This window comes from Stenotrophomonas sp. TWI1409 (assembly GCF_039673015.1).
Classification (GTDB): domain Bacteria; phylum Pseudomonadota; class Gammaproteobacteria; order Xanthomonadales; family Xanthomonadaceae; genus Stenotrophomonas; species Stenotrophomonas maltophilia_A.
This window is the reverse complement of sequence record NZ_JBDJKU010000023.1, coordinates 1-55,750: the sequence shown is the minus strand read 5'-3', so window position 1 is coordinate 55,750 and position 55,750 is coordinate 1. Positions and strand designations below refer to the sequence as shown.

The window sequence follows — 55,750 nt, the reverse complement described above, 5'->3', positions numbered from 1 at the left end:
GGTTTTTCTTGATTCACCCCCTGTAGGGCTAGGCAAATACAGCTTGCTGTTTAACCCTCCCGCCAGTTTGATCGAATCCGCCGTCTGGTGCCGCCCGGTACTGGCTGCAGTGGCGATGCAGCTCATAACGCAGCGCGCTTTGAGCTTCCCCAGCGGTGCGCTCTGGGTGCTAGTGCGTCGTGGCTGTGCGATAGTCAAGGGAGGTGCAATGTGCCTCGGTGCTCCATCACTGGAGAGGAGAATGCTGGCAAGCCCAGTTCCACCTGCCGTTCCTCGCCAGCGTTCACCCTTGTGCGGTCCGAGTCCAGTGCTCCTTGGAGCTCCAGCGCATACTCGGATCAGGCATCTGACGTCGACTAACGAATGGATGACGATCCAGGTAAGATCGATCTGCCTGATGGTCAGGTCATCAGCCGGAATGGCATCACCTGGCGGTTGATTCTGCGTAACCAAGATAAAGCGAAATGAAGGGGCAGGCTTGAGTCCGAGCAAGCTTCAGTTTAAATCGGCAGCCCTGACACACGTATCGGATTGCCCGTCGGGATTGAGCGATGCCTGTGGCGGCACACTGTTGGCTCGCTTTCTGCCAGAGGCGCTGGCGATCATCGTGCTGATAGCGACAAAGTCCGTCATAGGCAAGGCCGCAATCGCCTCCATCGCGTTCAGTATCTGTCTTTAGGTGCGGGGCAGGGCCAAGGAGCTCTGGTTGCAGCCATAGCGGGCGACTCGGCTCAACGACCAAGCCTGAGCGCCGTTGTGTCCCGGGCTAAGCATCCGGCGCACAACTCGGCCGCTTCTTCTGCACCAAGGTGCCGCATCAATTTCAAACTTGTTGCATTCCATTGGCGCCCGAGTGGCTCTAGAGTTGCTATTTGCAGCGGGCTTGTCTCAGTGATTCGGGACGTAGACGCAAGAACACGCTACACGGATCCACTCGAGACCCTGCTGCGCAAGCTGCGGTCCTTCGCGGAAGGTGATCCGTGACCGTCACCTTCTTCCATTCTCACCGGACCCGTCCCATTGCCCAAAGGTTCGCGACAAGCCGCGTCTCCATCTGGCGCGCTGGATTGGCTGCCCCGTCTATCGTCGCTGCGCAGCAATGCAGGTCGCGATGATCCCCACCGATCCCGACTGAACGCGCCTAGCACGATTCGGGAACACAGAGACCAAAGATCGCGATGAGCTGCATCGACGACATCGAACGTGAAGTCGACAAGATCGAACTCAATAACGCAAAAGGCCGGCCAGTCATCAGGCTTGGCCTGATTGCCACGCTCTACTTTCGATATGGCTACCACCCTGCGGTAAGAAAGAGGATAGCGGCCTGCTTCAGCGATTTCCATGCGGAGTTCGGTGACGTCCTTCGCGCGATCGTATACCGGCGTCGTGGTCGGTTGACGCCCGGGAAATTGCAGAGCGCGCTGGAGCGATTCAGCGCGGAAGGGGAAGGTCGTGAGCTAAACATCAACAGTGCGAGGTCGGTGCATGAAGCGGAATCGCATTGCCTGCAGGTGCTGACAGAGCGTGAAGTATGTGAGTCCGTCAGCCGCTCATACATCAAAATGACAATGCCTTGGCAGATGCTGAAGAGCCAGGATGATGTTGACCGCTTTCAGGCATGGGTGATGCGACTAGCCGACCGCGTCGATGCTGAGCATGGCTATGCCGGTCTGTCTCCTGTGCTGCCTTACGACTTCGACAGTTGTTCACACCTGGAGTATGCGATCGCGCGGACGTATCCGGGCCTGGAGGCCGATACGCACGCCTATGCAGCTTCGCTCAAGCTGGCCGGCTTCATCAAAGGGATCAACTGGCTCACCCTCGTGAGTCGCCCTCTGCTGGAGAGGTTGGGCGGATTGGATCTGGTTCGAACCGATCTTTCGTCGCACGAAGGCATCCAATGCCTGGAGTATGCCGGTGGATTGGCGATCAGGGCGGGTGCGCGGCCCGAGCTTGGCTCAGAGACTGAGCCGCCTGTGAGATATGTAACTGTCAATCGGGTGATGAGGCCATTGCGCTCGCCGGACCAAGACGAACTGCAATCCTACTCTTTCGATGGCGAGGACCGTGACAAGGACCCATCAAGTCGCTGGTACGCAAGGTTTGACCAGAACTGATGCGGGAAGCGCCCACCATTGATTCGGTGGGATAGTTAGTCTCGAGACCTGCGCGCCGACGCACCCTGCAAAAAGGTAGGCGGCGCCGTTCTTTCTCGATACGGGTGCAACGCTGGTAGCTTCGCATCGCATCTTCTCACCCTGTGACTTGGAGCTGGGTGATCCTCGTTTGCAGCTCTCATTGGATGCTGCCCGCGATCCACTAGAAGCATTTTCGCTTGTTCCTCTGGGTAAAGTCGAAGTTGATAGGTAACAATTCAGATGATGCAGGTAGCCACAAGTCTAGGGGGGCTGCAGGAGGCGTCTTGATTTGCCTGGTTGCGTTGTTTTTATTGCTGTTTGCCAGCTGGCTGATGGTGCGGCAGATGGCTTCCGATGCCGGGAAAGAGCTGCGCAGTGCCGACAGCCAGAATGGCAGCTGCGTGCTCAAGACCTATACGCGGCGCTACAGTGCCGCCGGACTCGGAGGGCGCATCGCATCGCTGTTCGGCAGCAGCTACTACTACAGGGTGTACAGCCGCGACGGGCGATTGCTGGCCACCTCGGAGTGGACACTGTGGGAGCGCGAGTTTGGGGATATGGATGCTCACTGGATCAATCGAACTGCGATGTACCCCGGCCAAGACGGCTGGGCGGGTTGGAGGTTGCCGCAATGCGACTGATAAGAACGCAGGGTATTGCGTGTTTGTGTGAGGTGATCAGAGCGAGTAAACGCTGATCCCGGTAACGCGTTCTCGCTTCCGTTCTTGCCAAGTTCTCCAGTCTGGCGTGCGGCCAGCGACCTGAATTTTCCTGCGGGCTGCTGTTGCGGTGGAATTGCCCACCAAGCTTCTGAGGAGCGTAGCTTTTAGGCTGCGGCCAGTAGCGTAGGTAGTTAACTTGTCTGCTGGCTAGAGGCGGCAAGGGTGTGCAGCAGCGCGATATCGAGAGGGCCAGGAGATTGCGCATGCCCTGTGAGTATCAAATTAGCTGTAGGTGAAACGACTCAATACCGAAGTACTGGAGCTGTCCCATCATGGCCATCAAGAAGAAGATAGAACTCAAAGCATTTGATGTGGCCGAGCACCTTCAGACACCGGAGGAGATGGCGGCCTATCTCGATGCCTGCATCGAAGAAAGCGATGGCGATTCTGCGTTCATTGCCAAGGCGCTCGGCGACATCGCGCGCGCTCAAGGGATGAGCAAGGTCGCACGAGCGGCGGGCCTCTCGCGTGAGAGTCTGTATCGCGCACTGTCGGGCGAGCGCAGCCCTGATTTCGCGACCATCCTCAAAGTCACCCGTGCCTTGGGTGTTCGCCTGCATGCCAGCGCAGCATAAGCACATGCGCCGAACTTGATGCGTCGGCGCGCCGCCGGTCGCAAAGGTGGTGGAACGAACATGAAAAACCGCCTTTCGGCGGTTTTTCGTCCCGAGCCGGTGAGTCAATTCAATGACGCAGCAAAGGAGGAGTCGTTGGGCCATTCTGGTTCGAAGCAGCTCGTGTGTCACGCGGCGCATCGATGCATTGCTTGTCAACCGTTGCCAGCTCAAGACGTCAGGCGCGAACAGGCTCAATCAAACCGGATGATGCGGATCAACCCCTTGGTCGACGATCCATCTCCGAAGGCGGCCAACGTGCCACAGGGGAATACCTCTTTCGCACCGTCATGGTTGATGAATGAGATCGCGCAGTGTGCCCGCGTGCCAGGCGTGATCCGGGTGATGGCACGGTCATTCAGCACGAAGCTCTACCACATGAGTTCGGGGCTTATCGAAAGCGCCAGGGGGCGCGCGGTGGAGTCGATCATCTCTGCAACAGCGCCGCCGCGCGAATCTACTTCGTCCAGCTGCAGCTCAACGAGAACAGGTTTCAGGTTTGGATAGGGTGTGCTCATCCCAGGAGCGGGTCTGCCTGATTCGATAGCCGGGGTAGTGACGCGCTGAACCTGTACGTTGGGGATCCCACTGTTCTGTATTGCGGCCAAGCGGTATTGATGAAGGGCGACATCGCAATCTTCCATGAAGGACGGTCGGGTCCGCGCGGCATCATGCCATGTGATCGCCCTGCTGCACCGCCGCGAGTGGTGTCACACAGCTCTGGCTAGACTGTGCTTCTTTTTCCCCACCGCAGGAGGCACCCATGGCCCATCCCATTTCCGTATCCCTGATTGGCGTTCCCACCGATGTGGGTGCGGGCCATCGTGGTGCCCGGCTGGGGCCGGAAGCACTGCGCGTGGCGGGCCTGCCGGAGGCGCTGGAGGCGCGCGGCGTGGACGTGCGCGACCTGGGCAACCTGGATGGCCCGCGCAACCCGTGGACCGCGCCGGTGGAAGGCTACCGCCATCTGGATGAAGTGGTGGCGTGGAACCATGCGCTGATGGAAGCCAGCTACGCCGAACTGCAGGCCGGCCGCATGCCGATCATGCTCGGTGGCGACCATTGCCTGGGCATTGGTTCGATCACTGCGGTGGCGCGCTGGTGCCGCGAACAGGGCAAGACCCTGCGCGTGCTGTGGCTGGATGCCCATTCGGATTTCAACACCAGCGACGTGACCCCCTCGGGCAACATCCATGGCATGCCGGTGGCGTGCCTGTGTGGCCTCGGCCCGGATGCGTTGACCCGCCTCGGCGGCACCGTGCCGGCGATCACCCCGGCGCAGATGCACCAGATCGGCATCCGCTCGGTGGACCCGGAAGAGAAGCGCCTGATCAAGACCCACAAGGTGGATGTCTATGACATGCGCTACATCGACGAGAACGGCATGAAGCGCACCGTGGAAGCAGCGCTGGCCGGCATCGACGAGAACACCCATCTGCATGTCAGCTTCGATGTCGACTTCCTCGATCCCAGCATCGCGCCGGGCGTGGGCACCACGGTGCCGGGCGGGGTCAATTACCGCGAGGCGCAGCTGGTGATGGAGATGATCGCCGACACCGGGCGCATGGGTTCGCTGGACATCGTCGAGCTCAATCCCTTGCTGGACAAGCAGAATGCCACCGCCGAACTGGCCGTGGACCTGGTCGAAAGCCTGTTCGGCAAGTCCACCCTGATGCGCGATTGACAGCTCCGCCTGAACGGATCTGTGATCCGTTCACACCCGCTCCACGCCACTGCCGCCAGATTGCACTTCACGCGGCGGTGGTGGGCGTTGGCCTTCTCCCGCCGAGCGAAACAATCCCATCCGCGAATGAAGCGGTGTAGCGGCAAACCCAAGGAGAAGCCCATGAAGCGCGTAGTTGCCCTGATGCTGTTGTCGATGTTCTCGGTGGCCCTGCTGGCCGGCTGCAACACCATTGCCGGTGCCGGCAAGGACGTGCAGAAGGCGGGCGAGAAGGTCGAGGACACCGCGAAGGGCCGTTGAGCCCTGCACGGAACGGAAAGAGAAAAGGCCGGGGATTTCCCCGGCCTTTTTTTGCGCGTGCCTTTCGCTGCGTGCTGTCGAAGCGGAGTGAACCATTCAAGCAGGTGAGCATCTATTTCATTGCCGGTTGACCGGTATTCAACAGCCGCTGCGCGAAGCTGGAGCCACGGTAAGAACGCCGTTGCAACCAAGGACTCCCAGCAATGAACAAAGACATCATTTCCGGCAAGTGGTCGCAGCTGAAGGGCAAGGCCCAGGCCAAGTGGGGCGATCTGACCAACGACGACTTCGATGTGGCCGAAGGCAATGCCGAGTATCTGGCCGGTCGCCTGCAGGAACGTTATGGCTGGGCCAAGGACCGCGCGGAGAAGGAAGTGCGTGAGTTCCAGGACGCCGTGAGCAAGGACTACCCGGACTACAAGTAAGCACTTCGGTTTCCCCCACAACACAACGCCCGCACCGAGAGGTTGCGGGCGTTGTGTTGTCTGGGCGGTACGATCAGCGCGCCGGCGGGTCCGGCACGTAGCGGTTCGGGAACGCCTGCGGCTCGCGCGGCAGGCGCGAGGGCGAATCCACCAGGATGCCGCGTGCGCGCAGGTTGCGGGCGCTGTCGTAACGCAGCTGCAGTACCTGTGCGGGGCTGCGGCTGGCGCGTTCGAAGTCGGTATCGCGCACCGAAGACTGCTCGCGTGCACCGTGGCCGGTGCCCAGCGCTGGCGCCTGCGACTTGTTGGCGTAGCCCTCGATGCGGCTGCTGCTGGCGCTGGCATCGGCCGACGCTTCCGCCGCCGGGGCTGGCAGCGGCAGGCCACGGCGCAGGATCGGATCCGGACGCCAGCGGCGCGCTTCCTCGAACACCGCCACGCCCACCACGCCGATGTTGTCCGGACGGCCGGTGCGGCTGGCGTAGCTGCCGCTGGGGCTGCTGAACACGAACTGCGCCACTTCGTCCTGGCTCTTGCGCCAGCCGGTGATGTCGGCGCGCTGGCCGGGGTTGAGCACGTAGCCGGTCTGCGAGGGATCGGCATCTTCGCCGGAGATGGCGTTGACGCCGTCCACCGACAGCACCACCAGCACCCGGCGCGGGCTGTCGTTGTACAGGCGCACGGCGTAGCGGTGGCCGCGCTCGCCGGCCACCCAGCGCTGGCCCTCGGCGGGGTAGCTGCGCAGTTCGGTGCCGCGGTCGCGGTCGACCAGGGCCATGCGCACGGGGCCGCCCTCGTACACCGGCGGCGGCATCGGGGCCGGGCGGAAGCCGGCCAGGGGCAGGATCAGCAGCAGGGGCAGCAGGCGTTTCATCGGGCGTCTCCAGCGGGGTTGCGTGAATGAACGCGCCGCAGGCCCTGACGGGGTTGGTGGCGTGCAAGGTAAACTGGCCCCGTTCATCGAAGGTTACCCCACGCAGTCATGACGACCCGAGTCCTTACCGGCATCACCCCCTCCGGCACGCCCCACCTGGGCAACTACGTTGGCGCCATCCGTCCGGCCATTGCGGCCAGCCGCGCGCCGGGGATCGAGAGCTTCTTCTTCCTGGCCGACCTGCACAGCCTGATCAAGTCGCAGGACCCGCAGCGCACCCAGCGCGCGACCCTGGAGATCGCGGCCAGCTGGCTGGCCTGCGGGCTGGACCCGGAACACGTGTGGTTCTACCGCCAGAGCGACATCCGCGAGACCACCGAGCTGATGTGGTTCCTGACCGCCATCGCCAGCAAGGGCATCCTCAACCGCGCGCATGCCTACAAGGCGGCCGTGGACAAGAACCGTGAGGAAGGCGTGGACGAGGATGCAGGCGTCAGCGCCGGCCTGTTCATGTACCCGGTGTTGATGGCCGCCGACATCCTGATCTTCAAGGCCAACCAGGTGCCGGTGGGCCGCGACCAGATCCAGCACATCGAGATGGCGCGCGACTTCGCGCAGCGCTTCAACCACGTGTACGGCAAGGAGTACTTCCCGCTGCCGGACGTGGTGATCGACGAGCAGGTGGCGACGCTGGCGGGCCTGGATGGCCGCAAGATGAGCAAGAGCTACCACAACACCATTCCGCTGTTCGTGCCGCGCGAGGAGCTGAAGAAGCTGGTGTTCTCGATCCTGACCGACTCGCGCGCACCAGGCGAGCCGAAGGACACCGAGGGCTCGGCGCTGTTCCAGATGTACCAGGCGTTCGCCACCCCGGAACAGACCGCGGAATTCGCCAAGGCGTTCGCCGCCGGCATCAGCTGGGGTGATGCCAAGCAGCAGCTGTTCGAGCGCATCGACAGCGAGCTGTCGCCGCTGCGCGAGCGCTACAACGCGCTGATGGCCGAGCCGGAGAAGATCGAGGCGCTGCTCAAGCGCCGTGGCCAGCAGCTGCGCGAGCAGCTGGCGGCACCGCTGCTGGACGAGCTGCGCCATGCGGTCGGCCTGCGTGATCTGTCCAGCGCGGGTGATATCGCCAGCGAGGATGCCGGCGTGGCCCGCGTGGCACCGCCGCTGTTCAAGCAGTACCGCGAAAAGGATGGCCGCTTCTACTTCAAGCTGACCGCTGGTGACGGCACCTTGCTGATCCAGAGCGAAGGTTTCGATTCGCCGCGCGATGCGGGCCAGCTGATCGCGGTGATCAAGCAGGCCGAGCAGGGTGACCAGCTGCAGAGCGAGCTGTTCAAGCTGGAAGCGGAAGTGGATGTAGTGCTGGCCGCGCTGGCGGCGCTGCGAGCCGACTGATCGGTAGATGCCGACCTTGGTCGGCGCCGTTGAAGGGCGGATGCCGGCCAGCGGCCGGCACTACCCGTGAACGAAGGTCATGGCATGATGTCCGCGCGCCTCCGGCGCGATGACATGGAGTCTGCGATGGCCTGGTTGTCGCTGCTGCTGTTCCTGCCCTGGTTCCTGCTGCTGGGCAGCCTGTACTGGCTGTTCCCGCGCCAGCCGCGCACCGCGCGGCGGCGCCTGTTCGACAGCACCACCCTGGTGCTCGCATTCGCGCTGAGCATCGTGTCGATGCTGTGGGGCTACCGCATTGGCGTGGTGCAGCCGGGCGCCGGCCCGATCTGGCCGCAGGTGCTGGCGGTGCTGTACGCCTACGGCGCGTTCCTGGCGGTGCTGGTGTTGGCCCTGTTGCTGCGGCCGCGGTTCGCATTGCGCTCCGGCTGATCGGTAGTGCCGGCCGCTGGCCGGCACATACATTCTCCTGGCTATCCCGAGGTTGCCGGCCAGCGGCCGGCACTACCCGACCAAAGCCGCATCGAACCCGGGCCGCCTGCGCGCCTACCATGGGGGTCTGTTCCCGATCCTGCCAGGTGCGTGCCGATGACCGCCGACCCCAGCATCCACACCATCGATACCGGCTTCCAGCGCCCGGATTTCGACGCGGCGTACCTGATCGTTGAAAACGGCCGCGCTGCGTTCGTCGACTGCGGTACCGGCCTGTCGGTGCCGGCGATGCTGCAGGCGCTGGCGGAGGCCGGCCTGGGCGTGGAGGCGGTGGACTGGCTGCTGCTCACCCACGTGCATCTGGATCATGCAGGCGGTGCAGGCCTGCTGATGCAGCAGTTGCCGAATGCGAAGGCGGTGCTGCACCCGCGCGGTGCGCCGCACATGATCGATCCGACCCGCCTGATTGCGGGTGCCACGGCGGTATATGGCGCCGAAGAGATCGCGCGCAGCTATGGCCGCATCGAGGCGATTCCGGAGCACCGTGTGGTGGTGGTGGTGGCCGAAGACGGCCACCGCATCGATCTGGCCGGCCGCGAGCTGGTGCTGCTGCATACCCCGGGCCACGCGCTGCACCACTACTGCGTGTGGGATGCGCGCAGCCGCAGCTGGTTCACCGGCGATACGTTCGGTATCTCCTACCGTGAGCTGGACAGTGCGCAGGGTGCTTTCATCTTCCCCACCTCATCGCCGGTGCAGTTCGATCCGGAGGCGATGAAGGCCTCGATCCGGCGCATGCTCGATTACGCGCCGCAAGCGATGTACCTGACCCACTACGGTCGTGTGGAACAGGTGGAGAAACTGGCCGACGACCTGTTCGAGCAGATCGATGCGATGGCCGCCATCGGCCGCCAGTGCGATGGCCGACCGGACCGCCACCGCTGCCTGCTGGCTGCGCTGCAGGCGCTGTACCTGGAACGCGCACAGCTGCATGGCTGTGCGCTGGACGATGCCGCGGTGACTGCAGTGCTGGCGATGGACATCGAACTCAACGCGCAGGGCCTGGCGTGCTGGCTGGATCGCATCAGCAAGTAGATCCACGCCATGCGTGGATGACGTGGGCCCAGGCTGCGCCGTGATGTCACGACCACGTTACACTCTGGTGACTTCCAAGCTAGCCGTGGTACTGCCGTGAATCCGATGCGCGTGTTGCTGCTGTCGTCCTGCCTGTTCGTCGGTGGCCTGGCCCATGCGGCCAACGACCTGCCGGGTGGCGGTATCGATCCGCAGGCACTATCGCGCCACGTGCATGTGCTGGCGTCGGATGAATTCGAGGGCCGCGCGCCGGCCACCGAGGGCGAAGAGCGCACGGTGCAGTACCTGATCGAGCAGTTCCGCAGCTACGGCCTGCAGCCGGGTGGCGTGGATGGCAGCTGGGTGCAGCCGGTGCCGCTGGTGCGCGCACAGCTGGAGGGCGCGGCCAAGGCCAGCCTGTCGCTGAAGCAGGGCAAGCGCGCGCTGGCCAACGGCGTGGACGTGACCCTGCAGAGCCTGCAGCCGCGTAAGCGCGTGCAGATCAAGGATGCGCCGCTGGTGTTCGTCGGCTACGGCATCGACGCGCCGGAACGCCAGTGGAACGACTACAAGGACGTGGACCTGCACGGCAAGATCGCCGTCGTGCTGATCAACGACGCCGATTTCGAAGCCGATGCGCCGGGCGCGTTCGACGGCAAGGCGGTGACCTACTACGGCCGCTGGACCTACAAGTTCGAGGAAGCCGCGCGCCGTGGCGCCGAGGGCGTGCTGATCGTGCACGAGACCGCACCGGCCGCCTATGGCTGGGCCACGGTGAAGAGCTCGGGTACCTCGCCGCTGTTCGACATCGAGCGCGGCCAGGCCGAGGCGATGGCGCAGCACACCCCGCTGCGTGGCTGGATGCAGCGCGAACTGGCCGAGGCGATCTTCGCCGACGCCGGCCTCGACTTCGATGCCGAGAAGCGCAAGGCGATGCGCGCCGACTTCCGTCCGGTGGCGCTGGATAACGCGAAGCTGAGCGTTGATTTCGCGCTGAAGCGCGAGCAGGTGGTGACCCGCAACGTGGTGGCCAAGCTGCCCGGTGGTGAACACGCCGACGAGGCGGTGATCTTCTCCGCGCACTGGGATGCCTTCGGCATCGGCCAGCCGGACGCCAAGGGTGACCGCATCCGCCGCGGTGCGATCGACAACGCCACCGGTGTGGCCACCGTGCTGGAACTGGGCCGCGTGTTCGCCGCCGGCCCGCAGCCGCAGCGCACGCTGTACTTCGTGGCCCTGACCGCCGAAGAGAAGGGCCTGCTGGGTGCCAGCTACTACGCCGCGCACCCGCTGGCGCCGCTGGACAAGACCGCTGCAGTGCTGAACATCGAAATGTTCAGCCCGGATGGCGCGACCCGTGACATCGCGTCGTGGGGCAAGGGCCGGGTCTCACTGGAGGGTGACCTGGAGCGCGTGGCCAAGGTCCGCGGCCGCAGCTACAGCCCGGACCCGAACCTGGAAGCCGGCTTCTTCTACCGTGCCGACCATTTCGCCTTCGCCCGCCTGGGCGTGCCGGCGATCACCATCGGCCCGGGCCTGGACAAGCTGGACGGTGGCGTTGAAGCCGGCCGCGCGCTGCGCGAGAAGTACTTCGCCGACTGCTACCACCAGGCCTGCGATGCGTGGACGCCGAGCTGGGACCCGAGTGGCCACGCCGCCGACACCCTGCTGGTCTACGACCTGGGAGCCGAGCTGGCCAACAGCCGCCGCTGGCCGACGTGGGAAAAGGAATCGGAGTTCCGCGGCGCGCGCGACAAGAGCGAAGCGGCCCGCCGTTGAGGTAGTGCCGGCCGCTGGCCGGCAACTCCCTGCTCTTTCTGGAGGTTCATGAGGTTGCCGGCCAGCGGCCGGCACTACCGAAAGAGGTGGCGTTGCCGGCCCCCGGCCGGCACGCCCGGGTATTCGTCAGCGCCGGCGCAGCAGCGTCCACGCACCCCAGCCACTGGCGGCGAGCGCTGCCAGATAGCACGCCACCATCGTGCGCAGTCCAACCGGCGACCCTGCATTGATGCCGCGATGCAGGCGCAGCTGCAGCGAGCTGTGGCCGCTGCCCAGGTCCACCGCCAGCTGCAGCGCCAGCGCGGCGCAGAACACCAGCAGGGCAATCCCGAATCCGATGCGCGGCCACGCGGCCTGTGCGCTGGGGCGGCGCAGCAGCCAGGCCAATGCCGTGGCTGTGGCCAGCGTCGCCGCGATCCACATCAACGGCGTGGCGGGAGACGCAGCGGCCACCGGCATTGCACCGGTGGCCGCGATCAGGGCAACGCGCTTACTTGCGGGTGCCGTCGAGCCAGTTCGGGCCCTTGTTGGTGAGGAAGAACACATAGACCACCAACGATACCGCGATCGTCGCGGTCACGTAGATGGCGAACCAGTCGACGTGGCCGGTCTTCAGCGCGCCCTGGTACAGCAGTGGGGCGGTGCCGCCGAACAGCGAGTTGGCCAGTGCGTAACCCAGGCCCACGCCCAGTGCGCGCACATGGGTGGGGAACAGCTCGGCCTTCACCACCGCGTTGATGGAGGTGTAGCCGGTGAGGATGACGAACGCCATGGCCAGGGTCAGGAAGGCCAGGGTGGCGTCATGCTGGTGCGGCAGCTGGGTGATCAGGTACCAGCTGTACAGCACGCCGCCGACGCCGAAGAACACCAGCAGGGTCTTGCGCCCGATGATGTCCGACAGCCAGCCACCGACCGGCTGCAGCACCATCAGGAACGCCAGCACGCCCAGGTTGATCAGGGTGCCGGTCATCGGATCGTTGCCGGCGAAGGCGCTCTGGATCATCTTCGGGCCGTTCACCGAGTAGGTGTAGAAGGCCACGGTGCCGCCGGCGGTGATCAGGAAGCACAGCAGCAGCGGCCGCCACTGGTGCACGAACAGTTCGTACATCGAGCCGGACTTCTGCGCCTTGCCCTCGCGTGCGGCCTCGATGGACGACTCCGACAGCGACTCGTCCATGCCACGACGCAGCCAGAACACCACCACTGCGGCGATGCCACCGATGCCGAAGGCGATGCGCCAGCCCCACTCGGAGATTTCCGGCTTGCCCCAGAAGGTCAGCATCAGCAGTAGCGTCAGCTGGGCCAGCACATGACCACCGACCAGGGTGACGTAGTGGAAGGACGACAGGAAGCCGCGGCGGCCGGGAATGGCGGCCTCGGACATGTAGGTGGCGCTGGCACCATATTCGCCACCGGTGGCGAAGCCCTGCAGCAGGCGCGCGAACAGCAGGATCACCGCGGCCCAGATGCCGATGCTGGCGGCGGTGGGGGTGATGGCGATCAGGAACGAACACAGCGCCATCAGCGTGACCGAGACGGTCAGCGCAAGGCGGCGGCCATGGCGGTCGGCGAAGCGGCCGAAGAACCAGGCACCGATCGGGCGCATCAGGAAGGTCGCCGCGAAGATCGCCCACACGTACATCGTGGAGTTCTTGTCGTCGGGCGAGAAGAACTGCGATTCGAAGTACACGGCGAACACCGAGTACACGTAGACGTCGTACCACTCCACCAGGTTGCCGGCGGAGCCTTTGAGGGTGTTGGAGATCGACCGCCGCAGGGCGGCGCGGTCGTTCGCGGGGACAGCAGGTTGTGACGTGGTGCTCATCTGGGTGGGAATCCTCGATGCGGCGCGTCCGTGCGCAGGGAAAACGGCGCCCGGCCTTGGGGCGGCGCGGCCGGGCAGCCCTCTTGGTACTGCATCGACCGTCAACACGGGGTAGCAGACCAGAGCAGGGTGCATGGATGGATGACAGCGTGCCACCGTATGGGGTCCCGGACCATACTCAAAACGTCCTAGAATCCGCCTTCCCCCGGCTCCCTGGTGTGTCATGTCGGCTCCCCCCTCTTCGTCTGCGGCTGCCCCCCGGGGTGGCCTTGTCGCGCTGGCACTGCTGCTGGTCTACGTGGTCTGGGGCTCGACCTACCTGGGCATCGCCAAGGCCCTGCACGGCGGCGCACTGCCGCTGACGATGGTCTCCGGCAGCCGCTTCATCATTGCCGGTGGCCTGATGTTCCTGGCCTTGCGCCTGTTCTGGAAGATGCCGAACCCGACCCTGCGGCAGTGGCGCAACCTGGTCATCATGGGCGTGACCATGCTGGTGCTGGGCAACGGCATGGTGGTGCTGGCCGAGCGCGAGGTGTCCTCGGGCCTGGCCGCCACCGCAGTGGCCTCGGTGCCGCTGTGGATGGCGCTGTTCTCGGCGCTGCGTGGCCAGCACGCCAGCAAGGGCGAATGGCTGGGCATCGCCATCGGTTTCCTGGGCGTGGTCTGGCTCAACGCCGGCAGCAGCCTGACGGCCTCGCCGACCGGGCTGGTGCTGCTGCTGATCGCGCCGATCGGCTGGGCCTTCGGTTCGGTGTGGGCGCGTGGGCTGGACCTGCCGGGCCCGTTCATGACCGCTGCCGGGCAGATGGTCTGCGGTGGCGTGCTGCTGGTGCTGATCGGCCTGGCGGTAGGCGAGCGCCCGACCACGCTGCCCGATACCGGTGGCCTGCTGGCGATGGCCTACCTGTGCGTGTTCGGCTCCATCGTCGCGTTCACCGCCTACGTGTGGCTGCTGCAGAACGTGCGCCCCGCGCTGGCGGGCAGCTACGCGTACGTCAATCCGGTGATCGCGGTGCTGCTGGGCGCACTGCTCAACGGTGAACGGTTCGGCTGGCGCGACCTGTTGGCGATGGTGGTGATTCTTCTGGGTGTGGTGGTGCTGACGATGGCAAGGACGAGAAAGAAATGAGCATGGATGAGAAAGAACAACGCCGGGGCCTGCTGGTCACTGCGTCCACCTTCGTGATCTGGGGCCTGGTCCCGGTGTACTGGCACCTGCTCAACGAGGTGCCCTCGTTCCAGATCATCGCCCACCGCATCATCTGGAGCACCGTGCTGGTGCTGGGCTGGCTGCTGATCAGCTCGCGCCTGGGCTGGTGGCAGAAGATCGCCGCACAGCCGCGCGCGCTGCCGATCCTGCTGGTGTCGAGCCTGACCATCGCCTTCAACTGGGGCCTGTACATCTGGGCGGTCAACGCCGGCCATGTCATCGAGACCAGCCTGGGCTACTTCATCAACCCGCTGGTGAACGTGCTGCTGGGCGTGCTGGTGCTGAAGGAACGCCTGCGCCGCCTGCAGTGGGTGGCGGTGGCGATGGCGGCGGTGGGCGTGGCCTGGCTGACCATCGACGCCGGCACACCACCGTGGATCGCGCTGGGCCTGGCCTGTTCGTTCGGCCTGTATGGCCTGCTGCGCAAGCTGGTTTCGGTCGACCCGGTGGCCGGCTTGGGCGTGGAAAGCATGTACCTGTTCCTGCCGGCGCTGGCCTTCGCGATCTGGGCCGAGAATGGCCACGGTGGCGCGTTCTTCCATGGCTGGGGCTGGCGCAACGACCTGCTGCTGATCTTCGGCGGCGCAGTCACCGCCGTGCCGCTGATCGGCTTCGCCTACGGCGTGAAGCGCATTCCGCTGTCGCTGGTCGGCATCCTGCAGTACATCGCGCCGAGCCTGCAGCTGCTGCTGGGTGTGTTCTTCTTCCACGAAGCGTTCGACACCGCCAAGGCGATCGGCTTTGCCGCGATCTGGGCCGGCCTGGTGCTGTTCGTCGGCGACAACATCCGCACGATGCGCGCCAAGCGCTAGCGCCGCGTCCGCTCGGCTGACACGTGTGCACAAAAAAGAGCGGCGCCCCGAGGGGCGCCGCTCTGCTTCCATCCACAGCCAGGAGAGAGTTGGCTGTGACGGGAACGCGGTTGCAGGCTTAGAAGCGCTGCTGGTACTTCATGTACATGAAGCGGCCGATGTCGAAGCCACCGTAGTAGGTGAAGCTGCTGTTCGGCTGGCTGTACATGATCGGACCCTGGTGGTCGAAGACGTTGTTCACGCCCAGCGACACGGTGCCGTCCCACGGCAGGCTGTAACGCACCTGCAGGTCGTGGAAGGTGTTGGAGCCTACCTTGTTGGTCGGCGATGCACTGGTGTACGACGAACTGAAGCCCGGCAGGTTGCACTCGTCCATGTACGAGCACTTCTCCTTCATGCTGGAGTAGTAGCGCGCGGTCCAGCCGATGCCGAGGTCGCCGTACTGCCAATCCAGGTTGAAGGTCGAGCGGACGCGGAAGTCGCCGCCCCAGCTGGTGCGCTGCTCCACCGGCGTGGTCGCGGCGTTGTCGTTGCGCTGCTTCAGGTAGTCGGTGTAGGTGGTGTTCCAGTTGACGGCGAACTGGCCGAACGTGGTTTCCGGCAGGCGGTAACGCACGTTGATGTCATAGCCGGCGGTTTCGCGGAAACCGGCATTGACCAGCGAGCGGTCCAGGCTGTTGACCTGGCCGTTGCTGCCACGGGTGAAGCGACCACAGGCGGCGTCCGAACCTTGCACATAGCACTGCTCGAGAATGCTGTTGGTGGTCTCGGAGACGATGGCGTTGTTGATGCGGATCTTCCACCAGTCGAGGCTGACATCCAGGCCGGCCACGAAGTCCGGGCTGTACACCAGGCCCACGGTCCAGGTCTTGGCGGTTTCCGGCTTCAGCGCCGCGTTGGAACCCGAGTTGAAGTCGACGGTCGACTGCTGGCCCGGCTTGGTGGCAACGGTGCCATCGCTGTTGAGCTGGCGGAAGTTGGCCGGCACCTTCAGCGCCTGGCAACGGGCAGCAACGGTCGGGCTGGTGGCCGCGGTACCGAACGAGGTATCGCACGGATCGGTGAACGAATCGCGGGTGCTGACGGTACCGCCGTACAGGTCATCCACGGTGGGCGCACGGAAGCCGGTGCCATAGGTTGCGCGGACCAGCAGGCTGTCGATCGGCTTCCACTTCAGGCCGAACTTGCTGTTGGTGGTCGAGCCGAAGTTGTTGTAATCCGAGTAGCGACCGGCCACGTCCAGCGACAGTTCGCGCGCGAACGGCAGATCGGCCAGCAGCGGCACCTGCAGCTCCAGGTAGACCTCGTTGAGCGAGTAGTCGCCACGGGTCGGCTGGCCGCTGGTGCCGGTAATCTCACCCTTCTGCACCCGCATGTCCGGCGTGTAGCTGGCTTCTTCGCTGCGGTGCTCGAAGCCCATCGCGCCCATGATGTCGCCGGCCGGCAGGGTGAACAGCGAACCGGAGATGTTGGCGCTGGCCACCTTGGTGGTGCTCTTCATCTTGTCGACGAAGCGGGCGAACAGGTAGTCCTGTACGTCCTGGTTGCTCAGCGAGCCCGGGCCGGTATAACCCATCGGCGCAGCCGGGTTCCACGGCACGCAGCCGGCGATCACCGCACCCGGTGAGCCGCAGCGGGCCACGTTGCCATCCATGAAGGACGGGCCGACGGCCTGGTTGACGTGCGGCTGGTACATGCTGCCGGTACCGATGCGCTCGCCTTCATTGCGGTTGTACATGTAGCTGACGTTCCAGTCCCAGTACCGCGAACCGGTTTCGAAGCTGCCTTCCAGGCCGATGCTGGCGCGCTTGGTCTCCAGATTGTTCTCGGTGCCGCGCGGCAGCTCCTCGGAGCGGTGCGCGAACAGCACATCCTGGCCCCACAGGTTGAACGTGCTGTCCTTGGACAGGGCGGCACGGCTGCCGTTGCGCGCCTGGGCGGCGCTGACCGAGTACGGGTAGCCGGCCAGCTGCTTGGTCGATTCGCGCTTGCTGTACAGCGCGTCGGCGACGATGCGCAGGTCGTCGGTGATCGAGAAGCCGCCGTTGGCGAACACCGAGGTGCGCTCCAGGCCGGTCAGCAGGCTCATGTTGGTCTTGCTGTTGGCACCATCGGCCGGATCCGGCGCGTGGAAGTTGCCCTTCTGGCTCGGATCGCCGCCCGGGCCCACGGTCAGGTTCTTGCCACCGACGGTGACGTAGCCCCACGGGGTGTTGCCGTTCAGGTTGTCGGTCGGGTGGCGCGGGCCGTTGGGATAGCGGCTGAACTCGCGATCCTTGCCCAGCACTTCGTCTTCCTTGGTGCGCTCAGCACCCACGGTGAACCAGCCGCGGTCGAAGGTCTTGCCGAAGGTGGCGCTGTAGGAGCGCTTCTGGCCGTCGCCTTCACCGTACTGGCCGACGTAGACGCTGGCTTCGCCACCGTCGAAGTTCTTGCGGGTAATGATGTTGACCACGCCGGCGATGGCGTCCGAGCCGTACAGCGCGGACGCGCCATCGGTCAGCACTTCCACGCGCTCGACGATGGCCGACGGAATCGAGGCCAGGTCGGAGTAGCCGCCGGCGCTGACGCCCATGCGGCGGCCGTCGATCAGCACCAGGCTGCGTTCCGGGCCGAGGTTGCGCAGGCTGACGTACATGCCGCCGAAGTCGCGCGAGGAGGTCAGCGAAGACGCGCGGCTCATGCTCGGCGAACCAGCAGCGGGAATGTCCTGCAGGATGTCGGCGACGTTGACGTAGCCCTTCTTCTCGATCTCGGCGCGGTTGAGCGCGATCACCGGCTGTGCGGTCTCGACACTGGCCTGGCGGATGCGCGAGCCGGTGATTTCGATGCGGTCGAGGGTGGTGGTGGCGTCGCCGGTGCTCTGTGCGAAGGCGGGGGTGGTGCAGCTGGCGGCCAGCGCGATGACGATCGCGTTGCGCAGCGGATTGGTTTTCAGGGACATCCGTGAAATCTCGTGTTTCAGTAAAAACAAGCGCCCGTTCTATGGGCGCGTGGGGTGCTGCAAACCAACGTGGGGGGCGCGATTCTAGAATGTTTCCATTCGTAACTGTTTGTCTCTGCGCCACGGATGTGCGCGAAAATGAATCGCAACCAACAATCCACAGATGCGCTGTGCGCAGCGTCACGCGCGCTGCGTTTGCGATGGGCAGAGGCATCGATAGCGGCGGATTTCCCGCAATCTGTAGCAGTGCGTGTGCGCAGGCATCCATCCACGCATGGCGTGGATCTACTGGACGTACTGGTTCATCACCCGGCCTGGCTGCATCGCCCTGAGTAGATCCACGCCATTCGCGGATGACGCGCAAGAAAAAGGGACGGAGCGTTCGCTCCGTCCCCTGCGCAATGCGCGTTGTATCGCTGCGTGATGCTCAGGTTTCGCGCAGCGCCGTGGTGATGGGTAAACGTGCCGCGCGCAGCGCCGGGAACAGGCCGCCGACCAGGCCGATGCCCAGCGCCCATTTCAGGCCGGTCCACAGCAGTTCCGGCGACACATGGAACTTGAACACCACTGCGCTGAAGTTGCTGCCGATGGTGGACACGCTGTAGCCATTGAACAGCAGCCATGCCACCGCACACCCCAGCAGGCCGCCGAGCAGTGCCAGCAGCATCGTCTCCAGCATCACCGCCGTCACCACCGGCAGGCCGCGGAAGCCGATCGCGCGCATGGTGGCGATCTCGCGCGCACGCGTGGCGACCGCCGCGTACATGGTGTTGAGCGCGCCGAACACCGCACCGACCGCCATGATGGTGCCGATCACCTTGCCGAGGATGTCGATCAGCTTGGTCAGCCCGCCGCCCTGCTTGCTGTAGTAGACGCGGGTGGTTTCCACGTCCAGTTTCAGGCGCGGGTCGGCGGCGACGGCGGCCTTGAACTGCTCGAAGCCGGCCTTGCCATCGGTGCGCACGCTGATCGACTGCCACGCACTGCGCTGGTAGGTGGTGGCCAGCGTATCGGCGTCGGTCCACAGTTCCGAGTCATGCGCATCGCCGGTGGCGAACACACCCACCACGGTCCAGGTCTGGTTGCCCAGGGTCAGCGTCTTGCCAACGTCCAGATCGCGGAACTGGCCCTTGGCGCCCTGGCCGACCACGATCTCGCGCAGGCCGGTGGCGAACGTGCGGCCTTCGACGATCTTGACCTTGTCATGCACCGCCCACGCCTGCGGGCCGACGCCGCGGAACTGCGCGTTGACGTCGGTGCCGTCGGACTTCGATACCAGGTTGACCACCTGCGACAGCTCCGGCGACAGCAGCGGCCGGCCTTCGGCATCGCGAGTGATGCCGGGCAGAGTGGACAGCGTCGGCACCTGTTCGCGGGTGATGACCGAGTTGGTTTCGGCCTGCGAGCCGCCGCGCAGCACGATGGCAGTGGTGTCATCGCCGGTGTTGTTGAGCGTGGCCTGGAAGCCTTCGCCCATCGCCAGCATCGCCACCAGCACGCCGACCACGCCAGCGATGCCGACCACGATCACCGAGGACGCGCCCCAGCGCTGCGGCAGGCTGGCCACGCCGATGCGGGTGGCGGCCAGTGCCAGTCGCCCACCGCGGGTCAGCAGCAGCCACAGTGCCACCAGCACGGCCACGGCCAGCACGCCGATCCACGGCAGGCTGATCCACAGCACCAGGCCGATCACCAGCAGCAGCACCGTCACGCCGTTGCCCAGCCACTTCTTGAGTTTGCTCTTGAACATGTCTGCGTTCTCCTCAGCGGCCGGCCAGTGCGTCGACGATCTTCAGGCGCTTGGCACGCAGCGCGGGCAACAGGCCGACGATGATGCCGATCACCACGATCAGGCCCAGCCCCATCAGCCAGGTCGGCGTCGGCACGTGCGGCGGCAGCATGCCCATGCTCTTTGGCCCGATCGCCGGCAGGATCAGCGCAGCCAGGCCCATGCCGATCAGGCCGCCGAGGCCGATCAGCAGCACCGACTCCACCATTACCAGGGTCAGCACGGTGCTGTCCTTGAAGCCCAGCGTCTTCAACGTGGCCAGCTCCGGCACGCGCTCGCGCACGGCCTGCGCCATGGTGTTGCCGGTCAACAGCAGCAGGGTGAAGAACACCGCGCCCATGATCGACGTAACGATCATGCCGATGTCCGCGAACTGCTTGACGAAGGCCTGCTGGAACGCCGATTCGGTCTGGGTCTTGGTCTCGTGGTCGGAGTTGGCCGAGATCGCGTCGATCGCCTGCGCCACCCGCGAGGACTGGTCCGGGTTGTCCAGCGTCACCGTGTACCAGCTCACCTGGTTCTTGATGTAGTCGTTGGATTCATCGAAGTACTTCCAGTTCATCATCAGCTGGCGTTCTTCGTTGGCGGCCAGCGCACGGTCCTTGGAGCGGTAGATGCCCTTCAGCTCCAGCGGCCAGTCGTTGCTGCCGCCACGCGGGAAGATGGTTGCCTGCAGCGGGATGGTGTCGCCGATCTTCCAGCCGAACTGCTTGGCCAGGGTCTCGCCGACGATGGCACCGGTGCGGGTCTGCTTCCAGTCCTCCAGCTGCGCCGGGTCGATCTGCAGCTCGCGGTAGACATCGAAGTAGTTGGGCGACACCGAGAAGTTCGGGAAGAAGTTCTTCGGGTCCTGGTAGATGCCGCCGAACCACATGCCGTAGGCCACGTCGCGCACGCCGGCCACCTGCCGCACCTGCGCTTCCAGGCGGATCGGCAGTGACTGGGTGATCGACAGCCGCGACGCCACCACCAGCCGGTTGGCGCCTTCCACGCTGCCGCCGGAGGTGAATGCCACGCGTACCGAGTCGAGCATGCCGAACAGCAGGAACGCGGCCACCACCGAAAGCAGGGTCAGCAATGTACGGGTGCGGCTGCGGAACAGCTGCGCCCACACCAACGAGAAGTATTTCATCGCCGTGGCCTCCGTCAGTGGGCCAGCGGCGCGTCGGCCAGCTCGCCCTTGTCCAGGTGCACCGTGTGCGTGGCGTACTCGGCGGCCTTCGGGTCATGGGTGACCATGATGATGGTCTTGCCGTGCTCGCGGTTGAGCTGCTGCAGCAGGCCGAGGATTTCCTCGGCAGACTGGCGGTCGAGGTCGCCGGTCGGTTCGTCGCAGATCAGGAAAGTCGGGTCGGAGACGATTGCGCGCGCGATCGCCACGCGCTGCTGCTGGCCGCCGGACAGTTCATTGGGGCGGTGGCTGCGGCGGTCGGCCAGGCCGACCAGGGTCAGCGCGATCTCGGCGTTGCGCTTGCGCTGCGCCGCGCTGAGGTGGGTCAGCAGCAGCGGCAGTTCCACGTTCTTCTGCGCGGTCAGCATCGGCATCAGGTTGTAGAACTGGAACACGAAGCCGACGTGGTGGCTGCGCCAGGTCGACAGCTGGCCGCCACTCATCTGGTCGATGCGCTCGCCTTCGATGCTGATCTCGCCGCCGCTGGGGTTGTCCAGGCCACCGATCAGGTTGAGCAGGGTGGTCTTGCCCGAGCCGGACGGGCCCATCAGCGCGACGAAGTCGCCGCTGGCGATGTCCAGGTCGATGCCGTGCAGCACCTGTACCTTTTCGGGGCCACGCTGGTAGGTCTTGGTGATGTTGCGCAATGAAACCAGGGTCGACATGGGTGGTTCTCCACGGAAGGCGGGAAACGGGGAAGCGCACCTGCGGTGGCCGCAGGCGTGCGTCGAGCGGTGTTGCCGGCGGCGCCCATGGGCGCCAGGCCGTTACTGCGCTTGTTTCTGTTGCACCTTGGCGCCATCGCGCAGGGTGTCGGGCGGGTTCACCACCACCGATTCACCCGCGCTCACGCCCTTGAGGATCTGGCGGTCCTTGCCCATCGCCTGGCCGGCCTCGACCGTGCGCTGCTGCACGCGGTTCTCATCACCCAGCACGAAGGCCACCGAGGCGCCCCCGCGCTGCACCACGGCGCCGCCCGGCACGCGCACGCCCTGCGGCTTGGCGGCCGCCTGCGGCTGCGCCTGTTCCAGGAAGCTGACCCGCACGCCCATCTCCGGCACGATGCGCGGGTCTTTCACCTTCAGCGCCACGCGCACCTTCACCGTGGCCTTGCCGCGGTCGGCGGTGGGGATGATGGCGATGACCTCGCCGGGAATCTTCCATTCCGGGTAGGCATTGAGCGTGGCTTCCACCGGCATCTTCGGCTGCACGCGGCCGATGAAGGCTTCGCCGACCTCGACTTCGATCTCCAGCGAGTCCATGTCGACGATGGTGCCGATGCCGGTGCGGGTGAAGCCGCCGCCGGCCGACAGCGGCGAAACGATTTCGCCGGGCTGCGCAGCCTTGGCGGTGACCACGCCGGAGAACGGCGCGCGCACGATGTTGTTGTCCACGCCCAGGTCGGCGATGGCCAGCTGGTCGTTGGCCACCTTGACGTTGCGCTGTGCGGTGTCCAGCTGTGCCCGCAGGCTGTCGCGCTGGGCCACCGCCTGGTCGTACTGCGAGCGCGACACCAGCTGCTGGCCGACCAGTGCCTGCAGGCGGCTGGCTTCGGCGGCGGCCTGCTTCTGCTGTGCCTCCAGACCGGCCACCTGGCTGCGTGCGGCCTGTAGCTGCGAGGCATACAGGCTGCGCTGCGCGTCGGCATCGATCGGGTCCAGCGTGGCCATGATCTGGCCCTGCTCCACGCGCATGCCTTCCTCGATCATCACCTCGCGAACCTTGCCAGTGATCTTGGCCGAGACCGTGGCCATGCGCCGCGCAACTACATAGCCGCTGGCGTCGAGCACCGAACTGCTGGCGTTGCCCTGCTGGATGGCCACCGCCGGCGCGGTTTCCACGTCCACCGCTGGCGTACGCCCGAACAGGGCGAAAGCGACAGCGGCCAGCAACAAGACGACCACGATGATCGCGATCCACAGCCAGCGGCGGCCACCACCACTGCCACTCCCTCCGGAGGCGGGCGGCGGGGACTTGCGGTCGATACGGAGTTCCTTCAACAGCTCGGCAGAAGCGTTCATTCGTTCCATCACAGGCGTTCGGGCGGGTGTGACCGGAAGGGCGGACGGCGGCGGTTCCGGCGGTGGAGCGTGCGGCACAGCATGAAGGCAGGCACAGCGATGACGGCAGTGACAGCTGTCACCCGATGACACTGACGGCGGCAACTGCGAAATGTGACCACGGCGGCACAGGATGGCAACGTCCCCGCTACCGGTACCGCCCATGGATCCGATCGCCCCGTCGCTGGCCCGCCTGCAGCAGGTGCAGGTGCGTTACCGCGACCATACCGCCCTGCATGGCATCGACCTGCAGGTCCGCGCTGGCCAGGTGCTGGCGCTGCTGGGCCGCAACGGTGCCGGCAAGAGTACCGCGATCAGCGTGTTGTTGGGCCTGCGCCGCGCCGATGGCGGGCAGGTCGAACTGCTCGGCGGCGACCCGCAGCAGCGCGCCAGCCGTATCGGCCTGGGCGTGATGCTGCAGAGCACCAGCCTGCCGCCGATGCTGCAGGTGGACGAACTGGTGGCACAGGCCAGCGCCTGCTATCCCGACCCGATGCCGTTGCAGGAGGTGCTGCAGCGTGCTGGCCTGCAGGCGCTCGCGCGCCGCCGCTACGGCCAGCTGTCAGGTGGCCAGCAGCGCGCCGTGCAGTTCGCCATCGCGCTGTGTGGCCGCCCGCGCGTGCTGTTCCTGGACGAGCCCACCACCGGCCTGGACATCCAGGCGCGGCAGGCGATGTGGCAGGCGATCCGGCAGCTGGTGGCCGAAGGCTGTGGTGTGCTGCTGACCACCCATTACCTGGAGGAAGCCGAAGCGCTGGCGCAGCAGGTGGTGGTGCTGGAGCAGGGCCGGGTACTGGCCGACGCGCCGCTGAGCGAGCTGCGGCTGGCCGATCGGCCGCGCCGCATCCGCTGCCGCAGCGGGTTGCCCATTGCGGACGTGCAGCAGTGGCCGGGCGTGCAGGAGGTGCAGCGCGACGGCGAGCACCTGCAGCTGCTGGCGAGCCCGGCCGAGCCTGTGGTGGCGCGCCTGCTGGCCGCCGATGCGCAGCTGCGCGAACTGGAAGTACAGGGCGCGGCGCTGGCCGACGCCTTCCTCGACATGACCCGGGAGGCCGCATGAACACCCTTGTCCGTACCACCGGATTGCCGCTGCCTGCATGGCGACAGGCACTACGTCCGTACCGCGCCGAGCTGATGGCCGAACTGCGCCGCGCCTGGCGCACGCCGGCGTTCGCGGTGCCCTCGCTGCTGTTCCCGGTGCTGTTCTACCTGCTGTTCGGCGTGCTGCTGGGGCGCGGTCATGCGCCGTTGTACCTGTTGGCCACCTACTGCGTGTTCGGCGCGATGGCCCCGGCCCTGTTCGGCTTCGGCGTGCAGTTGGCGCTGGATCGTGAAGGCGGCCTGCTGACCCTCAAGCGCGCGCTGCCGATGCCGGCGGCGGCACCGCTGCTGGCACGGCTGGCGATGGCGGTGATGTTCGCGCTGCTGGTGGCGTTGCTGCTGATCGGCGTCGCACGCGTGTTCGGTGGTGTGCAGCTGCAGGCGTTGCAGATGGTGCAGCTGCTGGTGGTGGCGGGCCTGGCGGCACTGCCGCTGGGGGCGATTGGCCTGCTGATCGGCAGCCATGTCAGTGCCAGCGCGGCACCGGCGATGGTCAATCTGGTCTACCTGCCGTTGGCCCTGCTGTCGGGCCTGTGGCTGCCGTTGTCTGTGCTGCCCACGCTGTTCTCGACGATGGCCCCACTGTGGCCGACCTGGCATCTGGCGCAGCTGGCGCTGCCGGTGGTCGGGCTGCCGTCGGTGGGCAGCCTCGCCGGCCACCTGCTGGTGCTGCTGGCGGTCACGGTGGTGGCGCTGCTGCTGGCGCGCCGTCGCCTGCGCCGGATCGGCTGAACTGGCATGATCGGCAGCGATCGTCCCCGCCTGGATTCTCCCGTGTCGTCGAGCTGGCTTGCGTCCCTGCTGCGCCCTGCGCCGGATTCGGCGGTGGCCGAACTGCTGCGACGTGGCAAGTCGCCCTGGAGCGGAGCGATCCACCTGCTGTGGTCGGTATGGATCTTCCTCACCCCGGTGCTGGGCAATGGCTTCACGCTGCGCTGGCTGCTGCTGACCCTGGCCAGCTACCCGCTGTTCCTGCTGCTCTATGCCAGGGTGATGCTGTCGCCACGGCATCATGGGTGGCGCTATGCGCTGGGCATGATCGTGATGGCCCTGGTACTGCTGCCCTGGTACCCCTCGGGACTGAGCTACTTCGTGTTCGGCTGCGTGATGATCCGCATGAGCGGGCGCAGCAGCTGGTGGGCGTACCTGCTGCAGCTGACCGCGCTGAACCTGCTGTTCTGCGGCACCGCGCTGTACTTCGGCTATCCGTGGCAGGCCATGGTGTGGATGCCGGCGGTGTCGTTCATCGTCGGGCTGGTGGTGAACGTGGAGGCCCTGAGCCAGCAGCGCGACGTTGCCCTGCAGCTGTCGCAGGACGAGGTGCGGCGACTGGCCACCACCGCCGAGCGCGAGCGTATCGGCCGCGACCTGCACGACCTGCTGGGGCACACGCTGTCGCTGATCACGCTGAAGCTGGAGCTGGCACGCAAGCTCTACGATCGCGATGACGCGCGTGCACGGCAGGAGATCGGCGAGGCCGAGGACATTGCACGCGAAGCGCTGGCACAGGTGCGCAGTGCAGTGACCGGCATCCGCGCCAGCGACCTTGCTGGCGAGCTGGCATCGGCGCGCCTGCTGCTGGAATGCCAGCAGGTACATCTGCAGTACACGACGCCACCTGCGATGCCGGTGGAGGTGGAGCGCGGGCTGGCGTTGGTGCTGCGCGAGGCGGCGACCAACATCGTGCGCCATGCGCAGGCGACCCGGGTGCAGGTGGATTTCATGCTTGAGGAACGACAGTTGGCGATGCAGATACGCGATGACGGCCGTGGCGGCGTGCAGGCCGAGGGCAATGGGTTGAGTGGCATGCGTGAGCGGGCCGCAGCACTGGGTGGCCAGTTGACGCTGCAGTCGCCGCGCGGGGCGGGCACCGTGCTGACGGTACGCGTGCCGTTGATGGCCGCGACCACGCCGCTGTCGCCCACGTCGTTGGCGCAGGACGGTGCCGCATGATCCGCATCCTGCTGGCCGAAGACCAGGCCATGGTGCGCGGTGCGTTGTCGGCGCTGCTCGGCCTGGAGCCGGACATCGAAGTGCTGGGCAGCGCCGCCGATGGCGAAACCGCCTGGCGGATGCTGCAGCAGCTGCAACCGGACATCCTGGTCACCGACATCGAGATGCCGGGCCTGAGCGGGCTGGAGCTGGCGCAACGCATCGCCCGCCACGAACTGCCGATCAAGGTGGTGATCGTGACTACCTTCGCCCGCGCCGGTTTCCTGCGCCGCGCGCTGGAGGCCGGTGTGCTGGGTTACCTGTTGAAGGATGCGCCGGCCGAGAACCTGGCCGACGCCCTGCGCAAGGTGAAGCAGGGCATTCGTGCGATCGATCCGCAGTTGGCGCTGGATGCATGGTCGCAGGCCGATCCGCTCACCGACCGCGAGCGCCGCGTGCTGCGTCTGGCGGGCGAGGGCCGCACCGCCAGCGAGATCGCAGAGCAGCTGGGGTTGTCGCACGGCACGGTGCGCAACTACCTGTCCGAGTGCATCGGCAAGCTGGGCGTGGCCAATCGGATCGAGGCGTATCGGCTGGCGCGGCAGAAGGGGTGGTTGTAGCGGATCATTTCCGCGCCTGCGGAGAGGTGTCACTTTCTTTGCTCGTGCACCACGCTGCAGGAGCAGCGTGGAACGGCGTAGCCGGCCCGCAGGGTGGCGCACATGGATGTGCGCCATCAAGAAAGTAACCAAAGAAACGCTCCGCCGGCCGCGAGCCGGCGCGCTTCGCACGCCGGTGCCCTGCGCTCCTCGGTCCGTCGAGGGACGGTGCGGGAACTCGCTGCGCTCAGACACCCGCACCTCTTCGCCCTCGCCGGACCTGCGGTGCTCGGCTCGCTCAAGGCGGACTTGAAGGGCAAGATCAACAGCTAGAGCATCCACGCATGGCGTGGATCTACTGGGTGCAGCTGTGGCATTTGACCTTGGGTCCGCCTTGAGCGAGCCGAGCATCGCAGGGGAATCAGGGGCGAAGAGGCGCCGGTGTTTGAGCGCAGCGAGTTCGGCGCCGTCCCCTGATTCACCGAGAAGCACAGGGCACCGGTGCGCAGCACCGGCTCGCGCTCTGGCGGCGCGTTTCTTTTGGTTACTTTTCTTTTCGCGCGAAAAGAAAAGTGACACCCCCCGCGGTCGCGGAAACGATCCGCCGGGAACGCCCGGCGAACCCGCTCAATCCTTCCCGCGCGCCATCGCCTGGAACACGCCATCACGGCGCACCCACAGGTGGAACAGCGCCGCACCCACATGCATCAGCACCGTGGCGAACAACACATACGCCAGCAGGCTATGCGCGTTACGCAACGCGGCATACAGCGCCGGGGTGTGCGGCACGATCGGCGGCAGGTGCAGGCCGCCCCACAGCACGATCGGGTAACCGCCGGCCGACAGCATCGCCCAGCCGATCAGCGGCATTGCCAGCATCAGCGCGTACAGCATCCAGTGCGAGGCCTTGGCGGCCATCACCTGCCACACCGGAAGATCCGCCGGCAGCGGTGGCGGGCGATGGCGCAGCCGGTTGTACAGGCGCAACAGCACCAGTACGCCGATGGCGATGCCCAGCGGGCGGTGCAGGTCGATCAGCATCGGCCGCAGGTGCAGCGAGGCGACCATGGTCACGCCGATGAACAGCATGGCGATGATCATCAGTGCCATGGACCAGTGCAGCACGCGCGCGAGCAGGTTGAAGTGGCCGTTGCCGGTGCTCATCGTGCGGCCTCCTTCGGTTGCTCGACGTTGCCGGTGGCGCGCTCGCGTTCGCGGCGGTTGAAGGACTGCGAGTACACGGCGGAGCGGGCCGCCAGGATCGGATCGTCACTGCCACGCACGCCACTGGGCAGGATCAGCGGATCGAAGTTGATCTGGCCGCACGCGCCTTCTTCCTGCGACTGCAGGCGGTCCAGGCTGAGCACGCCGGCCACCACCTGATCACGCGACTCGGGCCACGGCACCGACGGATCATCGATGGCATCGCCGGGCTCGGCGGTGGTCACGACCAGGTTCCAGCGCACCGGGCCGCTGGCCAGGCGCTGCTGCAGTTCATGGCTGAGGAAATCGACGCTGGCCTGCTTGCGGGTTTCCGCATCCATCTCGACCACCGGCGCCTGCGGCTGCCAGCGCCAGCGCACCGCGCGTTTCTGGCCCTGCGCGTTGGTGAACCAGAAGCTGTTGACGCTGTTGAAGGTGGTGTCAGCCCAGCTGCTGGTCCACGGCGCAGACTTGGCCCACTGCTGGAACGCTTGTGCACTGGGGTATTTCGCCAGCACCGCGGCCATTTTCTGCGGGTCTGGCTTGCCGGTGGCCGGGTCCGGGATGGAGGCGCGCGTCTGCGCGTAGAACGCCTCGGCGTTGGGCACGGCGAAGAACGGGAAGCTGTTCATCGCCATCCGCCATTCCTGGCCGTCGTCGCTGACCATCTGCACAGCGAGGCTGCGCACGCGTGCGGTGTTGTCCGCGCCGTAGGGGTCGCCACCGCCGATCGACAGGCGGCCCATCACGGGCACGCGGCGCTGCGAGAACACGCGGGCGCTGGACAGGGTGGGGGCCTGCGCACTGGGTTCGAACCAACCGCTTACACACACGCCCTTGCTGTGCGCACGGCGGAAGCCCGGATGGGCCGGGCCGGTGGCCTCGATGGTGTCGGTGAAGCGCTGCGCGGTCAGGCGGCCGCCAATCCAGCCGGCCAACCAGGCGAAGGCCAGCGCCACCGCACCCAGAATGAGTGCGATCAGTGCGATCCAGAGCAGGGGGGAATGCTTGCGCGGTGCGCCCGGCGTCTGGCCAGCGCGGGTGTAGCGGAAGAGCGACATGGTCGGAGTCCTGCCTTCACGGAGCGTGTGGGTGGTCGACCCACACATCCTCGCAGAACCCTTCCAGGCCCGGTATTCAATTTTTCGTCAAGTTTGCCGGGGACGGCGTGCCGACCAAGGTCGGCACCCACCCGATCAGCTGTAGCGCTGCTTCAGCATCGCCCACGCCGAGCGCAGCGCCAGTGCTTCACCGCCAGCCGGCCGGCCCGGGCGTTCGCCGTCGTTCCAGGCGTACACGTCCAGATGCGCCCAGCGCTGGCCGTCTTCCAGGAAGCGTTCCAGGTACAGCGCGGCGGTGACCGAGCCGGCCATGCGCGAACCGGCGTTGGCCAGGTCGGCGATGCCGCTGCTCAGGTAACGCAGGTAGGGGCGCCACAGCGGCATGCGCCAGACCGGGTCGCGGGTCGCGTCGCCGGCCTGCAGCCACTGCTGGGCCACGCTGTCGTCGTTGCTGAAGAGCGCCGGCAGGTCCGGGCCCAGCGCGATGCGCGCGGCGCCGGTGAGGGTGGCGAAGTCCAGCACCAGGTCCGGTTTCTGCTCGCTGGCGAAGGTCAGCGCATCGCACAGGATCACGCGGCCTTCGGCGTCGGTGTTGTCGATCTCCACGCTCAGGCCCTTGCGGGTGGCGATCACTTCGCCCGGGCGGAAGGCATCGGGGCCGATCGCGTTTTCCACCGCCGGCACCAGCAGGGTCAGGCGCACCGGCAGGCCGCGCGCCATCACCAGGCCGGCCAGGGCCAGTGCATGCGCGGCACCGCCCATGTCCTTCTTCATGTTGCGCATGCCGTCGGCCGGTTTGATGTCCAGGCCGCCGGTATCGAAGCACACGCCCTTGCCGACCAGCACCAGTGCCGGATCGGTGTCCTTGCCCCAGCGCAGCACGACCAGGCGCGGAGCGCGGTGCGAGGCGCGGCCGACGGCATGGATGGCCGGGAAGTTCTGCTTCAGCAGTTCATCGCCGGTGATCGCCTCGACCTGCGCACCGTGCGCATCGGCCAGCGCGCGCGCGGCGTCTTCCAACTGCTGCGGACCCATGTCTTCGGTCGGGGTGTTGACCCAGTCGCGCACGCGCAGGCTGGCGGCGATCAGGTCGGCCACTTCGCCGGTCGGCTCAGCCACCAGGCGTGCCGGTGCACGGTGGCGCTTGCGGTAGTGATCGAAGCGGTAGCTGCCCAGGCCCCAGCCCAGCTGCAGCAGCGCCTGTTCGGCGGCCGGCAGTTCGCTGGCCAGCTGCCACACGCTGCCTTCCGGCAGGGCATGCGGAGCATGCGAGTAGCTGTAGGCATCGCCACGATCACCCACGCCGATCACCGCACCGGCCAGGCCATCGGCGCCGGGCAGCAACGCCGTGGTGAAGGCACCGGCGGTGAAGCCCTGCGACGCCAGCCATGCCTGGGTGGCGGCCGGCTGGCCGTCCTTCCAGGACGCGAACTGCTCGCGGTCCAGCACGTACAGCGGCAGTGCTGCGGCGGTGTCGGCAGTGAAACCAGTGATCTCGCTCATGCGTCAGGTACTCCGGGGTGCGGCAGCGTCGAGGTTGGCATCCAACCAGTCGGCCAGGCCGGTGAGGGTGTCGAACTGCAGGTCCGGCTGCAGCTGTGGATGGGGCCAGGTGGCTGCTTCGCGGTTGATCCAGCAGCCGCGCAGGCCGGCGGCGATCGCCCCGGCCACGTCCATTTCGGCGTGGTCGCCGACGTGCAGTACCTGTGCCGGCGCAACACCCAGGCGGGTGCAGGCGGCGTGGAAGATGCTCGCCTCCGGCTTCGCTGCGCCGTGTTCGCGCGCGCCCAGCTGGAAGGCGAAATGATGGGCCAGGCCGATCCGCTCCAGATCGGCATTGCCGTTGCTCAGCGCCGCCACCGGCACCCGCGCGGCAATCCGCGCCAGTGCGTCGATCGCATCGGGGTAGCACTCGACCTGGTTGCGCGCGGCGAAGAACACGTCATACGCCGGCTCCAGCAGATCCAGGCTGGCACCACTGGTGTGCAGCGCTTCGTGCAGGGTCAGCCGGCGCAGTGCGCTCAGGTCGTGATGGAGGTGCGGATGGGCGTGGTACAGGCGCTCGCGCAGTTCGCGCATCGCCGCCACCGGATACATCTCGGCCGTGGCGGGGCTGTGCTCACGCATCCACGCGTGCAGGACCAGGTCGATGCGGGCGCCGATCGGAGCGAACGGCCACAGCGTGTCGTCAAGGTCGAGGGTGATGGCTTGGACGGGGAAATTCACCCCGCCATTCTACCCCTGCCCGCGCGGGCTTTCATTCCAGCAGACGCGCCCAGCCCTGCATCCCGTCCAGCCGCGCCAGCACCAGCTTGATGCAGACCAGCAGCGGCACCGCCAGCAGCAGGCCGATCATGCCCCAGGCCCAGCCGAACACCATCAGCGCCAGGATCAGCACCAGTGGCGACAGTTTCATGCGACGGCCCAGCACGATCGGGGTCACCATCTGCCCTTCCAGGGTGTGCAGGCCCAGGTAGGCGGCGGCTGGCAGCAGGGCCTGCAGCGGGTCGCGGAATTCCACGAAGCCCATCAGCAGCATCAGCGCCACGCCGATCAACGGACCCACATACGGAGCGAAATTCAGCAGTGCGGCCACCGTGCCCCACAGCAACGCTTCCTGCAGGCCGATGCCGAGCAGCATCAGTACGCCGGCGAACACCAGCCCGACCAGGGTGTTGATCACGCTGATGGTCAGCACATAGCGCGACACCTCGCGCTCGATCGAACGCAGGATGTCACTGGTGAAGCGCTGCTGCTGACGGTTCGGGAACAGGGCGATCGCCGCGCGTTGCAGGCTCTGCCCGTAGATCATGAAGAACAGGGTCAGCAGCACCACCGCCAGCACCGAGGCGGCCAGCCGTGGCGCGCGGGTCAGCATGCGGTAGGGGTCGTCCAGCTGGGTGCGGATCACCTGCACCTTGCGGTTGCTGTCACCGCCGGCGACGCGGGCGAAGTTCTCCGCGGCCTGGTTGGCCTGCTGCACCGGCTTGGTCAGGTCCTGCACCTGGCGGGCGATCTTGCGCAGCTGCTGCGGTGCTTCCTGTGCCCATTCCATTGCCGGGCCGATCAACTGCACCGCCAGCGAACCGGTCACGCCCAGGCCCGCGCCGAGGATCAGCAGAGCGCCCAGCGCACGCGGAATCCACAGCTTCTGCAGCAGGCGCAGGATCGGATTGCCGACCAGTGCGAAGAACATCGCCAGCAGCACCGGCAGGATGATGTCCTGTGCCGCCCACAGTGTGTAGCCCACCGCCAGGGTCGCCAGCACCACCAGCGACATCGGTCCGCGCGGACGCGACGGTGGCGGCAACGGGGCGTCGGGCTGTTCGGGGCCGGCCGGTGACGGGGACAGGAGGGACTCGCTCATCGACGCACCAACCGGGAAGGGGAGCGCATTATCCGCCGGCCGCGATCGGCGCGGCGGATTCCATGGATCAACGTTCGGACAGCTCGGTAGCCGCTTCGGCCGGACGCGGTCCGCGCAGGTCCGGTTCCGGTTCTGGCTCCGGCACGGAACGTGGAGCCGGTGCCGGCCGTGGCTCGGCAGCGGAGGCCGCCGCCTGTGCCTGTTCGCTGGCTTCGTCGGCTTCCTCAGCCGCGTCGTCGGCAGTGGCTGCGGCCTGCGCCGCCATCGCCGTGGCGAATGCCGCCTGTGCACTGGCGAACAGGTTCGAGACCGAACCCACCATCTGCAGCCAGCGGGCACCGTTGACCTTGCCCGGCACTTCCAGCTTGCCGGCGATGAAGCCACCGGCCAGGCCGACCACCACGATGCGCAGCGGCGACCAGCCCTTTCGCCAGACGTCGCTGAGCGTGGACCAGTGGTCCTGGGTTTCGCCCAGGCGCACGGTCACCACCTGTTCGCAGCGTTTCACACGCCGTTGCAGCGCGCCGAACTTCATGGCTTGCCCTCGGGCAGCTGCACTTCGGCATCGGGATCGTCTTCGCTGGGTTCGTCGAACAGGCCCAGGCGTGACAGCTGGCGCCGGGTAGCGTGCATGCCAGTGTGGTGGAAGAAGTAGGACACCCGCCAGATCGCATAACCGGTGACGGCCAGGCTCAGCAGCGAGGTGATCAGCAGCGCCTGCAGCCAGCTCAGGCCCCAGCTCTGCAGCAGGGCGATGAGGGTGGCGGCCATCAGCAGCCAGGCCGAGGCACCGAACACGATCGCCACGCCGGCCCAGGCCAGCGCGCGACCGAATGCACTACGCGCCAGCGCGAAGTCGGCCGAGGCCAACCGGCGCAGCGAGCGCAGCGTGTGCTTGGCAGAATCGGCAGCGGCACGACCGGCCGCGCCGACCTGGCGGATGCTCTCATCCAGCGGCGGGGTAGCCGCCGGATCAGGCGCTTGCGCGTTGTCTTCGCTCACGCCGCGGCTTACTTGTCGCTGCTGCCGCGGGCCAGCTTGGCGATGATCCAGCCGGCAGCGAAGGCGACACCGAACGAGGCCAGCGGACGTTCACGGATCAGCTCAGCGGCGCTGTCGATCAGGTCCTTGCCCTTGTCCATCAGTGCGTCGACCTGTTCCTTGGCGGCTGCACCACCAAACTCGGCGGCGGCCAGGCCGGACAGCGCGCTGTCGGACAGTTCAGCCTTGACGTTGGCCTTGCCGATGCGCAGTTCGTCGCCGGCTGCGCCGGTTGCACCCTTGATCGCACCGCCGGCGGCCGACGCGGCCTGCTTCAGGTGGGAACCGGCTTCACCCAGGTGTTCCTTCAGGTTCTCGGTATTGGTGGGGCTCATCGAATCACTCCTGTTGCGATGGGGGAACGGGAGTCGGCGGTGCCGACCTGGACTGACAGCAATAGCATTGCCGGGGTATAGGGGGTGTTACGGCAGGGCGATCAGCGCATCACGAGCTGGCCCTGCTGCTGGCCATTGTTGCGCAGCACGCGTATCACCAGGGTCGGCGGGCGCTGCTGGAAGTTGGCGCGCCAGCTGGCCAGGTCGGCGAATTCGCCCACGGTGGCATCGGTGATGATGTCGCCCTGCTGCAGGCCGTTGGTGGCCGCGCGGCTGCCGCGCTTGACCTCGCTGACCAGCACGCCACCGACACCGGACTGGCGCAGCGACTCGGGCAGGTCGACGAAGGTGGCCCCGGTCAGGCGCGGGTCCAGGCTCTCGCCGGTGACCGCGCGCGCCTGTTCCTTCAAGGTTGCCTTGATCTGCAGCGGCTTGCCCTCGCGGCGCACGTCCAGCGTCAGCGTGCTGCCGACCGCCGCCAGGCCTTCCACGTTGTGCAGGGCTTCTGCGCTGTCCACGCGCTGGCCGTTGGCCGAAACCACCACGTCCCCCGGCTTCAGTCCGGCGGTCGCAGCGGCCGAACCGGCCAGCACGCGGGTGATCAGTGCGCCACGGGTTTCACCCAGGCCCAGGCCCTGCGCGATCTGCGCGGTCAGGTTCTGGCTCTCCACGCCCAGCGTGCCGCGCACCACTACGCCGTGCTTGACCAGCTGGTCGACCACGCTGCGCGCCAGGTTGGAGGGGATCGCCAGGCCCAGGCCGATGTTGCCGGCCATGCTGCCCTGCGGGTTGAAGCTGGCGGTATTGATGCCGACCAGCTGGCCCTGCAGGTCGACCAGTGCGCCACCGGAGTTGCCCGGGTTGATCGACGCATCGGTCTGGATGAAGTTCTGGTAGCCCAGCCCGCGGATGCCGCTGCGGCCCACCGCCGAGACGATGCCGGAGGTGACCGTCTGGCTGAAACCGAACGGGTTGCCGATGGCCACCACGAAATCACCGACCCGAAGCTGGTCGCTGTTGCCGAGCTTGATGTCGGTCAGGTTCTGCGCCGGGATGCGGATCAGTGCGATGTCGGTATCGCGGTCCGAACCGAGGAACTCGGCCTTGACCGTGCGCCCGTCAGCCAGAGTCACCTGCACGTCATCGGCGTTGTCGATGACGTGGTGGTTGGTCAGCACCAGGCCCTCCTTGGCGTCGATGATCACGCCCGAGCCCAGTGATTCGTTGATGCGTTCCTGCGGGATGTCCGGGAACAGGCGGCGGAAGAACGGGTCGTTGAAGAAGGGGTTGCGCACGCGCACCACCTGCTTGGTGTTGACGCTGACCACGGCCGGCATCGCCTTCTCCAGCATCGGTGCCAGCGACGGCACCGCCTGTCCGGCCACCGAGGCCGGCAATGCCGCTGTGGTCGGCAGTACCGCAGGCAGCGGCGCGGCGTCGGCACGGTTGTCCAGGTGGGCATTGATGCCGGTGGCAACGAAGCCACCGAAGGCGGCGGCGATTGCGAGCGTGAGCAGGGTGGGAAGCGGTCGCATGGGAGTCGGTTCGCTGGCGTGGGTGGGGGCGGTTCGGCCCTACGGTAAAACAAGCTGAATGAGTGTGTCGCGATCTGGATAAATGCGCCATGAAAACCGGGCGCCCGGAACGCGGGTCGGCGTCGCCATATGTGGGGCGGCGGCGACAACGTCGGGCGTGCTTCGCAATGTGCCGACGTCTGCCGAAGCGCGTGTGGATACAGGCTGATACTTGCGCAGTTCTGCGCATCCTGGTGCCGCGATGCGCCATATCGCATGCCTTTCGCAGCACTCGGGCAGGTGCGCGCAGGCAGCACCTGCCGCTACCCGCACCGTGCGGCGCAGCACTGAAAAAAAGGGGTTTCCTGTCAACCCACTGTGCTCGAGAGGGTGCTGGGCTACACCATTACCGTCGCAGCAGATGCGATTGCGGGCGCATGCCCCGTTCCACGATCGTCAATGTCGGTATAGCATCGCCCCGTTTTGATACTTAAGGCCCCCAGGAGGGCAACATGAGCAACGGTAATGGTGTGTCGGTCGTGACCGACGCCGTCGAGAACGTCAAAGAAACCGCCACCAACGTTGGCGAGACCATCGCCCACGCTGCCGAAGACGCAGTGAAGTCGGTCAAGAAGACCGTCAAGCGCGCCACCAAGGCTGCCGGCACCCGCGTTGCCAAGGCCAAGAAGGCCGTGGCCAAGGTCGAGAAGACCGTTGCCAAGAAGGCCGAGAAGGCTGCCAAGTCGGTCGGCAAGACTGTTGCCAACGCCAAGAAGAAGCTGGAAGCCGCCAAGAAGAACGCCAAGGCCGAAGCCGCTGCCCTGAAGAAGGAAGTGGCCAAGAAGAAGGCGGCTGCAGGCAAGGCTGTGACCAAGAAGGCCGCCGCTGCCAAGAAGACCACCAAGGCTGCCACCAAGGCTGCTGGCAAGAAGGTCGCTACCGTGAAGAAGGCTGCCACCAAGAAGGCCGCCGTCGCGAAGAAGACCGTTGCCAAGAAGACCGCGGCCGCCAAGAAGGTTGTCGGCAAGAAGGTCGCCACCGCCAAGAAGGCCGTGGCCAAGAAGACCGTCGCCGCCAAGAAGGTCGCTGGCAAGAAGGCCGTGGCTGCGAAGAAGGTTGTCGGCAAGAAGGTTGCCGCTACCAAGAAGGTCGCCACCAGGAAGACCGCGGCCGCCAAGAAGGTTGTCGGCAAGAAGGCTGCTGTCGCCAAGAAGGCCGTCGGCAAGAAGACCGCTGCTGCCAAGAAGGTTGTCGGCAAGAAGACCGCCGTTGCCAAGAAGGCGGTGGGCAAGAAGGTTGCCGCCACCCGCAAGACGGTCGCCAAGAAGGCTGCGCCGCTGAAGAAGGTCGCCGCCAAGAAGGCTCCGGCCAAGAAGGCCGTGCGCAAGGTCGCCAAGCGCAAGTAATCGCGCCGTGACCGAAGGCCCTGCCACCCAACGGGTGGTGGGGCCTTTCGCGTTTCTGGGGCACGGTCTGGGGCAAGATGCAGGTTCTTCCTGCAGGAGCCCCGGGCATGCGTGGTATCGACTTCAGTTCCTGGCAGGGCGTGCTGTCCACATTGGCCGGCCTGGTCCTGATCACCCTGCTGGGCGTGGGCATCCGCCTGCTGGTGATGCAGACCCTGCAACAGCGCCGCGAGCGCGAGAACCGGCAGATCAACGAACGGCTGCGCACGCTGATGGCGGCCTACAAGACCCTGGGCGGGTCGTTCACTGGCGAACTGGGCGTGGATCCCAGCCATCGCCGCGACCTGCGCCAGCGCGAAGATGTCGAAGGCATCGCCGAACCCCGCTCGGATCGCGCGCGCCGCATCCGCGATGCCGTCGAGGCCGCGTTGTCGGACATCCTGTTGCTGGGCACCGACGAGCAGGTGCGGCTGGCCGCGCGTGCGGCCAACGAACTGGCACAGGGGCGGCCGGTGCACCTCCACGAACTGGTGGTCTCGCTGCGCGACTTCGTGCGCGAAGCGCTGGATCTGGCCCCCATCCCGACCGACCTGCAGATTCCACCGCAGGGCCCGACCCGGCCCGCTGCCAGTGGCGGTGGCAAGGGCCGCAACGATGGCGATGCCAAGGGCGGTCGTGCGGGTGGTGGCGGTGGCGGCGGCGGTGGCGGAATGGGGGCCGGAATGGGCGGCATGGGCCTCGGCGCCGGCGCCGCACTGGGCGCCGGCCATGCCTCCGCCAGCGATGACACGGACGCGCGCTGAGCACGTCCGCCCGGTTCAGCGCGTCAGCTCGTAGATCGGCACGAACCCACCGTAGATCATCCGCGCGCCGTCGAACGGCATCGGATTCGTCGCGGGATCAAACCGCGGGTCTTCCATCATCTTCTTCATGCCGGCGTCGCGGGTCGGCTTGTCCGGCCATTCGATCCAGGAAAACACGACCGTCTCATCTGGTGTGGCTTTCACCGCACCGAAGAAGTCGGTGTTTTTGCCGTGCGGTACGTCGTCACCCCAGCACTCGACCACACGCAGCGCGCCGTACTCGATGAAAACGGGATCCCCTGTGCGTGCATGGGCGAGGAACTTCTCCTTGTTGGCGGTGGGCACCGCCAGGACGAAACCATCAATGTAGCTCATTGCCTGCCTCCGGATGGACCGTGCCGCATGCACGGCCTTCAAGTACCCGACGAACCAGGGCGCCGTGGATCGACATCCTGTGTGCGCCTGTTCAGCCCGGCCCACCGGGCAGCGGCGCCAGCACCGTCTCCGGTGGCTGCTGGCCGGCCAGGTGGCGCACGAAGTAGTCCCACATGCGGTGCGTGTAGGTGGCGTCGTTGCGGAACAGTTCGTGGTCCTGCCGGGCCAGGTACAGCAGGTCGTAGCTGCGCTGGGCCTTGTTCAGGGCGGCGGCCAGCTGCAGGGTCAGCGCCGGCGGCGCGTTCTCGTCCAGTTCGCCATAGACCAGCATCAGATGCCCACGCAGGTTGCCGGCCAACGCTGCATTGTCGAGTCCGGCAAACGGCGCCGGCACGCCATCGGCCAGGGGTGTTGGTGGCAGCACGCCACCGAACAGCCGGTCCATGCCGTGCAATGCACCGCCGTACATGCCCTGGAAATTGTGGCTGCCGGCCGAGGCCACGCCCACCTTGTAGAACGCCGGATAGCGCAGCAGGGCGCGCGCTGCACTGTAACCACCGAACGAATGCCCGTAGATGCCGACCCGCTGCAGGTCGATGCCCCGGTAGCGTTCGCCCAGCTGGCGCAGCGCAGCCACATGGTCATCCAGCTGCACATCTGCCCCGTGCAGGAAGCTGCTGTCATGGAACGCCTTGTCGCGGCCACCGGTGCCGCGCGCGTCGATGCTGACCACCACGAAGCCCAGTTCGGCCAGGCTGGCGCGTGACACCGGATTCAAGGCGGACACCGCCTCGGCGTAGGTCACCGGCGCATTGCTGACGAAGGAGCCACCGTACATCGCGTCGATCACCGGAAAGCGGCCGTCGTCGCGATAGTCGCGGGGCAGGTAGACGGTGGCGAAGATCGGCGTTCGCCCATCGGCGGCCAGCAGCCGTTCGCGCCGTGGGGGGCGCCAACCGGCAGCAATGATCGCGCCGTCATCCGCTGTTTCCAGCACCATCACTTCACGGCCGTCATCGCTGGCCCGCAGCACGGTGCGTGGTGGCTGGTCGAGACGGGAAACGGTATCCACCAGATAGCCACCGCCAGGCGACAGCGCCTGGGGGGCGCGCCCGCCGAACAACGCGCCGGTGCCGGCATCGGCCAGATGGTCGTTGCCATCGGCGGCCAGGCGCTGGACCGGTCCACCCTGCAGCGATACACGGTACAGGCCGCGTACGTAGGGGTCGCCACCGTCGACGCCGCCGGCGCTGAAGTACGCCCAGCCACCCGCAGCGTCCACGCCCAGCAGGTCGCGCACCGCCCATTGGCCGCGGGTGAGCTGGCGCAGCACCTTGCCGTCGGACAGGCGGACCCGGTACAGCTGGCCCCAGCCATCGCGCTGCGAGAACCACACAGCCGTGTCCTGGCCGGGCAGGATGGCCACCGCTGGCCGGTTGTAGGAATACACGTTGAGCTGCAGCCGGGTGTTGCTGGCTTCTTCCAGAACCGTGCGCAACGCACCGCTGTTGGCATCGATCTCCACCAGGCGCAGCCTGCGCGGTGCGCCGAAGTGCGCGATCACGGCATACAACCGGTCGCCGTCCCAGCCGAGTACGCCGGCTTCGCTGAGGGTGTTCCAGCCTTCCGGCAAGGCGATGTCATGCTGCTGGCCGTTGCGGGTGTCGACCACATACAGGCTGTCGCGCACCTGCCGGGTGTCACCCAGCAGCCCCAGCTTCACCGTATGCACGCGCGGCCGCGCGCTGTTGGCCGGGCTGCTTTCCAGATAGGGGTAGTCCTGCAGCGCGCGTTCGTCGTAGCGGATGCCGGCCACGTAGCGGCCATCCGGTGACCAGCCGACCGCGAACGGCCGCGTCGGCATCCGGCCCTGGCGGCGTGGAATGCCGCGCAGGGTGAAGTCCGGCAGCACGCCATAGCCATGATTGGATTCACCGCCGCTGGTCAGCGCTCGTGCTGCCATTCCGGGCGAGTGCAGCCACAGGTTGTGATCGCGTACCTGCAGCCAGGCATCACCGCCGGGCGATGGCAGTGCATCGGTCGCTGGCGCTGCATCCCGCGAACGCACGCACTGCAGGCGTGGCCATTGACAGCTGATCGCCGCCTCGCCGTTGAACTGCAGGCGCAGGCCTCCATCCAGTACCTGCACGTTGTTCAAGCGCAGGCGTGGTCCGCTGGCGCCGAGAGGTGCAACCGCCGCGTCCAGCGCATCGGGTTCGAACAGGATCTGGCGTGTGGCCTGGACTGGATCGACCAGTACCGCTTGGCGCCGGCCCTGCGTGGTTTCGCGTTCGTACCAGAAGCGCCCATCGGCCAGCCAGTGGGGCAGCACCGAAGCATTGCGCAGCGCACCGCGAAGGTGACTGTCATGCACGCGTTCGGCGCGCTGGTAGTCAGCGGCCTGCAGTGCGTGCGCAGCGTGGATCGGGAACAGGGCAGCGCATGCCAGGAGCGCGGCGCGAACAGGCACCAGCGGCGGATCGGAAACGTACAAGGCAACCTCCTGTTGCAATCGACGACGAATCACAAATGCACGCGCGCCGCGCGCGTATGCCAGAGACAGCCTGAATCAAGGCAAAAAATTCAGCAATGCGAAGACCGCTGTTTTCAGGGAGCGTTGTGGCGAATAACGGAGAATTTACATTCCCGATGCGATGGCGCCCTGGCGCTGCTGCACACCATAAGAAAGTAAAGGTGTACCCCCATGAAGAATTCGCTGATTGCTCTGGCCCTGGCCGCTGCCCTGCCGTTCACCGCCTCGGCTGCTGAGAACCTGTCGTACAACTACGCCGAAGCCGACTACGCCAAGACCGACATCGACGCGTTCAAGGCCGACGGCTGGGGCGTGAAGGGTTCGTACGGCTTCCTGCCGAACTTCCACGCTTTCGGTGAGTACAGCCGCCAGGAAATCGACCACACCAACATCAAGCTGGACCAGTGGAAGATCGGCGCCGGCTACAACGTTGAAATCGCCCCGACCACCGACTTCGTTGCCCGCGTTGCTTACCAGAAGCGCGACCAGAAGCACGGCCTGGACTTCAATGGCTACAGCGCTGAAGCCGGTATCCGCACCGCCTTCGGTGCCCACGCCGAAGTCTACGGCATGGTCGGCTACGAAGATTTCTCGAAGAAGCACGGCATCAATCCGGAAGGCCAGTGGTACGGCCGCCTGGGTGGTCAGGTCAAGCTGAACCAGAACTGGGGCCTGAATGGCGAGCTGAAGATGAACCGCGACGGCGACAAGGAATACACCGTCGGCCCGCGCTTCAGCTGGTAATTGCTTCCTCGGCGCGCCTGCGCGCCGAAGATGCCTCGACAGGCCCGGCCCATGCCGGGCCTGTTGCGTTTCCGGCTGGGCAAACGCTACCTGACCGTGTCGCGGCGGAAGGGCGGCATTGCAACGAATTGGATTCCGCAGGCGTCGGCTGCGCCCTAGGGTGAGTGGCCTGTTCTGCAGGAATGCAACGATGCCCACGTTTCCGTCGCCCCGCGATTCTCCCTGCCGCCTCTTGCTGCTGGATCCACACCCGCTGTTGCGGCATGGCGTGCAGGAAGTCCTGGCCCGGCAGGCGGGCCTGCAGGTCGATGGAAGCTACGGCCGCAGCGGTGATCTGCTGCAGCGCCTGCAGCAGCAGGCGGCCGCGATCGATCTGCTGCTGGTCGACGCCTTGCCGATCGGTGACAGCGGCGAAGGCCTGGAACTGCTGCGGCACCTATCACGCCACTGGCCGGCAGTGCCGATCCTGGTGCTGACCGCACACTGCAACGCGGGTGTCATGTCCTTGGCCTTGCAGGCCGGTGCGCGCGGATTCCTGTCCAAGGCCTGCGCGCCGCAGATGCTGCTGCGGGCAGTGAGCGTGGTTGCCCGTGGCGGGCGCTTCGTGCCGCCGGATCTGCGTGCACAGTTGAACCAGTCCCGTCGGCAGCGCCAGCAGTCCATGCGTTCACCACGGTTGAGTACCCGCGAGCGCACCGTCCTGCAGTGGGTGCTGCGTGGTTGCAGCACCGGCGAGATGGCACGCCGCAGTGGGCGTGCAGCCAGCACCATCAGCACGCAGAAGCGAGCGGCGTACCGCAAGCTGGGCATCCGCAACGATGGCGAGCTGTTCCGCTTCCGCCATCTGATCGACGCTGATTGAGGTGGCGTTACTCGCCCTGGTACTGCTTTTCTTCCACCAGGGCCGAACCGGCCACGCGGTTGATCTCGTTCTTCACCTGCACGCGCTCGCCATTGGTGCCATAGACACCACGCGCCAACTGGATGAAGGCATCGTCGAACACCTGGGCCGCTTCCTTGTCGCGCAGCTGGTCCTGGATGTCCCACATGCGCTCGTTGATCGCCTTCAGCTGCTGCTTCAGCACGGCCAGCGCCGGCTGAGCCTGCAGCTGCAGCTGCAGCAACGGCAGCAGGCCGTCCAGCTCGGTGCGCACGTTGCTCAGCTTGGCGGCATCGTCGATGCGCTCGGCCTTGATCTCGAGAATGGTGATCTTGTCGATCAGCTCGCCGATCGATACCGGAGTCAGGATGGCGTCCACGCGGTTGGTTCCTGGAAACAGGGCGCCATGATACCGCGCTGCTGGCATGTGGCCCCGGTCCGCGGGATTTACGCCGAATTTGCGCCACGGGCCCGGCAGCACCCTCGATCCGTTACGGCCACCGCCTCGACACTGCGGTCCCGGCGGCGTGACCGCCTTCGACGAGGAACACAGTGCAGTGAACAGCAAGGGGATGATGGCGGCAGTGGTGGCCGCCCTGGCAGGGCTGCTCGGCATCGGCACCGCCCAGGCGCAGGTGCAGGTGAGTGGCAGTGCCGCATTGACCAGCGATTACGTGTGGCGCGGCAGCTCGCAGAGCGACGGCGACCCGGCGGTGCAGGCCGGCGCGAAGGTCTCGATCCCATCGGGCTGGTACGCCAGCGTGTGGGGGTCCAACGTATCGTTCAAGCCGGACAACGGCGCGCGCAGCGAGTTCGACCTGGTGGCCGGTTGGAGTGGTGCACTGGCACCGGACTGGGCACTGGATGCCAACCTGACCCGCTACGTGTACCCGGGCACCGGCCGCGCGCTGGACTGGACCGAGCTCAATACCACCGTGACCTGGAAGCAGCGCGCTTGGCTGCAGCTGGCGCATTCCAACGACGCGCTGGCGGGCGGCCATCGCGGCACCTACGCCCAGCTGGGTGTGCGGGTGCCGTTGCACGAGCGGTTCCGCCTCGAAGCGGCGGTGGGCCAGTATTGGCTGGCCACCGCACAGGGGCCTGATTACCTGCATGGCCAGCTCAGTGCCATCGCCTCGCTGACCCCGGCATGGGAACTGCGCGCCACCGTGCATGACACCGACAACGCAGCGAAGCGGCTGTTTCCGGGCAATGCCGGCGGACGCTGGGAGCTGGCGCTGCAGGGCAGCTTCTAGTCAGTCACCGAAGCCTGGCGCGCGCGCAGCGCGCCGGGCAGCCACAGCAGCAGGGCCAGCATGGCCACCGCAGCACCGGCCACGCAGACGCCGGTCCAGCCGAAGCGCTGGTAGACCTGCGCCGACAGCAGCGAACCCAGCGAACCGCCGATGAAGTAGCCGGTCATGTAGCCGGCATTGAGGCGGTTGCGCGCTGCCGGTTGCAGTGCATAGATCAGGTTCTGGTTACTCACGTGCAGCAGCTGCGCGGCCAGGTCCAGCACCACCACGCCGACCAGCAGCGCCAGCAGCGAGTGTGCCGACAGCCCCAACGGCAGCCACGAGAGCAGCAACAGCATCAGTGCGATGGCAGTGGCACGTCCGGTCTGGCCACGATCGGACATGCGCCCGGCCAGGCCGGCCGCCAGCGTACCGGCGGCGCCGACCAGCCCGAACAGGCCGATGGTGGCATCGCTGTAGGCGTAGGGCGGTTGTGCCAGCAGGAACGCCAGCGGCGTCCAGAAGATCGCGAACATGGCGAAGCTGCAGGCGCCCAGCAGGGTGCGCTGGCGCAGCACCGGCTCCTGCACGAACAGCACGCCGATCGAGCGCAGCAATGCGAAATAGCCGAGGCCGGCGCTGTGGTGGAATCGCGGCAGGCCGCGCTGCAGCGCCAGCGCGGTCAGCACCAGGGTGCCGGCGGCGATCGCATACACCAGGCGCCAGTCGCCCAGGCTGGAAAGCAGGCCGGCCACGGTGCGCGCCAGCAGGATGCCCAGCAGCAGGCCACTCATCAATGTGCCGACCACGCGGCCACGATGTTCCGGCGCGGCCAGCGTGGCCGCAAACGGCACCAGTACCTGCGCCACCACCGAGAACAGGCCGGTGATCGCGGTGCCGACCAGCAACCAGGCCAGCGATGGTGCACAGGCACTGATCACCAGCCCGCCTGCCGACAGCAGGCTCATCACCACGATCAGGCGGCGGCGTTCGAACAGGTCTCCCAGCGGCACCAGCAGGATCAGTCCGGCGGCATAGCTCAGCTGTGCGGCAGTGACCACCATGCCGACCTGGCCGAACGGCACACCGAAGGCATCGGCGATGGTGTGCAGCAGTGGCTGCGCATAGTAGTTGCTGGCCACGGCCACGCCGGTAGCCACCGACATCAGCAGCACCTGCCAGCGGTGCAGAGGGGGGAGGGACGGACTCACGCGGTATTCCACAAAGCGGGATGCACAGTGTCCGCCTGCTGCGGCCATGATGGAAATGAATCATCATCATCCATGCCATCTGTAAACGAGATAGTTGGATGAATCTCAAGCAGCTCGAGTTTGCCGTCGCCCTGGCCGAAGAGGGCAATTTCACCCGCGCCGCAGAACGCTGCCACGTGGTGCAGTCCGCGTTGAGCCACCAGATTGCCTACCTGGAGCAGGAACTGGGTACGCCCCTGTTCGAGCGCCTGCCGCGGCAGGTGCGGGCCACCGCCGCCGGCGAGGCGCTGCTGGTGCATGCACGCCAGGTGCTGGCCAGCCTGCGCCACCTGTGTGCCGACGTGGCCGCCGTCACTGGCGAGGTGCGTGGCCTGTTGGCGATCGGGCAGATCTCCTCGCTGACCGACATCGATGTGGTGGCGATGCTGGCGGCCTTCCAGCAGGCGCACCCGCAGGTGGAGTTCCAGCTGCGGGTCGACAAGAGCGAGGACCTGATCGCGCAGGTGCAGTCGCGAGAGCTGGACGTGGCACTGGTCGGATTGGCGCCGTCGGCGGGGCTGGACGGGGTCTGCCACCAGATGCTGCAGGAAGAAGACCTGGTGGCGGTGCTGGCGCCATCGCACCGCTTGGCCCGCCGCAAGCGGCTGCCATTGACCGAACTGCAGGACGAGGCGCTGGTCGACTTTCCGCGCGGCACCGGTGCGCGGCGGCAGACCGACGATGCCTTCGCTGCCGCTGGCCTGCCGCACACGGTGCGCTTCGAGGTCAATCTGATGGAACTGATCGAGCGCTTCGTTCGCCATGGGCTGGCGGTTGGCATCGTGCCAGCGTTGATCGCCGACGGGTTCCAGGGGGTGGTACAGATTCCGCTGCAGCCGACCCCGACCCGCCGCGTGCACCTGGTCTGGCAGCGACTGCCGACACCGGCGGCGCGTGCGTTCGTCGAGGCCGTGCTCAGCCGCGCAGGCGCAGGCTCAGGCCCTTGAGGAAATTGCGCAGCATCTGGTCCAGGCAGCGCCGGTAGTTGGTGTGCCCGGGCTGGCGGAACAATGCGCCCACTTCCGACTTGGAGACGTTGAAACCGGCGCTGGCGAAGATCTCCATCAGATCGACGTCGCGCAGCTGGAAGGCCACGCGCAGCTTCTTCAGCACCAGGTTGTTGTCGATGCGGGTTTCCACCGCACGCTGCGGCTGGCTTTCGTCGCGACCGCGCAGGTGCACGATCAGGCCGTCGAGGAAGTGCGCCAGCGCGCTGTCGCTCATCGCCTCGAAACCGGCTTCGTCCTCGCGGCGCAGCCAGGCCTTCACCTGTTCCGGATCCACGGCGAAGGCCGGGTCGGCCATCTGGCACAGGGTCACCACGTGGTGGTCGCCCAGGTCCAGGGAGTAGCGCACGCTGCGCAGGACATCGTTGTTGATCATGGCCCCAATTGTACCGGTCACCCCGACAGGTGGGGCCGGATCTGGCCGATCAGGCAACGCAACCCCCGGCCGACGGTGCCAGAATGGGGGTCTGGTTTTTCCCCCTGGAGTTGCCTGATGACCCGCACTGTCCTGATTACCGGCGCCACGTCCGGCTTCGGCGCCGCCGCCGTCCACCGCTTCGCCCAGGCGGGCTGGAAGGTGATCGCCACCGGCCGCCGCGGCGAACGCCTGCAGCCGCTGGTCGAGCGCTACGGCAAGGACGTGGTGCATGCCGCCGCCTTCGACATCCGCGATCCGGTGGCGATGGAAGCGGCGCTGCTGGCACTGCCGCCGGCCTTTGGCGAGATCGATCTGCTGGTCAACAACGCCGGCCTGGCGCAGGGCACTGCGCCGGCACAGAGCGCCAAGTTGTCGGACTGGACCACGATGATCGACACCAACATCACCGCGCTGGTGACCCTGACCCACCGCCTGCTGCCGCAGCTGGTGGAGCGCAAGGGCGCAATCATCAACATTTCGTCGGTGGCCGGCGTCTACCCGTACCCGGGCGGCAATGCCTACGGTGGCACCAAGGCTTTCGTCAGCCAGTTCTCGCTCGGCCTGCGTTCGGACCTGCACGGCACCGGCGTGCGCGTGACTACGATCGAGCCGGGCATGGCCGAAACCGAGTTCACCGTGGTGCGTACCCATGGCGACCAGGCGGCGTCGGACAAGCTCTATACCGGCGCCAACCCGATGACCGCCGAAGACATCGCCGAACAGATCTTCTGGGTGGCCAGCCTGCCGCCGCACCTGAACATCAATCGCCTGGAACTGATGCCGGTCAGCCAGTCCTTCGCCGGTTTCCAGGTCGCCCGCGAAGGCTGACGTTCATTTGTAACGTCGAGCCATGCTCGACTGCTCTTCGCCCTTTGTAGAGTCGAGCCATGCTCGACTGCTTTCAACAGAAGCCGAGCATAGGCTCGACTCTACACAGACAAAAAAAAGCCGGGCTGTGCCCGGCTTTTTCATTCACTTCGGCAGACTCACTGTGCCTTGATCGCCATCGCCTGCAGGCCGGTGCCATCCAGCTTCTGCTTGGCTTCAGACAGTTCACCTGCACTGCCATACGGTCCCATGCGCACGCGGTACACGGTCTTGCCGTTGATCTGCGCCGATTCGACGCGTGCCGCCAGGCCCATCATCGCCAGCTTGGCCTTGGTCGCTTCGGCATCGCCGGAGGCACCGAACGCACCCGCCTGCAGGATGTAGCGGGCATTGTCGGCGGCAGCCGGTGCCGCAGCGCCTGCGGTAGTGGCCGCGGTCGGCGCGGTTTCCGCACGCGCTGCCGGAGTGGCGGCGGCGGTGCTGGTCGACGCCGTCGGCGTGCTGGCCGGAGGCGTTGCCGCAGCCGGTCGTTCGCTCAGCGGTGCCGGCAGCGGACGGCTGGTGGCGGTCACCGGCGCGGTGCTGGCCACGCTGGCGGTTGCCGTCGGTGCGGGCGCGGTAGCCGCTGGCGGCGGAACCGGCTTGCCTTCCAGTGCCGCCTGCGCGCGCTGCGCTTCAGCCTTGGCCCGGCGCTGGTCTTCAGCACGCGCGCTGGCAGCCAGCTCGGCGTCGGACATTTCAACTTCCTTGCCCGGCAGCAGGGTGTAGAAGTCGTACTGGGTGGCGGCCGGCTTTTCCGGTTCGGCCGGCTTCGGCGTGGCCGGCTGCGCGGCCGGCTGGGTGCCGACATCGCTGTCGGCATCAGCGACCGGGGCAGGCTGCGCGTTCGGGTTCGGCTGCGGACCGGCGCGCAGGAAGCCATCGCCTTCGCCCTTGAACAGGTTCGGCGCCGCCAGGAACACCACGGCCGCAATCGCCACGCCAGCGACCAGCCACACCCATCCGGGTGTGCCCTGGCTGCTGCTGTTGCGTCGTGCCTGGTTTTTGCCGCGTCGTGCTGCCATGTGTACTGCGTCTCCTGATGCTTACATTTTTTCCGGGGCGCTGACGCCCAGGAGTTCGAGGCCGTTGGCCAGCACCTGGCGCGCGGCGCAGGCCAGGGTCAGCTTGGCGTTGCGATCCGCAGCGTCTTCCACCAGCACCGGCGTCCCGTGATACCACGTGTGGAACGCGTGCGCCAATTCACGCAGGTACTGCGCCACCAGATGCGGTTCCAGCGCCACGCCGGCCGCCTCCACCACTTCCGGGTACCGCGAGATCTCGTTCATCAGCAGCAGCGAGGCGTCGTCGGCCAGGCGGCCGAGGTTGGCCAGGCCATTGCCCTGTTCGTACACCAGGCCCTTCTCCTGTGCCTGGCGCAGCAGGCTGCAGACGCGGGCGTGCGCGTACTGCACGTAGAACACCGGGTTGTCGTTGCTCTGCTGGCGGGCCAGGTCGATGTCGAAGGTCAGCTGCGAATCGGGCTTGCGCGCGATCAGGAACCAGCGGGTGGCATCGCGGCCGGCCTCCTCGATCAGGTCGCGCAGGGTGAAGTAGCTGCCGGCACGCTTGGACAGCTTCACTTCCTCGCCGCCACGCATGACGGTGACCATCTGGTGCAGCACGTACTCCGGCCAGCCCTGCGGGATGCCCACTTCCATCGCCTGCAGGCCGGCGCGCACGCGTGCCAGCGAACCATGGTGATCGGCGCCGAGCTCGGTGATCGCGCGCTCGTAGCCGCGCTGCCACTTGGACAGGTGGTAGGCCACGTCCGGCACGAAGTAGGTGAAGGTGCCGTCGGACTTGCGCATCACGCGGTCCTTGTCGTCACCGAAGTCGGTGCTGCGCAGCCACAGCGCGCCACCTTCTTCATAGGTATGACCCGACGCCTGCAGCTTGGCGACCGCTTCGGCCACCTTGCCATCGGCGTACAGCGAGCTTTCCAGGAAATAGATGTCGAAGTCGACGCCGAACGCGGCCAGGTCCAGATTCTGCTCGTTGCGCAGGTAGGCCACAGCGAAGCGGCGGATCGCCTGCATGTCGTCCGGGTCCTTGGCACCGACCACGGTGCTGCCTTCCAGATCGACGCTGGCGCCGGCCATGTAGGCGCGGGCGACGTCGGCGATGTATTCACCGCGGTAGCCACCTTCCGGCCAGCCATCCTGGTCCGGCGCGATGCCCTTGATCCGCGCCTGGGTGGACAGCGCCAGGTTCTCGATCTGCACGCCGGCGTCGTTGTAGTAGAACTCACGCTTGGCGTTCCAGCCGTTGGCGTCGAGCACGCGCGCCACGCAGTCGCCGATCGCCGCCGCGCGGCCATGGCCGACATGCAGCGGGCCGGTCGGGTTGGCCGACACGTACTCCACGCCCACCGTGCGGCCATTGCCGGACAGGTTGCGGCCGTAGTCGTGGGCTTCCTTGATGACCGACGCGGCTTCACGCTGGTACGCGGCCGGCGCCAGGTGGAAATTGATGAAGCCGGGGCCGGCGATCTCGACCTTGCTGACGTCCTCGCTGCGCGGCAGTGCCTCGACCAGCGCCTGTGCCAGTGCGCGCGGATTGCTGCGCGCGGCCTTGGCCAGCAGCATCGCGGCATTGGTGGCGAAGTCGCCGTGGTCACGGGTCTTCGGGCGCTCGACCACGAAGTCCGGCGGCAGGGAGTCGGCGGGCAGGGTGCCATTGGCGCGCAAGGCTTCGATGCCTTGGCTGATCAGGGCGCGGAGGAGATTTTTCACGAGGCCTGCTGTGAGAATGAGCGGCGGAATCGCCCATTTTAGCGCAGATACCAGCGGCCACGCTGACCGAAACCTGCCTGTGGGGGCGACCGATGGCGCCTGGAGGGCGGGCGCTCAGCCGAACAGGCGGGGCTGGGGCGGCGACAGCAGGCCTCGTTCAGCAAACGAAACGGGGCGGCCCTCACCGACCACGAAGTGGTCCAGCAGGCGCACGTCCACCATCGCCAGTGCCTGCTGCAGTTCGTCGGTGATGCGGGTATCGGCGCTGGAGGGTTCCGGGTCGCCGGAAGGGTGGTTGTGGCTGAGGATCACCGCCGCCGCGTTGTGCAGCAGGGCGCGCCGCACCACTTCGCGTGGGTAGACCGGTGCGGCGTTGATGGTGCCGTGGAACAGTTCCTCGCAGGCGATCAGGCGGTGCCGGTTGTCCAGGAACAGGGCCATGAAGATCTCCCGGGCCTGCCCCCGCAGGCGGTGCTGCAGATAGCGGCCGACCGCGGCCGGGTTGTTGCCGACCGCTTCGCCGTGTTCCAGCTCGGCAGCCAGGTAGCGGTGGGCCAGTTCCAGCCCGGCAGCCAGCGTACAGCTGCGCGCCGGGCCGAGCCCGGGCAGGCGGGCCAGGTCACGCGCGGGGCGGTCCAGCAGCACCCGCAACGGGCCGTGCGCCTGCAGCAGGTCGCGCGCGGTCTGCACGGCATCGCGGCCACCGAACCCGGAGCCGAGAAACAGGGCCAGCAGTTCGGCGTCGGAAAGTGCCGTGGGCCCGCGCGCGATCAGCTTCTCGCGGGGGCGTTCCTGTTCGGGCCAGTCATGGATGGGCATGCCTGCATCATCGCCAGCCCGGGTGGCGGCTCCCATCGGTGCACACCGCAGCACCGGGTCGGGCGATGCCTCACCCGCGCCGGGTCTGCAGATAGTCGAACAGTTCCTGGTTGTTCTGCAGGCCCAGCTTGCGCTTGGCTTCGGCCTTCTGCCGGCTGATGGTCTTCGGGCTGCGCCCGCAGCGTTCGGCGACGGCATTCACGCTGAGCCCGGCCGCCAGCAGATCCAGCACTTCCTGTTCCCGCGCCGACAGCGGCGCCGGTTCGCGCGGGAACAGCAGGTCGCGCGCCTGCAGGTGGTGGCGCAGTTGTTGGGAAACGAACACCTGGCCGGCCAGTGCGGCGTTCAGTGCCTGCGGCAGTTCGGCGAAATCGGCGCATTTGTCGACCAGCCCACTGATGCCCTCGCGCAGCAGTCCGTCCAGCAGCCCGGGATGGCGGGCGCCGGTCAGCACCACCACCGGCAGCCCGGGGTGACGCACGCGCAGCGCGTCGATCAGCTCTGGACCGTCCGGGCCGTCACCCGGCATCGACAGGTCGGTCAGCACCGCATCGCAGTCGTGGTGGTCCACCAGCTCCAGCAGCTGGGCGCCGTCACGTGCACTGCCGACGATGTCCATCAGGTGGGTCTGCAGCACGATACGGATGCCATGCAGGACCACAGGATGGTCGTCGGCAATGATGATGCGTGGATGCACGAGGCTCCTCGAAGGTCGAACAGGCCACGGCAGACGGCAGCCAATGCCTGATTCTGCAAAAGCGCAGACCCGCAGAGGTATAGGAAAGGTCCGAAACCGATGCCCGGCAAACCCCGGGTCAAGCGCAACGTGCTCCATCTGCTGATAGCTGTCCGCTATGTGCACCCTGCACCGGGACATTACCGACCATCGGGTAAGCTAGCGCCCTCGTTTGCACAGGAATTCCAGGTGGCTGACTCCCCCAACGCTTCCCCCGCGCCGGCCCGCGCGCTGGAAGGTCAGAAACTGCTGTTGTGCGTCGGAGGCGGGATCGCGGCCTACAAGGCCCTGGAACTGGTGCGGCGCCTGCGCGACGCCGGTGCCCAGGTGCAGGTGGCGATGACCGCCGGTGCCCAGCAGTTCGTCACTCCGCTCAGCTTCCAGGCCCTGTCCGGGCAGCCCACCCGCACCACGCTGTGGGACAGCGCCGCCGAACAGGCCATGGGCCACATCGAGCTGGCGCGCTGGGCCGACCGCATCGTGGTTGCCCCGGGAACCGCCGATCTGCTGGCCCGGCTGGCCCAGGGCCATGCGGATGACCTGGTCAGCACGCTGTGCCTGGCCAGTACCGCGCCGTTGACGATCTGCCCGGCGATGAACCATCGCATGTGGCTGCACCCGGCCACCCAGGCCAACATCGCCCTGCTGCGCCAGCGCGGCGCGCAGGTGATCGGCCCGGTTGACGGCCCGCTGGCCGAAGGTGAATCCGGTCCCGGCCGGCTGGCCGAACCGGCCGACATCGTGGCCGCGCTGGCCGCCAACGGCGGTGCCGCCGCTGCGGTTGCCGCGCCGGAAACCCGCGCGCTGCAGGGCCTGCGCCTGCTGATCAGCGCCGGCCCGACCTATGAAGACATTGATCCGGTGCGCTATGTCGGCAACCGCAGCAGCGGCAAGATGGGCTTTGCCCTGGCCGCGGCCGCCGCCGCGATGGGTGCTCAGGTGGTGCTGGTCAGCGGCCCGGTACAGCTGCCGACGCCGCCCGGCGTGCAGCGTGTGGACGTGCGCTCGGCTGCGCAGATGCGCGATGCCGTGCTGAAGTCGCTGCCGGCCGACATCTATATCGGTGCCGCTGCAGTGTCCGACTACACGCCGCGCCAGGTCGCGCCGCAGAAGCTGAAGAAGACCGCCGACAGCCAGTCGCTGGTGATCGAGCTGGTGCGCACGCCGGACATCCTTGCCGAGGTGGCTGCGCAGACGCAGTCGCTGAAGCTGGTGGTCGGCTTTGCCGCCGAAACCCACGACGTGGAGAAATACGCGCGTGGCAAGCTGGTCGACAAGCGCCTGGACCTGGTGATCGCCAACCAGGTCGGCATCAGCGGCGGCGGTTTCGAGAGCGACAACAATGCCGCCACGGCCTTCTGGCAGGACGGTGAACAGGTATTTCCGGCCACCTCCAAGCGTGAGCTGGCCGAACAACTGCTGGCGCTGATCGCGCGGAGACTCCAGGCATGACCCAGGCTTTCACTTCCCAACCGCTGCAGGTCAAGCTGCTCGATCCGCGCTTCGGCGACAGCTGGCCGCTGCCGGCCTACGCCACCGAAGCCAGCGCCGGCATGGACCTGCGCGCGGCGCTGGATACCGCGCTGACCCTGCAGCCGGGTGACACCGCGCTGGTGCCCAGCGGCCTGGCCATCCACATTGCCGACCCGAACCTGTGCGCGGTGATCCTGCCGCGCTCGGGGCTGGGCCATCGCCACGGCATCGTGCTCGGCAATGGCACCGGCCTGATCGACGCCGATTACCAGGGCCCGCTGCTGATCAGCGTCTGGAACCGTGGCCGCGAGGCCTTCACCATCGAGCCGGGCGATCGCATCGCGCAGCTGGTGATCGTGCCGATTGCCCGCGTCAGCCTGCAGGTGGTGGATACTTTCACCGACAGCGTGCGGGGAACGGGTGGATTCGGCCATACCGGGGTGCGTTGACAGGGGACATCGATGAGCGGCATCGGGGAAGGACAGCGGGGACGGTCGTTGGGACGCAGTGCGCCACTACTGGGGGTGCTGCTGATCCTGCTGGCCGGCTGGTTCGGATGGAGCGCAGTCCAGCAATGGCGCCAGGAGGCCAACGGCCAGGCGCTGGAAGCTGCACGTGACCAGGCCGTGCAGGGCCTGCAGGAGGCCGCTGCCGGCCAGCTGAAGCAGCTGCAGCAGCAGCTGAAGAACGAGCGCGTGCAGCAGGCGCTGCAGGCCGGTGATGCCGCTGCGGCGGCACTCGCGGTCCGCGAGAGCTGGACCGGCGTCGAGCACGCCGAGATACTGACCGCCGATCTGGCCAACGCCTACGCCGACCCGGCCGCCTTTGGCTATGCCCGCCTGGCGCTACTGGAAGCGGCATTGGCCGAAGGCAAGCCCAGCCTGCGCGTGGTCCGCGATGGCGGTGGCAATCGCCTGGGCCTGGCAGCGCCGGTTCAACTGGGCAGTCTCGGCCCGGCGGTGCTCTACGTGCGCCAGCCATTGCTGCGGCTGACCTCGCCGCTGGACCAGGTGAGTGCGCCATCGGCCGGTTTCCTTGGCCTGCGCCAGGGCGCGCATGACCTCGTCGCCCAGGGCGATGCCGGCCTGGCCGAAAGCGCCGAAGCATTGGCCCGGCCGATTCCGGGGACGCCGTTGCGGCTGGTGGCCGCGGTACCCAATGTCGAACCTGGTCCGCTGGGCCTGGGTTCGCTGGCCAGCGCCATCGTTGCGCTGCTGCTGGCGTTCATCGCCGTGCTGCTGGCGGTGGGGCGCGGCCGCCTGCCGAAGTCGCTGCCGCTGCCGCGTCGGGCGACCGTGGCGGAAGCCGATCATGGCCCGACCCTGAGCGAGAGCCTGCAGATGGCGCCGCCGCCGGTGGCCGAGGCCAGCACAACTGAAAGTGCACCGCCGCCCCCGCCACCGGTTCCGGCCGAGGAACTGGCGGCCGGTATCTTCCGCGCCTACGACATCCGCGGCGTGGTTGGCAGTGAACTGACGCCGAAAACGGCGGCGCTGATCGGCCAGGCCATCGGCACCGTGGCCCTGGAGCAGGGCCTGCGCGAGGTGGTGATCGGCCGCGACGGCCGCCTGTCCGGCCCGGAACTGGCCGCAGGGTTGGCCGAGGGCCTGAGGCGCGCCGGTTGCGCGGTGATCGACATCGGCCTGGCACCGACCCCGGTCGTGTACTACGCCGCCTTCCATCTGCGTACCGGCACCTGCGTGGCGGTCACCGGCAGCCATAACCCGCCCGAGTACAACGGTTTCAAGGTGGTCATCGGCGGCGAGACGTTGTCCGGTGATGCCATCACCGATCTGTACCAGCGCATCGTCGAAGGCCGCCTGGTACAGGCCGCCGAGCCGGGCGATTACCAGCAGCGCGATGTCAGCGCCGACTACATCCAGCGCATCGCCGACGACGTGCAGCTGGACCGCCCGTTGAAGGTCGTGGCCGATGCCGGCAACGGCGTGGCCGGCGCGCTCGCGCCGCAGCTGCTGGAAGCGATCGGTGCGGAAGTCATCCCGCTGTACTGCGATGTCGACGGTACCTTCCCCAACCATCATCCCGACCCCAGCGAGCCGGCCAACCTGGAAGACCTGGTGCAGACGGTGAAGCGCTTCGGTGCCGATCTCGGCGTCGCCTTCGATGGCGACGGTGACCGCCTGGGCGTGGTCACCGGCGAAGGAAAGATCATCTATGCCGACCGCCTGCTGATGCTGTTCGCCGCCGACGTGCTGATGCGCAATCCGGGCGCGATGGTGATCTACGACGTGAAGTGCACCGGCAAGCTGTCCGACCACGTGCTGCGCAATGGTGGCAGCCCGCTGATGTGGAAGACCGGGCATTCGCTGATGAAGGCGAAGATGCGCGAGACCGATGCTGAGCTGGCTGGCGAGATGAGCGGCCACTTCTTCTTCAAGGAGCGCTGGTTCGGTTTCGACGATGGCCTGTATGCGGCTGCGCGCCTGCTGGAGATTCTGGCCCAGCGCGAGGAGACTCCGGACGAGGTACTGGCAGAGCTGCCGGAGATGGTGGCCACGCCGGAGCTGAAGGTGCCGGTGGCCGAAGGCACGCCGCATGCGCTGGTGGCGATGCTGGTGGCGGCGGCGCAGTCGCCGGACAACCCGTATGTGGGCGGTCGCCTGTCGACCATCGATGGCCTGCGCGTGGACTTCCCCGATGGCTGGGGCCTGGTGCGCGCCTCCAACACCACGCCGGTGCTGGTGCTGCGTTTCGAAGGCAACGACGAGGCGGCACTGGAACGCATCCAGGCGCTGTTCCGCAGCCAGCTGCAACCGGTGCTGGGCGACACCCCGCTGGGGTTCTGAGGTGGGGCCGGGCTGCGCCCGGCACCCGCCGAAGCAACGGCAGCAGCAACATCAACATCAACATCAACATCAACATCAATAGCGAGCTATCCGCGAGATGGCGGGGCGGTGTCGGAGTGCGGGGACGCCGCAAGTACGTCCCTGTAGGCTTGGCAGCCGCTTGCTCGTGTGCGCTGTCCTGCGCACACGGCAAGACCGGGGTTGGGCGTCCTGCCCAACCCGCCCGAGGCATGCCTCGGGCCCATGCGGCTGACACCC

53 protein-coding genes are annotated in these 55,750 nt (G+C 66.8%); 27 read left to right on the top strand and 26 right to left on the bottom strand.

Annotation, left to right across the window (positions count from 1 at the left end; translation table 11 throughout):
* Positions 1-1,178: 1,178 nt before the first annotated feature.
* The 7 genes from ABE423_RS09850 to ABE423_RS09820 all read left to right on the top strand — a co-directional run bounded on the left by ABE423_RS09850 (position 1,179) and on the right by ABE423_RS09820 (position 5,883).
* Entirely contained in the window at positions 1,179-2,117 is a 939-nt protein-coding gene (locus ABE423_RS09850) for a type VI immunity family protein (protein WP_253143754.1), read from the top strand.
* Positions 2,118-2,422: 305 nt separating this feature from the next.
* Entirely contained in the window at positions 2,423-2,779 is a 357-nt protein-coding gene (locus ABE423_RS09845; RefSeq protein ID WP_253143753.1) for a hypothetical protein, read from the top strand.
* Between the two features lie 353 nt (positions 2,780-3,132).
* The gene (locus tag ABE423_RS09840; protein WP_125895924.1) at positions 3,133-3,435 is read left to right on the top strand and encodes an addiction module antidote protein; all 303 of its coding nucleotides are present in this window, start codon (positions 3,133-3,135) and stop codon (positions 3,433-3,435) included.
* 60 nt (positions 3,436-3,495) lie between these two features.
* On the top strand, positions 3,496-3,981 hold the full coding sequence (locus tag ABE423_RS09835) for a hypothetical protein (protein WP_346485895.1): 486 nt from the start codon (positions 3,496-3,498) through the stop codon (positions 3,979-3,981).
* A gap of 256 nt (positions 3,982-4,237) precedes the next feature.
* A complete protein-coding gene (gene rocF, locus ABE423_RS09830; RefSeq protein ID WP_004137058.1) occupies positions 4,238-5,158 on the top strand; it encodes an arginase in 921 nt (306 codons plus the stop codon).
* Between the two features lie 162 nt (positions 5,159-5,320).
* Positions 5,321-5,458 carry an entericidin A/B family lipoprotein gene (locus tag ABE423_RS09825; RefSeq protein ID WP_008266021.1) on the top strand — a complete coding sequence of 46 codons (138 nt, stop codon included), beginning with the start codon at positions 5,321-5,323 and terminating at the stop codon, positions 5,456-5,458.
* Between the two features lie 203 nt (positions 5,459-5,661).
* On the top strand, positions 5,662-5,883 hold the full coding sequence (locus ABE423_RS09820; protein WP_004153772.1) for a CsbD family protein: 222 nt from the start codon (positions 5,662-5,664) through the stop codon (positions 5,881-5,883).
* A gap of 73 nt (positions 5,884-5,956) precedes the next feature.
* Here ABE423_RS09820 and ABE423_RS09815 read toward each other — a convergent pair whose 3' ends face one another.
* Positions 5,957-6,757 (bottom strand): hypothetical protein, encoded by an 801-nt coding sequence (locus tag ABE423_RS09815; protein WP_293794220.1) that lies wholly within the window; start codon positions 6,755-6,757, stop codon positions 5,957-5,959.
* 108 nt (positions 6,758-6,865) lie between these two features.
* Between ABE423_RS09815 and ABE423_RS09810 the strand changes: the two genes are divergently transcribed.
* From ABE423_RS09810 to ABE423_RS09795, 4 genes are all read left to right on the top strand, one after another.
* On the top strand, positions 6,866-8,158 hold the full coding sequence (locus ABE423_RS09810) for a tryptophan--tRNA ligase (RefSeq protein ID WP_032128180.1): 1,293 nt from the start codon (positions 6,866-6,868) through the stop codon (positions 8,156-8,158).
* Between the two features lie 126 nt (positions 8,159-8,284).
* Positions 8,285-8,587: a hypothetical protein gene (locus tag ABE423_RS09805; protein ID WP_065724234.1), complete on the top strand. Its 303-nt coding sequence runs from the start codon at positions 8,285-8,287 to the stop codon at positions 8,585-8,587.
* A 156-nt stretch (positions 8,588-8,743) separates the two neighbouring features.
* Entirely contained in the window at positions 8,744-9,682 is a 939-nt protein-coding gene (locus tag ABE423_RS09800; RefSeq protein WP_346485892.1) for an MBL fold metallo-hydrolase, read from the top strand.
* Between the two features lie 105 nt (positions 9,683-9,787).
* Entirely contained in the window at positions 9,788-11,440 is a 1,653-nt protein-coding gene (locus ABE423_RS09795) for a M28 family metallopeptidase (protein WP_125895969.1), read from the top strand.
* Between the two features lie 126 nt (positions 11,441-11,566).
* On the opposite strand, the gene ABE423_RS09790 is transcribed toward ABE423_RS09795, so the two are convergent.
* Together ABE423_RS09790 and ABE423_RS09785 are read right to left on the bottom strand one after the other, a co-directional pair.
* On the bottom strand, positions 11,567-11,863 hold the full coding sequence (locus tag ABE423_RS09790; RefSeq protein WP_125894903.1) for a hypothetical protein: 297 nt from the start codon (positions 11,861-11,863) through the stop codon (positions 11,567-11,569).
* Positions 11,864-11,930: 67 nt separating this feature from the next.
* Positions 11,931-13,265, bottom strand: a complete 1,335-nt coding sequence (locus tag ABE423_RS09785) for an MFS transporter (RefSeq protein ID WP_010486964.1) — start codon at positions 13,263-13,265, stop codon at positions 11,931-11,933.
* A 223-nt stretch (positions 13,266-13,488) separates the two neighbouring features.
* On the opposite strand from ABE423_RS09785, the gene yedA reads away from it, so the two are divergent.
* Positions 13,489-14,394 carry a drug/metabolite exporter YedA gene (gene yedA / locus ABE423_RS09780; RefSeq protein ID WP_125894900.1) on the top strand — a complete coding sequence of 302 codons (906 nt, stop codon included), beginning with the start codon at positions 13,489-13,491 and terminating at the stop codon, positions 14,392-14,394.
* Positions 14,391-15,287 (top strand): EamA family transporter RarD, encoded by an 897-nt coding sequence (gene rarD, locus ABE423_RS09775; protein WP_032128173.1) that lies wholly within the window; start codon positions 14,391-14,393, stop codon positions 15,285-15,287. Before yedA ends, rarD begins: the two co-directional genes overlap by 4 nt.
* A 118-nt stretch (positions 15,288-15,405) precedes the next feature.
* Here rarD and ABE423_RS09770 read toward each other — a convergent pair whose 3' ends face one another.
* The 5 genes from ABE423_RS09770 to ABE423_RS09750 form a co-directional block, all read right to left on the bottom strand.
* Entirely contained in the window at positions 15,406-18,231 is a 2,826-nt protein-coding gene (locus ABE423_RS09770; protein ID WP_125894898.1) for a TonB-dependent receptor, read from the bottom strand.
* A 427-nt stretch (positions 18,232-18,658) separates the two neighbouring features.
* Complete coding sequence (locus tag ABE423_RS09765) at positions 18,659-19,981, bottom strand: ABC transporter permease (protein ID WP_032128171.1); 1,323 nt, start codon at positions 19,979-19,981, stop codon at positions 18,659-18,661.
* Positions 19,982-19,994: 13 nt separating this feature from the next.
* Entirely contained in the window at positions 19,995-21,152 is a 1,158-nt protein-coding gene (locus tag ABE423_RS09760; RefSeq protein WP_032128170.1) for an ABC transporter permease, read from the bottom strand.
* 14 nt (positions 21,153-21,166) lie between these two features.
* Positions 21,167-21,856, bottom strand: coding sequence for an ABC transporter ATP-binding protein (locus tag ABE423_RS09755; RefSeq protein WP_049435531.1), 690 nt, complete (start codon positions 21,854-21,856; stop codon positions 21,167-21,169).
* Between the two features lie 102 nt (positions 21,857-21,958).
* A complete protein-coding gene (locus ABE423_RS09750) occupies positions 21,959-23,212 on the bottom strand; it encodes an efflux RND transporter periplasmic adaptor subunit (protein WP_346485887.1) in 1,254 nt (417 codons plus the stop codon).
* A 202-nt stretch (positions 23,213-23,414) separates the two neighbouring features.
* Between ABE423_RS09750 and ABE423_RS09745 the strand changes: the two genes are divergently transcribed.
* The 4 genes from ABE423_RS09745 to ABE423_RS09730 are packed head-to-tail and all read left to right on the top strand — an operon-like array spanning position 23,415 to position 26,904.
* Entirely contained in the window at positions 23,415-24,311 is an 897-nt protein-coding gene (locus ABE423_RS09745) for an ABC transporter ATP-binding protein (RefSeq protein ID WP_125894894.1), read from the top strand.
* Positions 24,308-25,084: an ABC transporter permease gene (locus ABE423_RS09740; protein ID WP_125894892.1), complete on the top strand. Its 777-nt coding sequence runs from the start codon at positions 24,308-24,310 to the stop codon at positions 25,082-25,084. Before ABE423_RS09745 ends, ABE423_RS09740 begins: the two co-directional genes overlap by 4 nt.
* A gap of 6 nt (positions 25,085-25,090) precedes the next feature.
* On the top strand, positions 25,091-26,305 hold the full coding sequence (locus ABE423_RS09735; protein ID WP_032128166.1) for a sensor histidine kinase: 1,215 nt from the start codon (positions 25,091-25,093) through the stop codon (positions 26,303-26,305).
* Complete coding sequence (locus tag ABE423_RS09730) at positions 26,302-26,904, top strand: response regulator transcription factor (RefSeq protein WP_014645643.1); 603 nt, start codon at positions 26,302-26,304, stop codon at positions 26,902-26,904. The genes ABE423_RS09735 and ABE423_RS09730 overlap by 4 nt, the downstream gene beginning before the upstream one ends.
* A 606-nt stretch (positions 26,905-27,510) precedes the next feature.
* Here ABE423_RS09730 and ABE423_RS09725 read toward each other — a convergent pair.
* The 9 genes from ABE423_RS09725 to ABE423_RS09685 form a co-directional block, all read right to left on the bottom strand.
* Entirely contained in the window at positions 27,511-28,047 is a 537-nt protein-coding gene (locus ABE423_RS09725) for a cytochrome b (protein WP_012509795.1), read from the bottom strand.
* Positions 28,044-29,147 (bottom strand): catalase family peroxidase, encoded by a 1,104-nt coding sequence (locus ABE423_RS09720; protein WP_346485883.1) that lies wholly within the window; start codon positions 29,145-29,147, stop codon positions 28,044-28,046. Before ABE423_RS09720 ends, ABE423_RS09725 begins: the two co-directional genes overlap by 4 nt.
* A gap of 135 nt (positions 29,148-29,282) precedes the next feature.
* Positions 29,283-30,650 (bottom strand): M17 family metallopeptidase, encoded by a 1,368-nt coding sequence (locus ABE423_RS09715; protein WP_346485881.1) that lies wholly within the window; start codon positions 30,648-30,650, stop codon positions 29,283-29,285.
* 3 nt (positions 30,651-30,653) lie between these two features.
* The gene (locus ABE423_RS09710) at positions 30,654-31,373 is read right to left on the bottom strand and encodes an HAD-IA family hydrolase (protein ID WP_346485879.1); all 720 of its coding nucleotides are present in this window, start codon (positions 31,371-31,373) and stop codon (positions 30,654-30,656) included.
* 31 nt (positions 31,374-31,404) lie between these two features.
* Complete coding sequence (locus ABE423_RS09705; protein WP_253143741.1) at positions 31,405-32,514, bottom strand: AI-2E family transporter; 1,110 nt, start codon at positions 32,512-32,514, stop codon at positions 31,405-31,407.
* 67 nt (positions 32,515-32,581) lie between these two features.
* Positions 32,582-33,049, bottom strand: a complete 468-nt coding sequence (locus ABE423_RS09700) for a protein sip-5 (RefSeq protein ID WP_071229379.1) — start codon at positions 33,047-33,049, stop codon at positions 32,582-32,584.
* Positions 33,046-33,516: a phage holin family protein gene (locus ABE423_RS09695; RefSeq protein WP_049398102.1), complete on the bottom strand. Its 471-nt coding sequence runs from the start codon at positions 33,514-33,516 to the stop codon at positions 33,046-33,048. Before ABE423_RS09695 ends, ABE423_RS09700 begins: the two co-directional genes overlap by 4 nt.
* A gap of 8 nt (positions 33,517-33,524) precedes the next feature.
* Complete coding sequence (locus tag ABE423_RS09690) at positions 33,525-33,890, bottom strand: hypothetical protein (RefSeq protein WP_032128158.1); 366 nt, start codon at positions 33,888-33,890, stop codon at positions 33,525-33,527.
* Between the two features lie 101 nt (positions 33,891-33,991).
* Positions 33,992-35,425, bottom strand: a complete 1,434-nt coding sequence (locus ABE423_RS09685) for a Do family serine endopeptidase (protein ID WP_049421476.1) — start codon at positions 35,423-35,425, stop codon at positions 33,992-33,994.
* Between the two features lie 491 nt (positions 35,426-35,916).
* Between ABE423_RS09685 and ABE423_RS09680 the strand changes: the two genes are divergently transcribed.
* On the top strand, positions 35,917-36,810 hold the full coding sequence (locus ABE423_RS09680) for a hypothetical protein (protein WP_049435203.1): 894 nt from the start codon (positions 35,917-35,919) through the stop codon (positions 36,808-36,810).
* 107 nt (positions 36,811-36,917) lie between these two features.
* Positions 36,918-37,613 carry a hypothetical protein gene (locus ABE423_RS09675; RefSeq protein WP_253143740.1) on the top strand — a complete coding sequence of 232 codons (696 nt, stop codon included), beginning with the start codon at positions 36,918-36,920 and terminating at the stop codon, positions 37,611-37,613.
* Between the two features lie 15 nt (positions 37,614-37,628).
* Here ABE423_RS09675 and ABE423_RS09670 read toward each other — a convergent pair whose 3' ends face one another.
* Positions 37,629-37,988, bottom strand: a complete 360-nt coding sequence (locus ABE423_RS09670; RefSeq protein WP_346485875.1) for a DUF1428 domain-containing protein — start codon at positions 37,986-37,988, stop codon at positions 37,629-37,631.
* A gap of 91 nt (positions 37,989-38,079) precedes the next feature.
* Positions 38,080-40,482 carry a DPP IV N-terminal domain-containing protein gene (locus ABE423_RS09665; RefSeq protein WP_346485873.1) on the bottom strand — a complete coding sequence of 801 codons (2,403 nt, stop codon included), beginning with the start codon at positions 40,480-40,482 and terminating at the stop codon, positions 38,080-38,082.
* 210 nt (positions 40,483-40,692) lie between these two features.
* Between ABE423_RS09665 and ABE423_RS09660 the strand changes: the two genes are divergently transcribed.
* Positions 40,693-41,265, top strand: a complete 573-nt coding sequence (locus tag ABE423_RS09660; RefSeq protein ID WP_032130335.1) for an Ax21 family protein — start codon at positions 40,693-40,695, stop codon at positions 41,263-41,265.
* A gap of 190 nt (positions 41,266-41,455) precedes the next feature.
* Positions 41,456-42,127, top strand: a complete 672-nt coding sequence (locus ABE423_RS09655; RefSeq protein WP_180838492.1) for a response regulator transcription factor — start codon at positions 41,456-41,458, stop codon at positions 42,125-42,127.
* A gap of 7 nt (positions 42,128-42,134) precedes the next feature.
* Here ABE423_RS09655 and ABE423_RS09650 read toward each other — a convergent pair whose 3' ends face one another.
* Positions 42,135-42,524, bottom strand: coding sequence for a DUF6165 family protein (locus ABE423_RS09650; RefSeq protein ID WP_032130333.1), 390 nt, complete (start codon positions 42,522-42,524; stop codon positions 42,135-42,137).
* Between the two features lie 178 nt (positions 42,525-42,702).
* Between ABE423_RS09650 and ABE423_RS09645 the strand changes: the two genes are divergently transcribed.
* Entirely contained in the window at positions 42,703-43,401 is a 699-nt protein-coding gene (locus tag ABE423_RS09645; RefSeq protein ID WP_032130339.1) for a TorF family putative porin, read from the top strand.
* Here ABE423_RS09645 and ABE423_RS09640 read toward each other — a convergent pair.
* The gene (locus tag ABE423_RS09640; protein WP_032130332.1) at positions 43,398-44,639 is read right to left on the bottom strand and encodes an MFS transporter; all 1,242 of its coding nucleotides are present in this window, start codon (positions 44,637-44,639) and stop codon (positions 43,398-43,400) included. The two genes, ABE423_RS09645 and ABE423_RS09640, sit on opposite strands and share 4 nt — an antisense overlap.
* Positions 44,640-44,689: 50 nt before the next feature.
* Between ABE423_RS09640 and ABE423_RS09635 the strand changes: the two genes are divergently transcribed.
* Complete coding sequence (locus tag ABE423_RS09635) at positions 44,690-45,577, top strand: LysR family transcriptional regulator (protein ID WP_346485869.1); 888 nt, start codon at positions 44,690-44,692, stop codon at positions 45,575-45,577.
* Here ABE423_RS09635 and ABE423_RS09630 read toward each other — a convergent pair.
* The gene (locus tag ABE423_RS09630; protein ID WP_005411992.1) at positions 45,546-46,013 is read right to left on the bottom strand and encodes a DUF1456 family protein; all 468 of its coding nucleotides are present in this window, start codon (positions 46,011-46,013) and stop codon (positions 45,546-45,548) included. The genes ABE423_RS09635 and ABE423_RS09630 overlap by 32 nt on opposite strands.
* A gap of 117 nt (positions 46,014-46,130) precedes the next feature.
* On the opposite strand from ABE423_RS09630, the gene ABE423_RS09625 reads away from it, so the two are divergent.
* Positions 46,131-46,883, top strand: a complete 753-nt coding sequence (locus ABE423_RS09625; RefSeq protein ID WP_019337645.1) for an SDR family NAD(P)-dependent oxidoreductase — start codon at positions 46,131-46,133, stop codon at positions 46,881-46,883.
* 158 nt (positions 46,884-47,041) lie between these two features.
* Here the strand turns inward: ABE423_RS09625 and ABE423_RS09620 are convergent, their stop codons facing one another.
* From ABE423_RS09620 to ABE423_RS09605, 4 genes are all read right to left on the bottom strand, one after another.
* Positions 47,042-47,947, bottom strand: coding sequence for an SPOR domain-containing protein (locus tag ABE423_RS09620; RefSeq protein ID WP_032130329.1), 906 nt, complete (start codon positions 47,945-47,947; stop codon positions 47,042-47,044).
* Positions 47,948-47,968: 21 nt separating this feature from the next.
* Entirely contained in the window at positions 47,969-49,657 is a 1,689-nt protein-coding gene (gene argS, locus ABE423_RS09615; RefSeq protein WP_012478915.1) for an arginine--tRNA ligase, read from the bottom strand.
* Between the two features lie 114 nt (positions 49,658-49,771).
* On the bottom strand, positions 49,772-50,476 hold the full coding sequence (gene radC, locus ABE423_RS09610) for a DNA repair protein RadC (RefSeq protein ID WP_032130338.1): 705 nt from the start codon (positions 50,474-50,476) through the stop codon (positions 49,772-49,774).
* Between the two features lie 70 nt (positions 50,477-50,546).
* A complete protein-coding gene (locus ABE423_RS09605) occupies positions 50,547-51,173 on the bottom strand; it encodes a response regulator transcription factor (RefSeq protein ID WP_293798007.1) in 627 nt (208 codons plus the stop codon).
* 228 nt (positions 51,174-51,401) lie between these two features.
* On the opposite strand from ABE423_RS09605, the gene coaBC reads away from it, so the two are divergent.
* From coaBC to ABE423_RS09590, 3 genes are read left to right on the top strand one after another with little or no spacing between them, the layout of a single operon-like run.
* Positions 51,402-52,664, top strand: a complete 1,263-nt coding sequence (gene coaBC, locus ABE423_RS09600; RefSeq protein WP_346485864.1) for a bifunctional phosphopantothenoylcysteine decarboxylase/phosphopantothenate--cysteine ligase CoaBC — start codon at positions 51,402-51,404, stop codon at positions 52,662-52,664.
* On the top strand, positions 52,661-53,134 hold the full coding sequence (dut, locus tag ABE423_RS09595; protein WP_032130326.1) for a dUTP diphosphatase: 474 nt from the start codon (positions 52,661-52,663) through the stop codon (positions 53,132-53,134). The genes coaBC and dut overlap by 4 nt, the downstream gene beginning before the upstream one ends.
* Before the next feature lie 12 nt (positions 53,135-53,146).
* Entirely contained in the window at positions 53,147-55,492 is a 2,346-nt protein-coding gene (locus ABE423_RS09590) for a phosphomannomutase/phosphoglucomutase (protein WP_346485862.1), read from the top strand.
* Positions 55,493-55,750: the final 258 nt, after the last annotated feature.

Excerpts from the sequence above, each read along its gene's own strand:
- ABE423_RS09850 (WP_253143754.1), top strand. The coding sequence starts at position 1,179 with ATGAGCTGCATCGACGACATCGAACGTGAAGTCGACAAGATCGAACTC.
- ABE423_RS09840 (WP_125895924.1), top strand. The coding sequence starts at position 3,133 with ATGGCCATCAAGAAGAAGATAGAACTCAAAGCATTTGATGTGGCCGAG.
- ABE423_RS09835 (WP_346485895.1), top strand. The coding sequence starts at position 3,496 with ATGAAAAACCGCCTTTCGGCGGTTTTTCGTCCCGAGCCGGTGAGTCAA.
- rocF (WP_004137058.1), top strand. The coding sequence starts at position 4,238 with ATGGCCCATCCCATTTCCGTATCCCTGATTGGCGTTCCCACCGATGTG.
- ABE423_RS09825 (WP_008266021.1), top strand. The coding sequence starts at position 5,321 with ATGAAGCGCGTAGTTGCCCTGATGCTGTTGTCGATGTTCTCGGTGGCC.
- ABE423_RS09820 (WP_004153772.1), top strand. The coding sequence starts at position 5,662 with ATGAACAAAGACATCATTTCCGGCAAGTGGTCGCAGCTGAAGGGCAAG.
- ABE423_RS09815 (WP_293794220.1), bottom strand. The coding sequence starts at position 6,757 with ATGAAACGCCTGCTGCCCCTGCTGCTGATCCTGCCCCTGGCCGGCTTC.
- ABE423_RS09810 (WP_032128180.1), top strand. The coding sequence starts at position 6,866 with ATGACGACCCGAGTCCTTACCGGCATCACCCCCTCCGGCACGCCCCAC.
- ABE423_RS09805 (WP_065724234.1), top strand. The coding sequence starts at position 8,285 with ATGGCCTGGTTGTCGCTGCTGCTGTTCCTGCCCTGGTTCCTGCTGCTG.
- ABE423_RS09800 (WP_346485892.1), top strand. The coding sequence starts at position 8,744 with ATGACCGCCGACCCCAGCATCCACACCATCGATACCGGCTTCCAGCGC.
- ABE423_RS09795 (WP_125895969.1), top strand. The coding sequence starts at position 9,788 with ATGCGCGTGTTGCTGCTGTCGTCCTGCCTGTTCGTCGGTGGCCTGGCC.
- ABE423_RS09790 (WP_125894903.1), bottom strand. The coding sequence starts at position 11,863 with ATGTGGATCGCGGCGACGCTGGCCACAGCCACGGCATTGGCCTGGCTG.
- ABE423_RS09785 (WP_010486964.1), bottom strand. The coding sequence starts at position 13,265 with ATGAGCACCACGTCACAACCTGCTGTCCCCGCGAACGACCGCGCCGCC.
- yedA (WP_125894900.1), top strand. The coding sequence starts at position 13,489 with ATGTCGGCTCCCCCCTCTTCGTCTGCGGCTGCCCCCCGGGGTGGCCTT.
- rarD (WP_032128173.1), top strand. The coding sequence starts at position 14,391 with ATGAGCATGGATGAGAAAGAACAACGCCGGGGCCTGCTGGTCACTGCG.
- ABE423_RS09770 (WP_125894898.1), bottom strand. The coding sequence starts at position 18,231 with ATGTCCCTGAAAACCAATCCGCTGCGCAACGCGATCGTCATCGCGCTG.
- ABE423_RS09765 (WP_032128171.1), bottom strand. The coding sequence starts at position 19,981 with ATGTTCAAGAGCAAACTCAAGAAGTGGCTGGGCAACGGCGTGACGGTG.
- ABE423_RS09760 (WP_032128170.1), bottom strand. The coding sequence starts at position 21,152 with ATGAAATACTTCTCGTTGGTGTGGGCGCAGCTGTTCCGCAGCCGCACC.
- ABE423_RS09755 (WP_049435531.1), bottom strand. The coding sequence starts at position 21,856 with ATGTCGACCCTGGTTTCATTGCGCAACATCACCAAGACCTACCAGCGT.
- ABE423_RS09750 (WP_346485887.1), bottom strand. The coding sequence starts at position 23,212 with ATGAACGCTTCTGCCGAGCTGTTGAAGGAACTCCGTATCGACCGCAAG.
- ABE423_RS09745 (WP_125894894.1), top strand. The coding sequence starts at position 23,415 with ATGGATCCGATCGCCCCGTCGCTGGCCCGCCTGCAGCAGGTGCAGGTG.
- ABE423_RS09740 (WP_125894892.1), top strand. The coding sequence starts at position 24,308 with ATGAACACCCTTGTCCGTACCACCGGATTGCCGCTGCCTGCATGGCGA.
- ABE423_RS09735 (WP_032128166.1), top strand. The coding sequence starts at position 25,091 with ATGATCGGCAGCGATCGTCCCCGCCTGGATTCTCCCGTGTCGTCGAGC.
- ABE423_RS09730 (WP_014645643.1), top strand. The coding sequence starts at position 26,302 with ATGATCCGCATCCTGCTGGCCGAAGACCAGGCCATGGTGCGCGGTGCG.
- ABE423_RS09725 (WP_012509795.1), bottom strand. The coding sequence starts at position 28,047 with ATGAGCACCGGCAACGGCCACTTCAACCTGCTCGCGCGCGTGCTGCAC.
- ABE423_RS09720 (WP_346485883.1), bottom strand. The coding sequence starts at position 29,147 with ATGTCGCTCTTCCGCTACACCCGCGCTGGCCAGACGCCGGGCGCACCG.
- ABE423_RS09715 (WP_346485881.1), bottom strand. The coding sequence starts at position 30,650 with ATGAGCGAGATCACTGGTTTCACTGCCGACACCGCCGCAGCACTGCCG.
- ABE423_RS09705 (WP_253143741.1), bottom strand. The coding sequence starts at position 32,514 with ATGAGCGAGTCCCTCCTGTCCCCGTCACCGGCCGGCCCCGAACAGCCC.
- ABE423_RS09700 (WP_071229379.1), bottom strand. The coding sequence starts at position 33,049 with ATGAAGTTCGGCGCGCTGCAACGGCGTGTGAAACGCTGCGAACAGGTG.
- ABE423_RS09690 (WP_032128158.1), bottom strand. The coding sequence starts at position 33,890 with ATGAGCCCCACCAATACCGAGAACCTGAAGGAACACCTGGGTGAAGCC.
- ABE423_RS09685 (WP_049421476.1), bottom strand. The coding sequence starts at position 35,425 with ATGCGACCGCTTCCCACCCTGCTCACGCTCGCAATCGCCGCCGCCTTC.
- ABE423_RS09680 (WP_049435203.1), top strand. The coding sequence starts at position 35,917 with ATGAGCAACGGTAATGGTGTGTCGGTCGTGACCGACGCCGTCGAGAAC.
- ABE423_RS09675 (WP_253143740.1), top strand. The coding sequence starts at position 36,918 with ATGCGTGGTATCGACTTCAGTTCCTGGCAGGGCGTGCTGTCCACATTG.
- ABE423_RS09670 (WP_346485875.1), bottom strand. The coding sequence starts at position 37,988 with ATGAGCTACATTGATGGTTTCGTCCTGGCGGTGCCCACCGCCAACAAG.
- ABE423_RS09660 (WP_032130335.1), top strand. The coding sequence starts at position 40,693 with ATGAAGAATTCGCTGATTGCTCTGGCCCTGGCCGCTGCCCTGCCGTTC.
- ABE423_RS09655 (WP_180838492.1), top strand. The coding sequence starts at position 41,456 with ATGCCCACGTTTCCGTCGCCCCGCGATTCTCCCTGCCGCCTCTTGCTG.
- ABE423_RS09640 (WP_032130332.1), bottom strand. The coding sequence starts at position 44,639 with ATGGCCGCAGCAGGCGGACACTGTGCATCCCGCTTTGTGGAATACCGC.
- ABE423_RS09635 (WP_346485869.1), top strand. The coding sequence starts at position 44,690 with ATGAATCTCAAGCAGCTCGAGTTTGCCGTCGCCCTGGCCGAAGAGGGC.
- ABE423_RS09630 (WP_005411992.1), bottom strand. The coding sequence starts at position 46,013 with ATGATCAACAACGATGTCCTGCGCAGCGTGCGCTACTCCCTGGACCTG.
- ABE423_RS09625 (WP_019337645.1), top strand. The coding sequence starts at position 46,131 with ATGACCCGCACTGTCCTGATTACCGGCGCCACGTCCGGCTTCGGCGCC.
- ABE423_RS09620 (WP_032130329.1), bottom strand. The coding sequence starts at position 47,947 with ATGGCAGCACGACGCGGCAAAAACCAGGCACGACGCAACAGCAGCAGC.
- radC (WP_032130338.1), bottom strand. The coding sequence starts at position 50,476 with ATGCCCATCCATGACTGGCCCGAACAGGAACGCCCCCGCGAGAAGCTG.
- dut (WP_032130326.1), top strand. The coding sequence starts at position 52,661 with ATGACCCAGGCTTTCACTTCCCAACCGCTGCAGGTCAAGCTGCTCGAT.
- ABE423_RS09590 (WP_346485862.1), top strand. The coding sequence starts at position 53,147 with ATGAGCGGCATCGGGGAAGGACAGCGGGGACGGTCGTTGGGACGCAGT.